General features: G+C 68.5%; 57 protein-coding genes, 1 tRNA gene, 1 pseudogene and 1 riboswitch (1 of these 60 running past the window's edge). Of the genes and pseudogenes, 33 read left to right on the top strand and 26 right to left on the bottom strand.

Features of this window, described 5'->3' with window-relative positions:
- Positions 1-52: 52 nt before the first annotated feature.
- The gene (locus ACFVYE_RS15960) at positions 53-418 is read right to left on the bottom strand and encodes a hypothetical protein (RefSeq protein ID WP_383977579.1); all 366 of its coding nucleotides are present in this window, start codon (positions 416-418) and stop codon (positions 53-55) included.
- Between the two features lie 371 nt (positions 419-789).
- On the opposite strand from ACFVYE_RS15960, the gene ACFVYE_RS15965 reads away from it, so the two are divergent.
- Entirely contained in the window at positions 790-3,189 is a 2,400-nt protein-coding gene (locus ACFVYE_RS15965) for an immune inhibitor A domain-containing protein (RefSeq protein ID WP_389605931.1), read from the top strand.
- A 148-nt stretch (positions 3,190-3,337) separates the two neighbouring features.
- On the top strand, positions 3,338-3,649 hold the full coding sequence (locus ACFVYE_RS15970) for a hypothetical protein (protein WP_383977581.1): 312 nt from the start codon (positions 3,338-3,340) through the stop codon (positions 3,647-3,649).
- A 68-nt stretch (positions 3,650-3,717) separates the two neighbouring features.
- On the opposite strand, the gene ACFVYE_RS15975 is transcribed toward ACFVYE_RS15970, so the two are convergent.
- Together ACFVYE_RS15975 and ACFVYE_RS15980 are read right to left on the bottom strand one after the other, a co-directional pair.
- Positions 3,718-4,305 (bottom strand): isochorismatase family protein, encoded by a 588-nt coding sequence (locus ACFVYE_RS15975; protein ID WP_327274975.1) that lies wholly within the window; start codon positions 4,303-4,305, stop codon positions 3,718-3,720.
- Between the two features lie 190 nt (positions 4,306-4,495).
- Complete coding sequence (locus tag ACFVYE_RS15980) at positions 4,496-5,824, bottom strand: nicotinate phosphoribosyltransferase (protein WP_389605933.1); 1,329 nt, start codon at positions 5,822-5,824, stop codon at positions 4,496-4,498.
- Positions 5,825-5,902: 78 nt separating this feature from the next.
- Here ACFVYE_RS15980 and clpS point away from each other — a divergent pair, with 78 nt between their 5' ends.
- The 7 genes from clpS to ACFVYE_RS16015 all read left to right on the top strand — a co-directional run bounded on the left by clpS (position 5,903) and on the right by ACFVYE_RS16015 (position 10,820).
- On the top strand, positions 5,903-6,217 hold the full coding sequence (gene clpS, locus ACFVYE_RS15985) for an ATP-dependent Clp protease adapter ClpS (protein WP_327367665.1): 315 nt from the start codon (positions 5,903-5,905) through the stop codon (positions 6,215-6,217).
- Positions 6,218-6,262: 45 nt separating this feature from the next.
- The gene (locus ACFVYE_RS15990; RefSeq protein ID WP_383977570.1) at positions 6,263-6,847 is read left to right on the top strand and encodes a DUF2017 domain-containing protein; all 585 of its coding nucleotides are present in this window, start codon (positions 6,263-6,265) and stop codon (positions 6,845-6,847) included.
- 373 nt (positions 6,848-7,220) lie between these two features.
- The gene (locus ACFVYE_RS15995) at positions 7,221-8,660 is read left to right on the top strand and encodes an amino acid permease (RefSeq protein WP_383977567.1); all 1,440 of its coding nucleotides are present in this window, start codon (positions 7,221-7,223) and stop codon (positions 8,658-8,660) included.
- Positions 8,661-8,784: 124 nt separating this feature from the next.
- The gene (locus ACFVYE_RS16000) at positions 8,785-9,216 is read left to right on the top strand and encodes a M67 family metallopeptidase (RefSeq protein WP_351201419.1); all 432 of its coding nucleotides are present in this window, start codon (positions 8,785-8,787) and stop codon (positions 9,214-9,216) included.
- 144 nt (positions 9,217-9,360) lie between these two features.
- A complete protein-coding gene (locus tag ACFVYE_RS16005; RefSeq protein ID WP_256103089.1) occupies positions 9,361-9,486 on the top strand; it encodes a putative leader peptide in 126 nt (41 codons plus the stop codon).
- 105 nt (positions 9,487-9,591) lie between these two features.
- Positions 9,592-9,870, top strand: a complete 279-nt coding sequence (locus ACFVYE_RS16010) for a MoaD/ThiS family protein (protein ID WP_383977375.1) — start codon at positions 9,592-9,594, stop codon at positions 9,868-9,870.
- Positions 9,870-10,820: a PLP-dependent cysteine synthase family protein gene (locus ACFVYE_RS16015; protein ID WP_383977372.1), complete on the top strand. Its 951-nt coding sequence runs from the start codon at positions 9,870-9,872 to the stop codon at positions 10,818-10,820. Before ACFVYE_RS16010 ends, ACFVYE_RS16015 begins: the two co-directional genes overlap by 1 nt.
- Before the next feature lie 135 nt (positions 10,821-10,955).
- Here the strand turns inward: ACFVYE_RS16015 and ACFVYE_RS16020 are convergent, their stop codons facing one another.
- The gene (locus tag ACFVYE_RS16020) at positions 10,956-11,456 is read right to left on the bottom strand and encodes a type II toxin-antitoxin system PemK/MazF family toxin (RefSeq protein ID WP_389605937.1); all 501 of its coding nucleotides are present in this window, start codon (positions 11,454-11,456) and stop codon (positions 10,956-10,958) included.
- 177 nt (positions 11,457-11,633) lie between these two features.
- Between ACFVYE_RS16020 and ACFVYE_RS16025 the strand changes: the two genes are divergently transcribed.
- Entirely contained in the window at positions 11,634-12,386 is a 753-nt protein-coding gene (locus ACFVYE_RS16025; RefSeq protein WP_389605939.1) for an MBL fold metallo-hydrolase, read from the top strand.
- Positions 12,387-12,479: 93 nt separating this feature from the next.
- On the opposite strand, the gene ACFVYE_RS16030 is transcribed toward ACFVYE_RS16025, so the two are convergent.
- Positions 12,480-13,745 (bottom strand): PTS transporter subunit EIIC, encoded by a 1,266-nt coding sequence (locus tag ACFVYE_RS16030; protein WP_383977364.1) that lies wholly within the window; start codon positions 13,743-13,745, stop codon positions 12,480-12,482.
- A gap of 259 nt (positions 13,746-14,004) precedes the next feature.
- On the bottom strand, positions 14,005-15,315 hold the full coding sequence (locus tag ACFVYE_RS16035; RefSeq protein ID WP_389605941.1) for a PTS transporter subunit EIIC: 1,311 nt from the start codon (positions 15,313-15,315) through the stop codon (positions 14,005-14,007).
- 222 nt (positions 15,316-15,537) lie between these two features.
- Between ACFVYE_RS16035 and ACFVYE_RS16040 the strand changes: the two genes are divergently transcribed.
- The 4 genes from ACFVYE_RS16040 (at position 15,538) to rdgB (ending at position 17,753) form a co-directional block, all read left to right on the top strand.
- On the top strand, positions 15,538-15,771 hold the full coding sequence (locus ACFVYE_RS16040) for a glucose PTS transporter subunit EIIB (protein ID WP_014156020.1): 234 nt from the start codon (positions 15,538-15,540) through the stop codon (positions 15,769-15,771).
- A 119-nt stretch (positions 15,772-15,890) separates the two neighbouring features.
- Positions 15,891-16,628, top strand: a complete 738-nt coding sequence (gene rph / locus ACFVYE_RS16045) for a ribonuclease PH (RefSeq protein ID WP_383977358.1) — start codon at positions 15,891-15,893, stop codon at positions 16,626-16,628.
- Between the two features lie 102 nt (positions 16,629-16,730).
- On the top strand, positions 16,731-17,123 hold the full coding sequence (locus ACFVYE_RS16050; RefSeq protein WP_383977355.1) for a hypothetical protein: 393 nt from the start codon (positions 16,731-16,733) through the stop codon (positions 17,121-17,123).
- Positions 17,124-17,144: 21 nt separating this feature from the next.
- Positions 17,145-17,753 carry an RdgB/HAM1 family non-canonical purine NTP pyrophosphatase gene (rdgB, locus tag ACFVYE_RS16055; RefSeq protein ID WP_383977352.1) on the top strand — a complete coding sequence of 203 codons (609 nt, stop codon included), beginning with the start codon at positions 17,145-17,147 and terminating at the stop codon, positions 17,751-17,753.
- 54 nt (positions 17,754-17,807) lie between these two features.
- Here rdgB and ACFVYE_RS16060 read toward each other — a convergent pair.
- The 3 genes from ACFVYE_RS16060 to bcp form a co-directional block, all read right to left on the bottom strand.
- Positions 17,808-17,891 (bottom strand) — tRNA-Leu (locus ACFVYE_RS16060).
- A 51-nt stretch (positions 17,892-17,942) separates the two neighbouring features.
- On the bottom strand, positions 17,943-19,439 hold the full coding sequence (proP, locus tag ACFVYE_RS16065; RefSeq protein ID WP_383961379.1) for a glycine betaine/L-proline transporter ProP: 1,497 nt from the start codon (positions 19,437-19,439) through the stop codon (positions 17,943-17,945).
- A gap of 135 nt (positions 19,440-19,574) precedes the next feature.
- Positions 19,575-20,042: a thioredoxin-dependent thiol peroxidase gene (bcp, locus tag ACFVYE_RS16070; protein WP_383961216.1), complete on the bottom strand. Its 468-nt coding sequence runs from the start codon at positions 20,040-20,042 to the stop codon at positions 19,575-19,577.
- A 128-nt stretch (positions 20,043-20,170) separates the two neighbouring features.
- Between bcp and ACFVYE_RS16075 the strand changes: the two genes are divergently transcribed.
- The 3 genes from ACFVYE_RS16075 (at position 20,171) to ACFVYE_RS16085 (ending at position 21,372) form a co-directional block, all read left to right on the top strand.
- Entirely contained in the window at positions 20,171-20,491 is a 321-nt protein-coding gene (locus tag ACFVYE_RS16075; RefSeq protein WP_383961219.1) for a DUF3618 domain-containing protein, read from the top strand.
- Positions 20,492-20,552: 61 nt separating this feature from the next.
- Positions 20,553-20,891 (top strand): co-chaperone GroES, encoded by a 339-nt coding sequence (locus ACFVYE_RS16080; protein ID WP_031087845.1) that lies wholly within the window; start codon positions 20,553-20,555, stop codon positions 20,889-20,891.
- A gap of 56 nt (positions 20,892-20,947) precedes the next feature.
- A riboswitch (guanidine-III (ykkC-III) riboswitch) is annotated at positions 20,948-21,012 on the top strand.
- Between the two features lie 39 nt (positions 21,013-21,051).
- The gene (locus ACFVYE_RS16085) at positions 21,052-21,372 is read left to right on the top strand and encodes a DMT family transporter (protein WP_383961222.1); all 321 of its coding nucleotides are present in this window, start codon (positions 21,052-21,054) and stop codon (positions 21,370-21,372) included.
- Here ACFVYE_RS16085 and ACFVYE_RS16090 read toward each other — a convergent pair.
- Positions 21,366-23,768, bottom strand: coding sequence for a transglycosylase domain-containing protein (locus ACFVYE_RS16090; RefSeq protein ID WP_383961225.1), 2,403 nt, complete (start codon positions 23,766-23,768; stop codon positions 21,366-21,368). The genes ACFVYE_RS16085 and ACFVYE_RS16090 overlap by 7 nt on opposite strands.
- A gap of 168 nt (positions 23,769-23,936) precedes the next feature.
- Between ACFVYE_RS16090 and ACFVYE_RS16095 the strand changes: the two genes are divergently transcribed.
- From ACFVYE_RS16095 to ACFVYE_RS16110, 4 genes are all read left to right on the top strand, one after another.
- The gene (locus ACFVYE_RS16095; protein ID WP_383961228.1) at positions 23,937-24,737 is read left to right on the top strand and encodes an ABC transporter permease; all 801 of its coding nucleotides are present in this window, start codon (positions 23,937-23,939) and stop codon (positions 24,735-24,737) included.
- A 13-nt stretch (positions 24,738-24,750) separates the two neighbouring features.
- Positions 24,751-25,611 (top strand): ABC transporter permease, encoded by an 861-nt coding sequence (locus ACFVYE_RS16100; protein WP_383961381.1) that lies wholly within the window; start codon positions 24,751-24,753, stop codon positions 25,609-25,611.
- A gap of 44 nt (positions 25,612-25,655) precedes the next feature.
- A complete protein-coding gene (locus ACFVYE_RS16105) occupies positions 25,656-26,678 on the top strand; it encodes an ATP-binding cassette domain-containing protein (RefSeq protein WP_383961231.1) in 1,023 nt (340 codons plus the stop codon).
- 61 nt (positions 26,679-26,739) lie between these two features.
- The gene (locus ACFVYE_RS16110; protein ID WP_383961384.1) at positions 26,740-27,420 is read left to right on the top strand and encodes a DUF1707 domain-containing protein; all 681 of its coding nucleotides are present in this window, start codon (positions 26,740-26,742) and stop codon (positions 27,418-27,420) included.
- 43 nt (positions 27,421-27,463) lie between these two features.
- Here the strand turns inward: ACFVYE_RS16110 and ACFVYE_RS16115 are convergent, their stop codons facing one another.
- Positions 27,464-28,714: an SGNH/GDSL hydrolase family protein gene (locus ACFVYE_RS16115; protein WP_389605946.1), complete on the bottom strand. Its 1,251-nt coding sequence runs from the start codon at positions 28,712-28,714 to the stop codon at positions 27,464-27,466.
- Positions 28,715-28,856: 142 nt separating this feature from the next.
- Here ACFVYE_RS16115 and ACFVYE_RS16120 point away from each other — a divergent pair, with 142 nt between their 5' ends.
- Positions 28,857-30,239, top strand: a complete 1,383-nt coding sequence (locus tag ACFVYE_RS16120) for a DUF445 domain-containing protein (RefSeq protein WP_389605948.1) — start codon at positions 28,857-28,859, stop codon at positions 30,237-30,239.
- 165 nt (positions 30,240-30,404) lie between these two features.
- Here the strand turns inward: ACFVYE_RS16120 and ACFVYE_RS16125 are convergent, their stop codons facing one another.
- Positions 30,405-30,707, bottom strand: coding sequence for a hypothetical protein (locus ACFVYE_RS16125; RefSeq protein ID WP_093900313.1), 303 nt, complete (start codon positions 30,705-30,707; stop codon positions 30,405-30,407).
- Positions 30,708-30,880: 173 nt separating this feature from the next.
- Between ACFVYE_RS16125 and ACFVYE_RS16130 the strand changes: the two genes are divergently transcribed.
- From ACFVYE_RS16130 to ACFVYE_RS16140, 3 genes are all read left to right on the top strand, one after another.
- Positions 30,881-32,383, top strand: coding sequence for an MFS transporter (locus ACFVYE_RS16130; protein ID WP_389605951.1), 1,503 nt, complete (start codon positions 30,881-30,883; stop codon positions 32,381-32,383).
- Entirely contained in the window at positions 32,380-32,970 is a 591-nt protein-coding gene (locus ACFVYE_RS16135) for a TetR family transcriptional regulator (RefSeq protein ID WP_383961243.1), read from the top strand. The genes ACFVYE_RS16130 and ACFVYE_RS16135 overlap by 4 nt, the downstream gene beginning before the upstream one ends.
- A gap of 62 nt (positions 32,971-33,032) precedes the next feature.
- Positions 33,033-33,599 carry a hypothetical protein gene (locus ACFVYE_RS16140; RefSeq protein WP_389605953.1) on the top strand — a complete coding sequence of 189 codons (567 nt, stop codon included), beginning with the start codon at positions 33,033-33,035 and terminating at the stop codon, positions 33,597-33,599.
- A gap of 41 nt (positions 33,600-33,640) precedes the next feature.
- On the opposite strand, the gene ACFVYE_RS16145 is transcribed toward ACFVYE_RS16140, so the two are convergent.
- Positions 33,641-34,207, bottom strand: coding sequence for a MepB family protein (locus ACFVYE_RS16145; RefSeq protein ID WP_383961249.1), 567 nt, complete (start codon positions 34,205-34,207; stop codon positions 33,641-33,643).
- 200 nt (positions 34,208-34,407) lie between these two features.
- On the opposite strand from ACFVYE_RS16145, the gene ACFVYE_RS16150 reads away from it, so the two are divergent.
- Positions 34,408-34,698 (top strand): hypothetical protein, encoded by a 291-nt coding sequence (locus tag ACFVYE_RS16150; protein ID WP_389605955.1) that lies wholly within the window; start codon positions 34,408-34,410, stop codon positions 34,696-34,698.
- A gap of 69 nt (positions 34,699-34,767) precedes the next feature.
- On the opposite strand, the gene ACFVYE_RS16155 is transcribed toward ACFVYE_RS16150, so the two are convergent.
- From ACFVYE_RS16155 to ACFVYE_RS16165, 3 genes are all read right to left on the bottom strand, one after another.
- Entirely contained in the window at positions 34,768-35,322 is a 555-nt protein-coding gene (locus tag ACFVYE_RS16155; RefSeq protein ID WP_389605957.1) for an NADPH-dependent FMN reductase, read from the bottom strand.
- A 97-nt stretch (positions 35,323-35,419) separates the two neighbouring features.
- Positions 35,420-35,767 (bottom strand): hypothetical protein, encoded by a 348-nt coding sequence (locus ACFVYE_RS16160; RefSeq protein WP_389605959.1) that lies wholly within the window; start codon positions 35,765-35,767, stop codon positions 35,420-35,422.
- Positions 35,768-35,943: 176 nt separating this feature from the next.
- A complete protein-coding gene (locus ACFVYE_RS16165; protein WP_389605961.1) occupies positions 35,944-36,345 on the bottom strand; it encodes a MerR family transcriptional regulator in 402 nt (133 codons plus the stop codon).
- A 65-nt stretch (positions 36,346-36,410) separates the two neighbouring features.
- On the opposite strand from ACFVYE_RS16165, the gene ACFVYE_RS16170 reads away from it, so the two are divergent.
- Positions 36,411-37,661, top strand: coding sequence for an MFS transporter (locus ACFVYE_RS16170; protein ID WP_383961263.1), 1,251 nt, complete (start codon positions 36,411-36,413; stop codon positions 37,659-37,661).
- 43 nt (positions 37,662-37,704) lie between these two features.
- Here the strand turns inward: ACFVYE_RS16170 and ACFVYE_RS16175 are convergent, their stop codons facing one another.
- Entirely contained in the window at positions 37,705-38,232 is a 528-nt protein-coding gene (locus tag ACFVYE_RS16175; protein WP_383961266.1) for a GNAT family N-acetyltransferase, read from the bottom strand.
- A gap of 81 nt (positions 38,233-38,313) precedes the next feature.
- Here ACFVYE_RS16175 and ACFVYE_RS16180 point away from each other — a divergent pair.
- From ACFVYE_RS16180 to cpt, 4 genes and pseudogenes are all read left to right on the top strand, one after another.
- Positions 38,314-38,433, top strand: a pseudogene (locus ACFVYE_RS16180) (IS5/IS1182 family transposase); the annotation flags it as partial.
- A gap of 290 nt (positions 38,434-38,723) precedes the next feature.
- Positions 38,724-39,191: a tectonin domain-containing protein gene (locus ACFVYE_RS16185; RefSeq protein WP_389605963.1), complete on the top strand. Its 468-nt coding sequence runs from the start codon at positions 38,724-38,726 to the stop codon at positions 39,189-39,191.
- 338 nt (positions 39,192-39,529) lie between these two features.
- The gene (locus ACFVYE_RS16190) at positions 39,530-41,350 is read left to right on the top strand and encodes an acyl-CoA dehydrogenase (RefSeq protein ID WP_389605965.1); all 1,821 of its coding nucleotides are present in this window, start codon (positions 39,530-39,532) and stop codon (positions 41,348-41,350) included.
- A gap of 106 nt (positions 41,351-41,456) precedes the next feature.
- On the top strand, positions 41,457-41,978 hold the full coding sequence (gene cpt, locus ACFVYE_RS16195) for a chloramphenicol phosphotransferase CPT (protein WP_389606071.1): 522 nt from the start codon (positions 41,457-41,459) through the stop codon (positions 41,976-41,978).
- 36 nt (positions 41,979-42,014) lie between these two features.
- On the opposite strand, the gene ACFVYE_RS16200 is transcribed toward cpt, so the two are convergent.
- The 8 genes from ACFVYE_RS16200 to ACFVYE_RS16235 form a co-directional block, all read right to left on the bottom strand.
- Positions 42,015-42,491, bottom strand: a complete 477-nt coding sequence (locus ACFVYE_RS16200; protein ID WP_383961274.1) for a GNAT family N-acetyltransferase — start codon at positions 42,489-42,491, stop codon at positions 42,015-42,017.
- 133 nt (positions 42,492-42,624) lie between these two features.
- Positions 42,625-43,437 (bottom strand): hypothetical protein, encoded by an 813-nt coding sequence (locus tag ACFVYE_RS16205; protein WP_383961277.1) that lies wholly within the window; start codon positions 43,435-43,437, stop codon positions 42,625-42,627.
- A 275-nt stretch (positions 43,438-43,712) separates the two neighbouring features.
- Complete coding sequence (locus ACFVYE_RS16210) at positions 43,713-44,279, bottom strand: DinB family protein (RefSeq protein ID WP_389605968.1); 567 nt, start codon at positions 44,277-44,279, stop codon at positions 43,713-43,715.
- Between the two features lie 147 nt (positions 44,280-44,426).
- Positions 44,427-46,319, bottom strand: coding sequence for a serine/threonine-protein kinase (locus ACFVYE_RS16215; RefSeq protein ID WP_389605970.1), 1,893 nt, complete (start codon positions 46,317-46,319; stop codon positions 44,427-44,429).
- A gap of 160 nt (positions 46,320-46,479) precedes the next feature.
- Entirely contained in the window at positions 46,480-47,688 is a 1,209-nt protein-coding gene (locus ACFVYE_RS16220; RefSeq protein ID WP_383961285.1) for an MFS transporter, read from the bottom strand.
- Between the two features lie 88 nt (positions 47,689-47,776).
- A complete protein-coding gene (locus ACFVYE_RS16225) occupies positions 47,777-48,088 on the bottom strand; it encodes an ArsR/SmtB family transcription factor (RefSeq protein ID WP_383961287.1) in 312 nt (103 codons plus the stop codon).
- 242 nt (positions 48,089-48,330) lie between these two features.
- Positions 48,331-49,329, bottom strand: a complete 999-nt coding sequence (locus ACFVYE_RS16230) for a WD40 repeat domain-containing protein (RefSeq protein WP_389605973.1) — start codon at positions 49,327-49,329, stop codon at positions 48,331-48,333.
- 88 nt (positions 49,330-49,417) lie between these two features.
- Entirely contained in the window at positions 49,418-50,224 is an 807-nt protein-coding gene (locus ACFVYE_RS16235) for an alpha/beta fold hydrolase (RefSeq protein ID WP_383961293.1), read from the bottom strand.
- Positions 50,225-50,572: 348 nt separating this feature from the next.
- Between ACFVYE_RS16235 and ACFVYE_RS16240 the strand changes: the two genes are divergently transcribed.
- A complete protein-coding gene (locus tag ACFVYE_RS16240) occupies positions 50,573-51,556 on the top strand; it encodes a hypothetical protein (RefSeq protein WP_389605975.1) in 984 nt (327 codons plus the stop codon).
- Positions 51,557-51,633: 77 nt separating this feature from the next.
- On the opposite strand, the gene ACFVYE_RS16245 is transcribed toward ACFVYE_RS16240, so the two are convergent.
- Positions 51,634-52,641, bottom strand: coding sequence for a helix-turn-helix domain-containing protein (locus ACFVYE_RS16245; protein WP_389605977.1), 1,008 nt, complete (start codon positions 52,639-52,641; stop codon positions 51,634-51,636).
- A 191-nt stretch (positions 52,642-52,832) separates the two neighbouring features.
- Here ACFVYE_RS16245 and ACFVYE_RS16250 point away from each other — a divergent pair, with 191 nt between their 5' ends.
- Positions 52,833-54,269, top strand: partial view of a M4 family metallopeptidase gene (locus ACFVYE_RS16250; RefSeq protein WP_389605979.1) — the 5' portion only. The gene runs 1,344 nt beyond the window's last position; only the first 1,437 of its 2,781 coding nucleotides appear in the window; it begins with the start codon at positions 52,833-52,835; its stop codon lies off the right edge, out of view.

Genomic DNA, 54,269 nt, shown 5'->3' on the forward strand with positions numbered 1-54,269 from the left:
TCTCCGTACAGACTCGGTTTTCGAGTCTGTACGGAGACCGAGGCCGTATGCGTCAGCGCCGCAGGGAATGCTCGCCCAGCAGCTCCTCCACACGCGCCGTGGCGCGCTGCTCGGCCGTGCGGGCCGCCGGGATCGAGGTCTGCTCTCCGTCGCGGGCGAGGCCTTCGGCCTCGACGGCGGCGGAGACCGCATCCTGGTTCGTACGAACTGCGGCCCCGGCCTTCGCCGGCTTCGCTGTTTTCGCCCGGGACGGGTGGGGTACGGTCACGGCCACCAGCAGGCCGAGCGCAAGCGCCGCGGTCCCGATGACGGCGATGCCGAGGCCCGAACCCGTACGGGAGAGCAGCAGCATGGCGAGGGTCGAGAAGACGACGGTGACCGAACCGTAGGAAAGCTGTGCGGCAGTGATACGCGGCATGTCGGTTTCCGTCCTCGGGGCGTCGGATGGGCAGTCTCTCAACACGGTCGCACTGTCAAGCGACTCTACGACGGTGGATGCCCGTGAGGAACCGGTAGTAAGCATCACCTAACCCGCGGTACCGGTGCACGGGGGGCGCACGGAGTCATTCCACTCTCCAACCGCGGGCCGTGACGCGCTGGTTGCCTGCATGGTGAACGTTCGGATAACGGAAAGGCGCTCCTGCATAGTGCACTTGGCCTGTTCAAGTCAAGGTCTGTCTTTTCTCGCGTAACTCCGGTCGAATGTCGTCACTTGTGACGCGTATCCGCGCGCGGCCGCTCCACACCACCCCAGGCCGCAGCCGCGGACGCCGGGGAGGACTGCATCAAGTGACCACTAACAGACGGGCGCTTCGCGCCGCAGCGGTTGTCGTGGCCATGGCCGCCACTGCCGCCACGGCGTCAGCTTTCGCCACTGCCCAGGCGGATGAACACACATCGGGGGCGAAGGCGCCGGTAGTCGACCGCCGCGACCCGGGGTCGGCCAAGGGCAGCGAGCACGACCTGAAGGGCCCCTTCAGCGAGCAGCAGGCCGCCCAGCGGCAGGCCGCCCTGGAGCAGGTCATAGCGGGCGACAAGAAGGTGACGACGCGGGGCGGCTCCAAGGTCGTCAAGCTCGACGACAAGAAGTACGTCGAGCTCGGCCGCGAGAAGACCGACAAGATCTTCACGGTTCTCGTGGAGTTCGGCGACAAGGTCGACAACACGACCATGTTCGACCCGGACGGCGACGGCCCGAAGCCGGCCGTCCCGAAGTACGGCGGCACGCCCGGCCCGGCGCACAACAAGATAGCCAAGCCGGACCCCAAGAAGGACAACAGCACCGCCTGGCAGGCCGACTACAACCAGGCGCACTTCCAGGACCTCTACTTCGGTACGGGCGCCGGCAAGAACTCCCTGAAGACGTACTACGAGAAGACATCCTCCGGGCGCTACTCGGTCGACGGCGAGGTCTCCGACTGGGTCAAGGTGCCGTACAACGAGGCCCGTTACGGGTCCAATTATTGCGGCTCGACCAACTGTGCCAACGCCTGGGACATGATCAAGGACGGCGTGAACGCCTGGGCCGCCGACCAGAAGGCCAAGGGCCGTACCCCCGAGCAGATCAAGACGGACCTCGCGAAGTACGACCAGTGGGACCGCTACGACTTCGACAACGACGGCAACTTCAACGAGCCCGACGGCTACATCGACCACTTCCAGATCGTCCACGCCGGTGAGGACGAGTCCGCGGGCGGCGGCGTCGAGGGCAAGAACGCCATCTGGGCGCACCGCTGGTACGCGTACGGCACCAACGCCGGTGCGGCCGGCCCGGCCGACAACAAGGCCGGCGGTACCGAGATCGGTGACACCGGCATCTGGGTCGGCGACTACACCGCGCAGCCCGAGAACGGCGGCCTGGGCGTCTTCGCCCACGAGTACGGCCACGACCTGGGCCTGCCCGACCTGTACGACACCACCAACACCGCCGAGAACTCGGTCGGTTTCTGGTCCCTGATGTCGGCCGGCTCCTGGCTCGGCACCGGGAAGAACCAGATCGGTGACCTGCCCGGCGACATGACCGCCTGGGACAAGCTCCAGCTGGGCTGGCTCAACTACGCCGAGGCCAAGGCCGCGACGAACTCGACCCACAAGCTGGGCGTGTCCGAGTACAACACCAAGGACAAGCAGGCGCTCGTCGTCTCGCTGCCCGACAAGACGGTCCCCACCGATGTCACGAAGCCCGCTGAGGGCTCCAAGCAGTGGTGGAGCGACATGGGTGACAACCTCAACAACACCCTGTCCCGTTCGGTCGACCTGACCGGCAAGTCCAAGGCGTCCCTCGACCTTTCGGGCTGGTGGGACATCGAGAAGGACTACGACTACCTCTACGCCGAGGTATCGGAAAACGGCGGCACCAGCTGGACCGCGATCGACGGCACCGCCGACGGCAAGGCGATCCCGCGCGACGCCAGTGACAAGCCGGCCCTGACCGACGCCTCCGGCAAGTACCAGAAGCTCTCGTACCCGCTGGACGCCTACGCGGGCAAGAAGATCGACATCCGCTTCCGTTACGCCACCGACGGCGGCGCGGGCGGCGTCGGCTTCGCCGCCGACACCATCTCGGTCAACGCCGACGGTGCCGCGCTCTTCACGGACAACGCCGAGGGCGACGACAACGGCTGGACCGCCAAGGGCTTCTCCCGCGTCGGCGAGTCGTTCACCAAGGACTACCCGCAGTTCTACATCGCGGAGAACCGCCAGTACGTCAGCTACGACCAGACCCTCAAGGTCGGCCCGTACAACTTCGGCTTCTCCAAGACCCGTCCGGACTGGGTCGAGCACTACCCGTACCAGAACGGTCTGCTCATCTGGCTCTGGGACACCTCCCAGAAGGACAACAACGTCTCGGCCCACCCGGGCAAGGGCCTGATCCTGCCGATCGACGCGCACGCCAAGCCGCTGAAGTGGGCGGACGGCACGGTCATCCGCAACAAGATCCAGCCCTTCGACGCGCCCTTCAGCCGGCAGGCGACCGACGGCTTCACGCTGCACAACGCCGACGTGGCGGTGAAGATCAAGCCGCAGCTCGGCATCCCGGTCTTCGACGACCACAAGGGAACCTACTGGTACAGCGAGAACAAGACCGGAAGTGTTCAGGTCGCTGACACGAACACCCGGATCACGATCGTCAGCGAGCCGCGCGACGGCTCGACGATGACCGTGAAGGTCGGGGCCTCACACAAGTAATCCCGTATCACAGCAGGTCAGAGCTTGATCGGCCGTCGCCCTCTAGCGGGCGGCGGCCGATCGTGTTTAGGTGCGTCTTGTTCAGATCCTTATTGACATGACGTCTCACGGGGGAGTGCGGAGCATGGCAGGCGGAGGGTTCAGCAAGTTGCCGAACGGCAGTGTGGTGGTGGCGATCACCCTGACCGGTCCGACGGACGGAACGGGTCCGGGCACCCCGGTCCGGGTCCTGGTGCACGCCGCCAACCGGGCCCGCGCGCTGACCAGGCTGCGCAATCTGGGCCTGCGCGCCGTCTACCTCCGCGGCAACGCCGAGCCGCCCACCCCGGACGAGATCACCGCCGTGCTGCACCACCCGGACGGAGTGCTCTGGCGAGCGAGACCGGAGCAGGCCCAGGAGCTCTGGCACCCGATCCGAGCGCTGCTGCGCCCGGCCGTACCGGACCGCCGCCCGGCCTGAGGCGTGGGGTCGGCGCCGGTACCGGCGACGGGTGAGAGCGGCGAGGAGCCGCGGCGGTTCTCGCCCGACTACGCCACGACGGGCTTGCCGGAAAGCTTCACGCCCGCCCTGCGGAGCTCCTCCAGCGCCCGCTCCGTGGTCTCCTCGGCGACCCCCGCGGTCAGATCGAGCAGCACATGCGTCGTGAGACCTGCCCGGACCGCATCCAGCGCCGTCGCCCGCACACAGTGGTCGGTCGCGATGCCGACCACGTCGACCTCGGTGACCCCGCGGTCCCGCAGCCAGTCGGCCAGGCCCACACCGTTCTCGTCGAGGCCCTCGAAGCCGCTGTACGCCGCGGCATAGGCACCCTTGTCGAACACCGCGTCGATCGCCCCCGAGGCGACAGCAGGGGCGAAATTGGGGTGGAAGCCCACCCCCTCCGTACCGGCGACACAGTGCGCCGGCCAGGTGTGCTCGTAGTCCGGCTGCGCGGAGAAGTGGTTGCCCGGGTCGACATGGTGGTCACGGGTGGCCACCACATGGCGGTACCCGGGCTGGGCCTCGCCGATCAGGTCGGTGATGGCGGCGGCGACATCGGAGCCCCCCGCCACGGCGAGGCTGCCGCCCTCGCAGAAGTCGTTCTGAACGTCCACGACGATCAAGGCGCGGTGCATGGCGGGTGTCCTTCGGTGGGGGACGATCGGCGGTCATGGGGGGCTTATTCGAGCCTAGAGACTCCGGAGCGGCTTAGGGAGGGGGCGTGATCGAGCCCGCCGAGGGGCCCCTCCCATGCCCTTCAGGCTAGGGGGGATATCGAGGGCAAAGCGGTAACCGGGCGCCCCCGGTCTCCGCCCCGCCGCCCCGTCACATGTACTCCGTGGGGATCACCGGCTCCCCGCGGGACAACTGCATCGCCGACATCGGCAGCCCGGACCGCGCCGCCACGTGCCGATCACGCGCCGCGTCCAACGGCTCACGGGCGATCACCTCACCACCCCTGACCAGCTCGGCCAGCAGCTGCCGGTCGGCCAGCTCGGCCGGTACGGGACCGGTGCCGATCACCTCGGCCTCGGCCACCCCGTTCTCGTCCAGTCGGCGCGCGGCCCACTTGCGACCGCCCACGGACGTCTTCGCGCCGAGTGACTTCTTGGCGACCGGACGCAGCGGCTCCGCGGGGTCGGCGGATACGGCGCGGGCGACCAGCTTGTAGACCATCGCGCAGGTGGGCTGACCGCTGCCGGTCACCAACTGCGTGCCCACCCCGTAGGCGTCGACCGGCGCAGCGGCCAGCGACGCGATCGCGTACTCGTCCAGATCCGACGTCACCACGATCTTCGTCCCGGTGGCGCCCAGCTCGTCCAGCTGCTGCCGCACCCGGTGCGCGACCAGCAGCAGGTCCCCGGAGTCGATCCGTACCGCACCCAGATCGGTACCTGCGACCTCGACCGCCGTACGGACCGCCTCGGCGACGTCGTACGTGTCGACCAGCAGTGTCGTGCCCCGGCCCAGCGAGTCGACCTGGGCCCGGAACGCGTCGCGCTCGGTGTCGTGCAGCAGCGTGAAGGCGTGGGCGCTCGTCCCGACGGTCGGGATGTTGTAGCGGAAGCCCGCGGCCAGGTCGGATGTGGTGTCGAAGCCGCCGATGTACGCGGCACGCGCCGACGCCACCGCCGACAGTTCATGGGTGCGTCGTGCACCCATTTCGATCAGCCCGCGCCCGCCCGCTGCGGCGGACATCCGCGACGCCGCCGCGGCGATCGCCGAGTCGTGGTTGAGGATCGACAGGATCACCGTTTCCAGCAGCACGCACTCGGCGAAGGAGCCCTCGACCCGCAGGATCGGCGAGCCGGGGAAGTACACCTCGCCCTCCGGGTAGCCCCAGATGTCACCGCTGAAGCGGTAGTCGGCCAGCCAGGCGAGCGTGGGCCCGTCGACGACGTTCTGTTCGCGCAGGAAGGTGAGCATCTCGTCGTCGAAGTGGAAGTTCTCCACCGCGTCCAGTACTCGTCCGATGCCCGCGACGACGCCGTAGCGGCGCCCCTCCGGCAGGCGGCGGGTGAACGCCTCGAAGACCGAGCGCCGGTCGGCCGTGCCGGCCTTCAGGGCGGCCTGCACCATCGTGAGCTCGTACTGGTCGGTGAAGAGCGCGGTCGACGGCACACCGACCCGTCGCCCAAGGTCCGCAGAGTTCATGTTCCGGATGCTACCCCTATTTCGTCAGAGTGACGAGATCTCGGGTCGTTTGTGCGATGACCCCTCCCTGGTGGCAGCATGGGGTGGGTGAGCGTCGCCCCCACTGAGATCGAGCGTCCCGAATCGGCCGAGGAGAGTCTCGTCGTCCCCGAGCCCGACGTCCCCTGGGTGACACTGGTCCACAACGACCCGGTCAACCTCATGAGCTATGTGACCTATGTCTTCCAGGCCTACTTCGGCTACTCCAAGGACAAGGCCCACAAGCTGATGCTGGACGTCCATCAGAAGGGCCGCGCCGTCGTCTCCAGCGGCAGCCGCGAGGAGATGGAACGCGACGTCCAGGCCATGCACGGCTACGGGCTGTGGGCCACCCTCACGCAGGACCGCAACTAGACCGATCCTCCTCTGCCCCGCCCGACCCACCATCGGAGAAAACCCATGGCCGGCCACTTCGAGGCCACCCCCGGCGGCGGCGCGGCCGTCGCGCTCGACGAGGTGGAGATCGCGATCCTGCGCTCCCTCGCCGTCCAGCTGCTGGAACTGATCGGCCCCGGCGACGAACCCGCCGAGGGCGAGGACCCGCTCGCCGCCCTCTTCGCCGAGGGGCCGAGCGAACCGCCCACCGACCCCGCCCTGGCCCGCCTCTTCCCCGAGGCGTACGGCGACGAGGACAGCGAACTGCGCGCCGCTTCCGCCGAGTTCCGCCGCTTCACCGAGAACGATCTGCGCACCCGTAAGCGCGACGACGCCCTCACGGTCGTACGCACCCTTGATGCCCTCTCCGTCACCGAGGACGGCGACGCCGTGCTGGAGCTCACCGGCGACGAATGCCGCAACTGGCTCGGCGCGCTCAATGACCTTCGGCTGACCATCGGCACCCGCCTCGAGGTCTCCGACGACGACGAGGGCGAGGCCGGCTCGCTGTACCGGCTCCCCGACAGCGACCCGCGCAAGCCGATGGTCATGGCCTATCTCTGGCTCGGCGCGCTCCAGGAAACCCTCGTGGAAACCCTGATGCCGTAGTTCCTGCTTGCGGAGTTCCCGATCACTCGCTTGCGGAGTACTCGATCACTCGCATGTGGAGTTCCCGATCACTCGCGCATCGGGTTCGCTCAACGAACGCTCAAATCCGAATAACGATCGCGTCACCTGAACAGTCTCTTTTGCGGCGACTGGAAACCCTTGTCCGCTTTTTCCTGTGGTGTGCCCCACATAATGTCCGGTGATCCGTCCATGTGACCGTGATAAATCTTCACGACCACTCGGGGACGCCACCCATGTTCCCGAGGGCGCTACAGGCCGGCGACCGCCGGCGGCACTCCATCCATATCCGGGGGGATCAGGACCTGATCCGCAGCCTCAACGGCGCGGATCGGCGTGGAGAAAGGCGCAGCACATGACATCGGCGCAGGTCGACAAGGGACAAGACGGCCCCAAGGCCGCAGCGGTCGCGGATGCCGGCACGGCGGGCGAGGGGTACCAGCGGGCCCTCGGCGCCCGTCAGATCCAGATGATCGCCATCGGCGGTGCCATCGGCACCGGCCTCTTCCTCGGTGCGGGAAAGGCGATCGCCAAGGCCGGGCCCAGCCTCATCCTGGCCTATGCCATCGCGGGCCTGGTGATCTTCTTCATCATGCGGGCTCTGGGTGAACTCCTCATGTACCGCCCGGTTTCGGGCTCCTTCTCGGAGTACGCCCGCGAATTCATCGGTCCCTTCGCCGGCTTTGTCACCGGCTGGACCTACTGGCTGTTCTGGGTCGTCACCGGAATCACCGAAGTCACCGCGGCCGCCCAGTACATGACGTTCTGGTTCGACATTCCCCAATGGGTGTCGGCGCTGATCTTCACGATCATCCTGTACGGCGTGAACCTGATCTCCGTAAAGCTCTTCGGGGAACTCGAATTCTGGTTCTCGATGGTCAAGGTGACCGCCATCGTCGGCATGATCCTCATCTGCGCCGGAATTCTCACCCTCGGCTTCTCCGACGCCGGGGACACCGCGTCCGTCACCCACCTCTGGGCCGACGGCGGCTTCTTCCCCAAGGGCATCGGCGGCACGCTGATGACCCTGCAGATCGTGATGTTCGCCTTCCTCGCCGTCGAACTCGTCGGCGTCACCGCGGGCGAGTCCAAGGACCCGAAGACCGTCCTGCCCAAGGCCATCAACACCGTGCCGTGGCGCATCGCCGTCTTCTACGTCGGCGCCCTCATCATGATCCTTTCCGTGGTCCCGTGGACCGAGTTCCAGCCCGGCATCTCGCCGTTCGTCGCCGCCTTCCAGAAGATGGGCCTCGGCGTCGGCGCCGGCATCGTCAACTTCGTCGTGCTGACCGCGGCCCTCTCCTCCTGCAACTCCGGCATGTACTCCACCGGCCGCATGCTCCGCGACCTCGCCCTCAACGGCCAGGGCCCGAAATTCTTCACCAAGCTGACGAAGAGCGGCACCCCGCTCATCGGCACCACCTTCTCCGCCGCCCTGATGCTCGTCGGCGTCTGGATCAACTACCAGTGGCCCGGCGACGCCTTCACCTACGTCGTCTCCTTCGCCACCATCTCCGGCATGTGGGCCTGGATCATGATCCTCATCTGCCAGATCCGCTACCGCCGCCTCGCAGACCGCGGCGTGCTCCCGCAGTCCACGTTCCGGGCCCCCGGCGCCCCGTTCACCAGCGTCTTCGCCCTGGCCTTCATCGCCATGGTCATCGTGATGATGGGCATCGACAAGGACGCCAGGATCTCGCTGTACTGCGCCCCGCTCTGGGCAGCCATCCTCGGCGTCTCGTATCTGGTGCTCAAGGCCCGTAACCCCGAGAACAAGGCCTTCGTGAAGAGCTGAGGCCAACTCCGTACGAACCCCGAGCCATCCCCGGACGACCGCCGCCCCAACGGCCGCGTCCACCATGCGGGCCCCCGCGTACCACCCCTCGGTACGCGGGGGCCCGCATGCCTATCCTGGCGCCATGCTGACCATCACCCAGGCGCTCTACGACCAGATCGTCGCGCACTCCCGCGCCGACCACCCCGACGAGGCGTGCGGCGTGGTCGCGGGACCGGCCGGAACCGGCCGCGCCGAACGGTTCATCCCCATGCTCAACGCCGCCCGCTCGCCCACCTTCTACGAGTTCGACTCGGGCGACCTCCTCAAGCTCTACCGAGAGATGGACGACCGCGACGAGGAGCCGGTGATCGTCTATCACTCCCACACCGCGACCGAGGCCTACCCGTCCCGCACCGACGTCACGTACGCCAACGAACCCGGCGCCCACTACGTGCTCGTCTCCACCGCGGACACCGACGACGCGGGCCCCTTCCAGTTCCGCTCCTACCGGATCGTGGACGGCGAGATCACCGAGGAGGACGTCGAGGTCGTCGAGGCATACGAAGCCGCCTGACCTCCTCGCACCGACCGCCCCCCGGCACTCCACCGGCCGGACGGGACCGGGCCCACCGCGGTCCCGTCCATCTGTCGAACACCAACTATCCATCAGGTGAGATCACATTCCGGATCACGGACCGGGAATCGATACGATGACCGCATGGTTCCCCATGACGTGAGCGACAAGACGCCGGGCATGCTGCTCGTAGCGCGGCTGCACGTCGACCTGTGCAGGCTCTCCAGCGCGATCTGTACGAGCCGCCTGCCCGCCGGCCGCGAGGCCTGAGCCGGGCGCGCGGCCCGAGCACCCATTCGTCACGCACCAACCCCTGCGCGGGGGCAGAGCCGCGCGCCCCACGCCACCTCTCCGCTTTCGACAGGAGCCCACGCCATGGCCATCGAGGTCCGCATCCCGACCATCCTCCGCACCTACACCGACGGCGCCAAGGCAGTCGAGGGCAACGGGGAGACCCTCGCCGACCTCTTCACGGACCTGGACAGCCGCCACAACGGCATCCGTGAGCGCATCGTCGACGGCAACGAACTCCGCCGCTTCGTGAACGTCTACCTCAACGACGAGGACGTCCGCTTCCTCGACGGCATCTCCACCAAGCTCAGCGACGGCGACAGCGTCACCATCCTCCCGGCCGTCGCAGGCGGCATGAACTGATGCGGTACGACAGCCCGCTCGCCGCGGTGGGCAACACCCCGCTCGTCCGCCTGCCGCGGCTGTCACCGTCGGACGACGTCCGCATCTGGGCCAAGCTGGAGGACCGCAACCCCACCGGCTCGATCAAGGACCGCCCCGCGCTCCACATGGTCGAACAGGCCGAGAAGGACGGCCGGCTGACCCCCGGCTGCACCATCCTGGAACCCACCAGCGGCAACACCGGCATCTCGCTCGCCATGGCGGCCAAGCTCAAGGGCTACCGCATCGTGTGCGTCATGCCGGAGAACACCTCCCAGGAGCGGCGCGACCTGCTCGCCATGTGGGGCGCCGAGATCATCTCCTCCCCGGCGGCGGGCGGCTCCAACACGGCCGTACGCGTCGCCAAGGAACTGGCCGCCGAGCACCCGGACTGGGTCATGCTCTACCAGTACGGCAACCCGGACAACGCGGGCGCCCACTACGCCACCACCGGCCCGGAGATCCTCACCGACCTCCCGTCCATCACCCACTTCGTGGCGGGCCTCGGCACCACCGGCACGCTCATGGGCGTCGGCCGCTACCTGCGCGAGCACAAGCCCGACGTCAAGATCGTCGCCGCCGAGCCGCGCTACGACGACCTGGTCTACGGGCTCCGCAACCTCGACGAGGGCTTCGTCCCCGAGCTCTACGACGCCTCCGTCCTCACCACCCGCTTCTCCGTCGGCTCAGCGGACGCCGTCACCCGTACCCGCGAACTCCTCCAGCAGGAGGGCATTTTCGCGGGCATCTCCACCGGCGCCGCACTTCACGCCGCGATCGGAGTGGGAAACAAGGCCGTCAAGGCGGGGGAGTCGGCCGACATCGTCTTCGTCGTCGCGGACGGCGGCTGGAAGTACCTGTCGACGGGCGTCTACACGGCCCCGACAACAGAGGCAGCCATCGAAACGCTGCACGGCCAGCTCTGGGCGTAGCCCGTCCTGAATCGCCGGACGAGCTGAACATTCAGCCCGTCCGGCGCTTGAGCCCCGGTTACGGGAAGAGGCGGTCAGGGGAACAGGCCCACCGCAGGCGCCCCAAGGCCACGCGCCCCGCAGCGAGGCCCCACCTCACCCGAGCCCCCGCACCCGCTCCCACACCTCCGGATCCACCACCCCCACCCGCCGCCGGAACCCCCGCACGGCCACCTCCCGCAACTCATCCGTCTCCAGGAAGCTCTCCCGCCCCCGCGCATCCCCCACTGTCCCCGCGGGCAGCGCGATCACCCCGGGCCGCTCCTCGTGATACTTGCTGGTGATCTTCGCGACGAGCGCCGAGTCACCCCGTACCGACAGCACCAGGCAGGGCCGGTCCTTCGCCCCCGGCCTGTCCTCGTACGGCACCTCGGCCCACCAGATCTCACCCGGCCGCGGCCCGTGCTCCGGCCCGCGCCCCGGCCCCGCCGGCGGACGCGTCCGCCCGCCCGGACGCCCACCGGAGCGCGTACCCCCCGACCTGCCGGAGCGGCCCCGAGGCCGTTGCCCGCCCCGCCCCCGCCCATCGGCGACCGCGGCTACGAGCGCGAGCAGAACGACAACGGCAAACGCGATCCACCACCAGGACATGTCCATGTCCCGACCGTACCGGCGTCCCCGCCTCTTCCATCGAACCGGTGACAGAGCAGGTGAGTTCCCCCACAACGGACGGCCGTGGAGGAGCGACCGGCTGTTTCGCGCCTTACGCTCGACAAACCGCTCAACAGACCGCACGAACCCTCCCCGTTCCCACGTCTCGGAGGTTCACGCTCCATGAAGCTCACCGTCGTCGGCTGCTCCGGCTCGTTCCCGTCCGCGGGATCAGCATGCTCGAGCTACCTCGTAGAGGCCGACGGCTTCAGGCTGCTCCTCGACATGGGCAACGGCGCCCTCGGCGAGCTCCAGCGCCATGTCGGTCTCTACGACCTCGACGCCATCTTCCTCAGCCACCTCCATGCCGATCACTGCATCGACATGTGCGCGTACTTCGTCGTCCGCTACTACCGGCACGACGGCGGCCGTCCCGCCCCGATCCCGGTCTACGGCCCCGATGGCACCGAGCAGCGGCTGACCACCGCCCACGGCGACACCCCGTCCGAGCGGGCGATGAGCGAGGTCTTCGACTTCCACACGCTGAAGCCGGGCTCGTTCGAGATCGGCCCCTTCTCGGTCCGTACGGAGAAGGTCTGCCACCCCGTCGACTCCTACGCCATCCGGATCGAGCACGGCGGCCGCTCGCTCACGTACTCCGGCGACACGGGTGCCTGCGAGGCCCTGGACGAACTCGCCGAGGGCGTCGATCTGTTCCTCTGCGAAGCATCGTTCGTCCATGGCAAGGAGGACATCCCGGACCTCCACCTCAATGGCCGCGAGGCGGGCGACATCGCCGCCCGCGCCGGAGTGGGACAGCTCGTCCTCACCCACATCCCGCCGTGGACCGACGCCGACCGCAACCTGGCCGATGCCCGCCTGCTCTACAGCGGGCCGGTGGAGGCGGCGGCACCGGGCGCGGTCTACGAGATCTAGCCGTCCCGCACATCCGGTGCACGACGAAGCCCTCACCTCCCGCGGGGAAGGTGAGGGCTTTTTCGCGCGCCGGGGTGAGGCCCGGGGTGAGGCCTACTTCGCCTCGGCCTTGAGGAGCTCGGCAAGCTCCTCGTCGGACTCGCGGCCCGGAGTCGGCAGGTTGAACTTGGTGATCGCGAAGCGGAAGACCACGTAGTAGACCACCGCGAAGCAGAGGCCGACCAGGACCAGCAGCCATGGCTTGCTCGCGATGCCGAGGTTCAGGCCGAAGTCGACCAGACCGGCCGAGAAGCCGAAGCCGTCCTTCATGCCGAGACCCCAGGTGAGGGCCATCGAGACACCCGTGAGCACCGCGTGGACCGCGTACAGCGCCGGGGCGATGAACATGAACGTGAACTCGATCGGCTCGGTCACACCGGTCACGAATGAGGTGAGCGCGAGGGAGAACATCATGCCGCCGACGACCTTGCGGCGCTCGGGGCGGGCACAGTGGACGATCGCGAGGCAGGCCGCCGGGAGGGCGAACATCATGATCGGGAAGAAGCCGGTCATGAACTGTCCGGCCGTCGGGTCACCGGCCAGGAAGCGGTTGATGTCGCCGCTCTTGCCGTGGTATTCACCGGCCTGGAACCACGGGAACGAGTTCAGCAGGTGGTGCATACCGACCGGGATCAGCGCACGGTTGGCGACACCGAAGATGCCCGCGCCCACCGCGCCGGAACCGACCAGCCACTCGCCGAAGTTGTGCAGCCCGGTGCCGAGCACCGGCCAGATGTAACCGAAGACGATGCCGATGACCAGACCCGCGAAGGCGGAGAGGATCGGGACCAGACGACGGCCGCCGAAGAAGCCCGCCCAGGCCGGCAGCTTCGTCCGGTAGAACTTCTGGTAGAGCAGCGCGACGACGATGCCCATCACCACACCGCCGAGGACCTTGGCGTCCACGGGGGCGTCCGTCATGACTATCTTGCCGTCGATCACCTTCGCGACCTGCGGAAGGTTGCTGTCCGTGAAGGTGGCGAGCACGTTCTTGAAGACCAGGTAGCCGGTGACGGCCGCGAGGGCGGTCGAGCCGTCCGACTTCTTGGCGAAGCCGATCGCGATGCCGACGGCGAACAGCAGCGCCATGTTGTCGAGGATCGCGTTGCCGCCTGCGGCCATGAAGCTCGCGATCTTGGTGATGAAGTCCGGGAACGACTCCCTGCCGAGCATGTCGTTGTTGCCGAGACGCACCAGCAGCGCCGCTGCGGGCAGCACCGCGACCGGCAGCATGAGGCTGCGGCCGATGCGCTGCATGACCGCCATCACGCCGGCGCCCTTCTTCTTGGTGACCGCGGGTGCGGTGTCTGCCGTGGACATCAACTTCCTCCATTGGACAAGGCGCCGCCCAGGTCATTGACGGGGGGAGGCGGCGACTCGAGAAACGCGGCAGAACGCACGCGGTCTGGACCACTCAGTGGTGTAGACCAGTTGTAGCACGGTGTGGGCTGGATAAGGAACCTGCAATTTCCGACTACTTCGCATGAGCTATCACCCACGCTCGGTCACATGGCGAAAGCCCCCCGGACCGCAAGGGTCCAAGGGCCTGCCGCGCCGGGCTGAAAGTCCGCCTGAAGTGCTACTTCGTGAGGTTCCTCTCGATCTCCTCCTCCAGCTCGTCGGGCTCCCGGCCCGGAGTCTGGAGATTGAATTTGTTGATCGCGAACCGGAAGATCACGTAGTACACGACGGCGAAGGCCAGACCGAGCGGAATGATCAGCCAGGGTTTGGTCGCCAGGTGCCAGTTGATGACGTAGTCGATCAGTCCGGCGGAGAAACTGAAACCGTCCTTGACCCCGAGCGCCCATGTCACGGCCATCGAGACACCCGTGAGCACCGCGTGGATCGCGTACAGCAGCGGCGCGACGAAGAGGAACGAGTACTCGATCGGTTCGGTGATTCCCGTCACGAACGACGTCAGGCCGACCGAGAGCATCATGCCGCCGACCGCCTTCCGGCGATGTGGCTTGGCGCAGTGGAAGATCGCCAGCGCCGCTGCCGGGAGGGCGAACATCATGATCGGGAAGAAGCCCGAGGTGAACTGACCGGCCGTCGGGTCGCCCTGCAGGAACCGGTTGATGTCACCGTGCACGACCGTCCCGTCCGGCTTGGTGAAGTCGCCGAACTGGAACCAGACGAATGTGTTCAGGAACTGGTGGAGGCCGATGACCAGAAGCGCGCGGTTGGCGAGACCGAAGATGCCGGAGCCCATCCAGTCCAGGTCCACCAGCCACTCGGAGAAGCTGGTCAGGCCGTCGCCGATCGGCTGCCAGAGCCACGCGCACAGCGCCCCGAGGAGGAGGCCGACGAACGCCATGATGATCGGGACCAGCCGGCGGCCGTTGAAGAAGCCCAGCCAGTCCACCAGCTTGACCCGGTGGTACCGCTGCCAGAACCAGGCGGACAGCAGACCCATCACGATGCCGCCGAACACCCCGGGGTTCTGGTACTCCGCGGCCGTGACCTTGGCGTTGCCGGTGACACAGGTGCCGAACCAGGTGCCGCCCGAAGTGAACGTCGAACCGGGGGCGCAGTCCACCGGGAAGGCATGCAGCACCGCGTAATAGACGAGGAAGCCGGCCACCGCGGCGAGTGCGGTCGAACCGTCCGACTTCTTCGCCATACCGATGGCGACACCGATGCAGAACAGCAGCGGAAGACCGAGCCCCGAGTCGAGCAGCGCGCCACCCGCGGCCGCGAACACCTTGGCGACATTGCCCCAGCGCAGGCCCTCGTCACCGAATACGTCCGGCTGGCCCAGCCGGTTGAGAATGCCTGCCGCCGGCAGAACGGCGATCGGGAGCTGGAGACTGCGTCCCATCTTCTGGAGCCCCTGGAAGAGGCCGTTCCACCATGTCTTCTGTGGAACTGCGGCACTGCTGGAGCTCATCGGCATCCTCCCGGAACAAGGCGCGTTCGACGGTCGTTGCAGACTGGTGTAGACCAGTTGAGGTACGGTGCGTAACCCACCTGGAAGACAGGGCACCGGTGATCGTCATCATTGAGGACGGTCCAGTCGCTCGCTCGCGAAGCTGGGCCAAACGTGCGTTACGGTGACGAAACGGACCCATGGTGGGCCGTCGCATGCATGTGAACAACCAGGGAGAAGGCCATGGCCAGCAAGGCTGAGAAGATCGTCGCCGGGCTCGGCGGTATCGAGAACATCGACGAGATCGAAGGCTGCATCACGCGCCTGCGCACCGAGGTCCACGACCCCAGCAAGGTCGACGAAGCCGCGCTCAAGGCCGCCGGAGCCCACGGTGTCGTCAAGATGGGCACCGCGATCCAGGTCGTCATCGGCACCGACGCCGACCCCATCGCCGCCGACATCGAAGACATGATGTGACCAGCCGCCGAACCCCCCGCTGAGCCCAAGCGCTCAACACCACGCAGGCCCTGCCCACCGGACGGGGCCTGCGGTGCACCCGAACGGCCGCCACCCCGGCACCCGATAAAGTCGACGCCATGTCTCGTATCGACGGCCGCACCCCCGAACAGCTCCGCCCCGTCACCATCGAACGCGGATGGAGCAAGCACGCCGAAGGCTCCGTACTCATCTCCTTCGGCGACACCAAGGTCTTCTGCACCGCCTCCGTCACCGAAGGCGTCCCCCGCTGGCGCAAGGGCAGCGGCGAAGGCTGGGTCACCGCCGAATACTCCATGCTGCCCCGCTCCACCAACACCCGCGGCGACCGCGAATCCGTACGCGGCAAGATCGGCGGCCGCACCCACGAGATCAGCCGCCTCATCGGCCGCTCCCTGCGCGCCGTCGTCGACTACAAGGCCCTGGGCGAGAACACCATCGTCCTCGACTGCGACGTCCTCCAGGCCGACGGCGGCACCCGCACCGCCGCCATCACCGGCGCCTACGTCGCCCTCGCCGACGCCGTCACCTGGGCCCAGCACAAGAAGCTCGTCAAGCACGGCCGCAAGCCGCTGACCGACACCGTCTCGGCGATCAGCGTCGGCATCGTCGACGGCACCCCCCTCCTCGACCTCTGCTACGAGGAGGACGTCCGCGCCGAGACCGACATGAACGTCGTCTGCACCGGCGACGGCCGCTTCGTCGAGGTCCAGGGCACCGCCGAGGCCACCCCCTTCGACCGCAAGGAACTGGGCGCCCTCCTCGACCTCGCCACCGCCGGCTGCGCAGACCTCACCGCTTTCCAGAACGAGGCCCTGGCCCGCACGCTGAGCGAGTAAAGAAGCAACCAAATACGCACCACAACGCGTCGTTACGAACACGGGCGCACGGGTCGAACCGTGCGCCCGTCCGCGTATCCACACCTGGGGAGGAACCGCACCATGGCCGAGGCCACCCGCCACCGCCGTATCACCGTCGCGCTGACCCTGACCGCCCTCGCCCTCACCGCGACAGCCGGCTGTGGCGCCGTCGACAAGGCACTCGACTGCGTCCGCACCGCCGACGCCATCGCCACCAGCGTCGACAACCTCCAACAGGCCGTCTCCAACGCCTCGAACGACCCCACCCAGGCATCCGAAGCCCTCGACGAGATCGACAAGGAACTCGGCAACCTCGGCGACCAGACCGACAACGCCGACCTCAGCAAGGCCGTCGACGACCTGCAGTCCGGCGTCGGCAACGTCCGCGACTCCATCGACAAGGGCGACGCCACCCCCGACATCACCCCGGTCACCGACGCCGCCAAGGAGATCGGCAAGGTCTGCACGCCCTGATCACCCCCGATACTGGATGACATGACCCGCCTCATCCTCGCCACCCGCAACGCCGGGAAGATCACCGAACTCCACGCGATCCTCGCCGACGCAGGCCTCGACCACGAGCTCGTCGGCGCGGATGCGTACCCCCACATCCCCGACGTCAAGGAAACCGGCGTCACCTTCGCCGAGAACGCCCTCCTCAAGGCCCATGCCCTCGCGAAGGCCACCGGCCACCCCGCCATCGCCGACGACTCCGGCCTCTGCGTGGACGTCCTCGGCGGCGCCCCCGGCATCTTCTCCGCCCGCTGGGCCGGCACCCACGGCGACGACCGGGCCAACCTGGACCTGCTCCTGGCCCAGCTCTCCGACATCGACAATCCCCACCGCGGCGCCCATTTCGCCTGCGCGGCAGCCCTGGCCCTCCCGGACGGCACGGAACGCGTGGTCGAGGGCCGCATGGTGGGCACCCTGCGCCACACCCCGTCCGGCACGAACGGCTTCGGCTACGACCCGATCCTCCAGCCGGAGGGCGACACCCGCACCTGCGCGGAACTGACCCCGGCGGAGAAGAACGCGATCAGCCACCGCGGCAAGGCGTTCCGGGCGCTGGTGCCGGTGGTGCGGGAGCTGCTGGACCAGGCGTAACGGGTACGAGAACGGCCTGCGAATCAAGTGCTTTGATTCGCAGGCCGTTTACTGTGCGGCGGAAGGGATTCGAACCCTCAAGCCGTTTCACGGGCCACAGATCCTAAGTCTGCTGTGTCGCCTTTGCACCACCGCCGCCAGCCGTCAGACATGCTACCGGGGTGTGTCCGTGGGCCGACAGGTACGGGGTCAGAACCTCGGATCCGGCGTCTGGGCCGCGGCCAGTTCTGCCGCCTCCTCATGTGTCTCCACCGACGGCGGGGAGCCGGCCAGGGGCTTCTGGGCGGTCTCCTTCATGCAGGCCACGGCGATCACGCCGACCAGGGCCGCCGCCATCGCGTAGTAGGCCGGCATCAGGTTGGTGCCGCTCCAGCTGATCAGGGCTGTGATCACCAGCGGGGTCGTACCGCCGAAGAGGGAGGCCGAGAGGTTGTAGCCCACCGAGAGGGAGCCGTAGCGGACCTGGGTGGGAAAGAGGGCCGGGAGGGCGGCGGACATGGTGCCGAGCATGCAGACCAGGGAGAGGCCCAGCATCAGCATGCCGGTCGTGATGGCGGGGATGCCGCCCTGGCGGATGAGGAGGAATGCGGGGAGGGAGAGGAAGAAGAAGCCGAGCATGCCGGTCATCAGGAGCGGCTTGCGGCCGAAGCGGTCGGAGAGCTTGCCGATCCGGCTGATGATCAGCATCAGGAAGACCATGACGGCGAGCAGGATGAGCAGGCCGTGGGTCTCGCTGTAGCCGAGTTCGTCGGAGAGGTAGGTCGGCATGTATGACAGCAGCATGTAGTCGGTGATGTTGTACGCGCCGACCAGGCAGATGCAGAGGATCAGCGTCGGCCAGTACTGCCTGAAGATCGTGGCGAGGTCGCCCTTGGCGGTGGTCTCGATACCGTCGGCGGCCTCTGTCGCGTGGGCGGTGCCCCCTTCCAGTTTCTGGAAGGCGGGGGTTTCGTCGAGGCGCAGTCGCAGGTAGAGGCCGACCAGGCCGAGGGGGCCCGCGACGAGGAACGGTATGCGCCAGCCCCAGGCGTCCATCTGGCCGGAGTCGAGGATCGCGGTCAGTGCGGTGACGAGTCCGGCGGCGCCGACGTAGCCGGCCAGTGTGCCGAATTCGAGGAAGCTGCCGAAGTAGCCGCGGCGTTTGTCGGGGGCGTACTCGGCGATGAAGGTGGAGGCGCCGCCGTACTCGCCGCCGGTGGAGAAGCCCTGGACCAGGCGGAAGAAGATCAGCAGGGCGGGGGCCCAGAGGCCGATGGAGTCGTGGGAGGGGATGACTCCGATCGCGAAGGTGCCGACCGCCATCATGATCATGGTGAGGGCGAGGACCTTCTTGCGGCCGATCCTGTCGCCCATGGGGCCGAAGAACATTCCGCCGAGGGGGCGTACGAGGAAGGCGACGGCGAAGGTGGCGAAGGAGGAGAGGAGCTGGGTGGTGTCGTTCCCGGACGGGAAGAAGACATGGCCCAGGGTGACGGCCAGGTAGGAGTAGATCCCGAAGTCGAACCACTCCATGGCGTTCCCGAGCGATGCCGCCTTCACCGCCCGCTTGACCGCCCGGTCGTCGGTGACGGTGATGTCCGTCCGGCGCAGTCTCGGGTTTCTCCGTTGCCGGATGGCGCGGAAGAGGGTGGGGTGGCGTTTGACCGCTTCCGGATCGGCCGCCTGATGGGGGTCGGAGGCCGCCATGGCCGGGTCCTTTCCTCGGGGGTGTTCCAGGAAAGGCTTCTGCGCGGTCATGGCGGCTGCAAACCGCATGGATGGCCGAATGGGATGTCCCTCACATCTTCTCGGCCGTCCGAGGCTGTCCTCGGCGGTTCGGGTTCAGATCCCGAGGTCCTTGATGATCTTGGCTACGTGGCCGGTGGCCTTGACGTTGTAGAGGGCTCGTTCGACCTTGCCCTCTTCGTCCACGACGATCGTGGAGCGGATGACGCCCGTCACCGTTTTGCCGTAGAGCTTCTTCTCGCCGAAGGCGCCGTATGCCTCAAGGGTCTCCTTGGAGGGGTCGCCGACCAGGGTGACCTTGAGGTTTTCCTTCTCGCGGAACTTGGCGAGCTTCTCGGGCTTGTCGGGGGAGACGCCGATGACGTCGTATCCGGCACCGGCGAGCAGGTCGAGGTTGTCGGTGAAGTCGCAGGCCTGCTTGGTGCAGCCGGGGGTGAGGGCGGCCGGGTAGAAGTAGACGATGACCTTGCGGCCCTTGTGGTCGGCGAGCGAGATCTCGTTGCCGTCGGCGTCGGGAAGGGTGAAGGAGGGGGCGGTGTCGCCGGGCTGGAGTCGCTCGCTCATGGTTCTCCTCAAGTGGCACGTGGGGTGTACGGGACCGAGCGTAATAGGGGTGCCGCCGGGTACGTGGGCGGTCGAGCTGACAGACTGTCGATGAAGGTTTACCGGACGAGGACCACGGAGGCGGCGCAGTGTCGGATGCCAGGACCCCTGCGCAGATCGAGGCGGACATCATCAGCAGGCGTGAGCAGCTTGCGGTGGTGCTCGATGAGATCGGGGTGCGGGTGCACCCGAAGACGATCATGGGTGATGCGAAGGCCAAGGCCGCCGAGGCCGTGGACCGGACGGCCGGGCGGGCTTTTGTCGCGGTGAACCGGACGGTGTCGGACGTGAAGGCGCGGTTTGTGTCCGAGGACGGTGCTCCGCGTCTGGAGCGGGTGATTCCGGCGGCGTTGCTCGCGGTGGGTGTCGTGGGTCTGCTCGCGGTGTCGAAGCGGCGGCGGAAGAGCTGATGCGGCGGTCCGTGTACCCCGGAGGCGTGCGGAGCTGCGGCGGACAGGTAGGTTGCGGGGCGTGAGCGAGAACACCGACGACAAGCTGCCCATCCGCATGCTCCATGACCGTGTGCTGGTCCGGTCCGATTCGCCGGAGGGCGAGCGGCGCTCGGGTGGCGGCATTCTGATTCCGGCGACGGCTGCGGTCGGCCGCCGGCTGGCCTGGGCCGTGGTGGTCGCGGTGGGGCAGAACGTGCGGACGGTGGAGCCGGGCGACCGGGTGCTGTACGACCCCGAGGACCGTGCGGAGGTCGAGGTGCGCGGTGTGGCGTATGTGCTGATGCGCGAGCGGGATCTGCATGCGGTGGCGGCGGACCGGTTCGAGGGGTCGGTGGATTCGACCGGGCTGTATCTGTAGGCGGCAGCAGCTGCGAGTGTGGCCTGGTGACCAGTGTCACCAGGCCTTTTGCATGTTCTTTGCTACGGTGGTGTGACCCCGACGAGACGCGCCGTACCGGGCTCTGCAAAGACGACGCACCCCGTGTTTTCGCTTTTTCTGTCTCGTCGGAGGTGCCGTCATGGCGTGGGTTCTGCTGGTTGTCGCCGGTCTGCTCGAAGTGGGCTGGTCGATCGGGATGAAGTACACCGAGGGGTTCACCCGGCTGTGGCCGAGTGTGTTCACGGGTCTCGGGATCGTGGCGAGCATGGTGTTGCTGTCCCATGCGGCGAAGACGCTGCCGATCGGTACGGCGTACGGCGTGTGGGTCGGTATCGGTGCGGCCGGTGCGGCGGTTCTCGGCATGGTGGTGCTGGGTGAGCCGGTGACCGCCGCCCGGATCTTCTTCGTCTCTCTGCTGCTGGTGGCCGTGGTGGGGCTGAAGGCGACCTCGGGTCACTGACGCGGCGCCGGGGGGCCCTGCGGTGCGGGGGCGGCCGGGGTGGCCGGGGGTGCCGGGGTGCCGCGGGCGCCCGGGAGGAAGTCGTAGCCGTCCGCGCCGCCGTTGTCCCCGCCGCCGTTCTCCGCGCCGCCGATTTCCGTTCCGCCGCCGGGCGGTCTGCCGGTGTCCGTGCCGCCGGTGGCGGGTTCGCTGCTTGCAGGGGTCGGCGGGCTGTTGGGCGTGGTGCTCCCGGGGCTGCTGGGCGGTGTGCTGGAGGGGGGTTCGGACGGCGTTCCGGTGGTGCCGGGGCTGGAGTTCTCCTCGGTGGGCTGGGTGGTTTCCTCGGCGCCGCTTTCGAGGCTGAGGTCGAAGTTCTCGACCGTGGTGCCGCGCAGCGCGGCCTCGGTGTACTGGCCCCAGGCCTGGGCGGGCGCGCCGCCGCCGTTGATGCGGGCCAGTCCGAGTGCTCCGTAGAGCGGTTTCTGTGCGCCGGTGTCGGGGTCCTGGCCCATGACGGCGATGACGGTGGTGAGGTCGGGGGTGTAGCCGGCGAACCAGGCCGCCTTGTCGTCCTCGGCCGTGCCGGTCTTGCCCGCGGCGGGGCGGCCGGCGCCCTGGGCGGCGATGCCGGAGCCGTTCTCGACGACGCTCTGGAGGACGGCGGTGGTGGTGTCGGCGGCTTCGCGGCTGACGGCCTGTTCGGTGTTCCTGCCGGGGAGTTCCAGGTCCTCGCCGCCCTTGCTGATCTTGTCGACGAGGGTGTATGCGCCGTGTTTGCCGTGGTTGGCGAGGGTGGCGTACGCCTCGGTCATGTCGAGGACGCTGGCGGTGGCGACGCCGAGCGCGATGGACGGATAGGGGGTGAGGTCGGGGGTGTTCTTGGGGATGCCGAGGTCGATGGCGGTCTGCTTGACCTTGTCGGGGCCGACGTCCTCGGCCATCTGGGCGTAGACGGCGTTGACGGACTTGTCGGTGGCGATGCGGACGGTGATGGGCCCGTAGCTGATGTCGTCCTCGTTGGCGGGGCTGTATCCGGTGGGTCCGTTGGGGCCTTGGACCATGCGTTTGTTGGTGCCGTCGTACACGGTGTTGGGGGTGATGCGCCGGCCGTCCTGGGTGGTGGAGCCATTGGCGACGGCGGATGTGAAGACGAAGGGTTTGAAGGTGGAGCCGACCTGGTAGTCGCGGCGGGTCGCGTTGTTCACGTACTGCTTGGTGTAGTCGACGCCGCCGTACATGGCGACGACCCGGCCGGTGCCGGTGTCGATGGAGGCGCCGCCGACGCGGACGTTGCGGTCTGCCTCGCGCTCTGTGCTCGTCTGGGACATGACGTTGTCGTCGACGGCTTTGACGAGCGCGTTCTGTTTCTTCTTCTCCAGTGTGGTGGTGATCCGGTAGCCGCCGGTGGCCAGGGTGTTCTCGTCGATGACCTTGTTGCTGGTGAGGTAGTCCTCGACGGCCTGGATGATGTAGCCGCGCTGTCCGGAGAGCCCGGTGGGCGGCTTGGCCTTGCCGGGTACGGGGAATTCCATGGCGGCGCGTTCGCCGGGGGCGAGCCACTTCTCCTTGACCATGCCGTCGAGTACGTAGTTCCAGCGCGCGAGGACTGCGGCCTTGTTCTGGGGGTGGACGACGACGTCGTAGGCGCTGGGGGCGTTGAGCAGGGAGGCGAGGTAGGCGCCCTCGGCGGTGGTGATGTCGCCGATGTCCTTGCCGTAGTAGGCCTGTGCGGCGGCCTGGATGCCGTAGGCGTTGCGGCCGAAGTAGCTGGTGTTGAGGTAGCCCTCGAAGATCTGGTTCTTGGACTCCTCGCGGTCGAGTTTGACCGCGATGAAGAACTCCTTGATCTTGCGGATGATGGTCTGTTCCTGGCCGAGGTAGTAGTTCTTGACGTACTGCTGGGTGATGGTCGAGCCGCCCTGTCTGCCCTTGCCGGTGAGGGTGTTCCAGGCGGCGCGGGTCATGGCTTTGAGGTCGACGGCCCGTTCGGAGTAGAAGTCGCGGTCCTCGGCGGCGAGGACGGCGTGCTGGACGGTGAGCGGGACCTGGGCGAGCCTGACGTTCTCCCGGTTGACCTCGCCGGAGCGGGCGATGACGCTGCCGTCCTTGTAGAGGTAGACGTTGGACTGTGCGGTGGCGCTGGCGTTGGCGGGCGGGATGTCGACGAGCTGGTATCCGGCGATGAAGCCGCCGACCAGGAGCAGGGCGAGGAGGATGACGGCGCCGAGGACCATCCGCCAGGTGGGGACGGCGCGGCGCCAGCCGGTGCGCTTGGAGTGCTTCGGCTTCTTCGCCCGGCCGGCTTCGTGGCCTTGATCTGCGCTGTTGCCGCTGTTGCTGCCGTGGGCGGACAGGTCCCTGGGATCCCAGCCCCGGGGTTCGTGTTCCCCGTTCGGCTGCTGTGGCTCGTCGCTCATGTCCGTGCAGACTCCTCGGCCGCGGTCAATTCCCCCATAGTGCCCTTTTCTGCGGAATAAGCACCGGACCGACCTCTGAAAAGCGGTCGCGGCGGTCGTCTTCGTTGGACTAAGGTCTTGCGCTTTGGTGTCCAACGCCGTTGGGCGCCGGGGCGATGGGGGGATGCGGTGCGGTTGTACGCGGTGGTGGCGGCGGGTGGGTTCCGGCGCTATGCCACTTACCGGACCGCGACGGCGGCGGGAGTGTTCACCAACACCGTCTTCGGTTTCATCATGGCGTACACCTATGTGGCGCTGTGGGACGAGCGTCCGCAGCTCGGCGGTTACGACATGCCCCAGGCGCTCACCTATGTGTGGCTGGGGCAGGCGCTGCTGATGACCTGCGCCATGATGGGCGGCGGTTTCGAGGACGAGCTGATCGAGCGGATCCGCACGGGCGATGTCGCGGTGGATCTCTACCGGCCGGTGGACCTCCAACTGTGGTGGCTGGCCGGTGACTTGGGCCGGGCGGCGTTCCATCTGCTGGGCCGCGGCATCGTGCCGATGCTGCTGGGCTCGCTCGCCTTCGATCTGGCGCTGCCCGCCTCGCCGGGGGTCTGGCTGGCCTTCCTCGTCTCGGTGGCGCTCGGTGTCGTGGTCAGTTTCGCGATCCGCTATCTGGTGGCGCTCTCCGCGTTCTGGCTGCTGGACGGGGCGGGGGTGTCGCAGATGACGGGCCTGGCCGGGATGTTCTTCTCCGGGATGCTGCTGCCGCTGACGCTGTTCCCCGGAGTGCTGGGCGACGTGGCGCGGGTGCTGCCGTGGTCGTCGCTGCTCCAGGTGCCGGCCGATGTGCTGCTCGGCAAGAGCACGGGGTGGGGGCTGGTGGAGGCGTACGCCTTCCAGGGCGGCTGGGCGCTGACGCTGCTGCTGGTGGGGCGGTTGGTGCAGTCGGTGGCGACGAGGAGGGTGGTGGTTCAGGGTGGCTGAGACGGCCGGTGCGATGGAGGTGGCCGAGGCGGCGGACACGCCCGAGGTGGTGTTCGTCGAGCGGTCGAGGCTCGTCGAGGGGGTCCGGGCGTACGGGCTGATCGCGACGATGTGGCTGCGCTCGACGATGGCGTACCGCGCCTCGTTCGCGATGACGGCGTTCGGGAACTTCGCGGTGACCGCCTTCGACTTCGTCGCGATCCTGCTGATGTTCCAGCACGTGGATGCGCTGGGCGGTTACACGCTGGCGGAGATCGCGCTGCTGTACGGGGCCTCGGGCACCGCGTTCGGTCTCGCCGATCTGGTGATGGGCTCGATGGACCGGCTGGGGCGGCGGGTGCGCGACGGCACGCTGGACACGCTGCTGGTACGGCCGGTGCCGGTGCTCGCCCAGGTCGCGGCGGACAGGTTCGCGCTGCGCAGGATGGGGCGGATCACCCAGGGGGCGCTGGTCCTGGGGTACGCGCTGGTGACGCTGGACATCGGGTGGACACCGCTGAAGGTGGCGATGATTGCGCTGATGCTGCTGAGCGGGGCGGCGATCTTCGCGGCGGTGTTCGTGGCCGGGGCGGCGTTCCAGTTCGTCGCGCAGGATGCCTCCGAGGTGCAGAACTCCTTCACGTACGGGGGAAACACGCTGCTTCAGTACCCGCCGTCGATCTTCTCGAAGGACCTGGTGCGCGGGGTCACGTTTGTTGTGCCGCTGGCCTTCGTGAACTGGCTGCCCGCGCTGTATGTGCTGGGCCGGGACTATCCGCTGGGCCTGCCGGACTGGGTGGCGTTCCTGCCTCCGGTGGTGGCGGTCCTGTGCTGGCTGCTCGCGGGCCTGGCCTGGCGCTCGGGCCTGCGCGCATACCGCAGCACAGGCAGTTGACGAAAACATCGAGCAGGGCGAGGGAAAGGGCGAGGGCATCGGGCATGAACGCAGAAACCGACATCGACACCGGCACGGACATCGGCAGGGGCGGCGGCACCGGCTTCATCGAGCTCGACAACGTCGAAAAGGTCTTCGACGTGCGCCGTAAGACCGGCTTCATGCGCAGCGAACGCCGCCAGGTGCGAGCGGTCGACTCCATCAGCTTTTGCGTCGCGCGTGGCGAGATGGTCGGCTACATCGGCCCGAACGGTGCCGGGAAGTCGACCACGATCAAGATGCTGACCGGCATCCTCACCCCGAGCGGCGGCCGGCTGCGGGTGGCGGGCATCGACCCGTCCAGGGAGCGGACGAGGCTGGCTCACCGCATCGGTGTGGTGTTCGGCCAGCGCACCACGCTCTGGTGGGACCTGCCGCTGCGCGACTCGTACCGGCTGATGCACCGGATGTACCGGATTCCCGACGCCCGCTACCGCGAGAATCTGGACCGCTGTGTCGAACTCCTCGATCTGGGCGAGCTGTTGGACGTACCCGTACGGCAGCTCTCGCTGGGGCAGCGGATGCGCGGCGACATCGCGGCGGCGCTGCTGCACGATCCCGAGGTGCTGTACCTGGACGAGCCGACGATCGGTCTGGACGTCGTCTCCAAGGCCAAGGTCCGTGGATTCCTCCGGGACCTGAATGCCGAACGTGGCACGACCGTGCTGCTCACCACGCACGATCTGACGGACATCGAGCAGCTCTGCAAGCGTGTGATGGTGATCGACCACGGCCGTCTGATGTACGACGGGGCGCTCGCCGGACTGCATGAGGTGGGCGAGAGCGAGCGGATGCTGGTGGTCGACCTGGACCGTCAACTCCCGCCGATCCGGCTGGAGTCCGCGCCTTCGGTGCGTACGGTGAAGGTGGAGGGGCCGCGCCAGTGGCTGGCCTTCCCGGCCTCGGAGTCGGCCGCACCGCTGGTCGCCCGGATCGCGGCGGACTACCCGCTGGTCGACCTGTCGGTGCGGGAGCCCGACATCGAGGCCGTGATCGCGAAGATGTACGTGTCGGCCGACGGCAGGTAGATCGGTGACGGGAGCGTACGCGTTCAATAGGCTGCGCGGTATGACAAGTGACCTTCCGGAAATGCGTGCTTCCGACGCCGAGCGTGAGCGTGTCGCCGAGACCCTGCGCGAGGCGGTGGCCGAGGGTCGGCTGGAGATGGAGGAGTTCGAGCAGCGGCTCGAAGCGGCCTACAGGGCGCGCACACATGGGGAGTTGGAACCGCTCGTCCGGGACCTTCCGGCACCGGGCACTGAAGTGGCCCCGTTGGGTGCGGCCCCGGTGCCGACCGGTTCGGCGGTGCGTTGGGCGGACCGTATCGGCAAGCCCGCCACGTCGGGTGGTGCGTTCGCGTTCTGGGGCGGGTTCGGCCGCCGGGGGAACTGGACGGTGGGCCGCAAGTTCACCGCGTTCGCGATGTGGGGCGGCGGTGAGATCGATCTGCGCGACGCCAACTTCGAGGACCGCGAGGTGGTCATCCGCTGCTTCACGATCATGGGCGGTATGCACGTGACGGTCCCGCCGGAGCTCAATGTCGAGGTCAGGGGCATCGGCATCATGGGCGGCTTCGGCGAGCGCTCGAAGGACGAGGGAGTTCCGTCGCCGGATTCCCCGCGGGTGCGGATCACCGGCCTCGCATTGATGGGCGGAGTCGGCGTGGAGCGCAAGCGGAGCAAGGCGGAGAAGCAGCGGCTGAGGGACGCGGAGCGGGAGCGGGGGCGGCTGGAGAAGGGCCGCGGGTCCTCGGACCGCTCCGAGGACTGAGTCCGGGACGTCTTCCGGTCTTCCGCTGACCCCGGCCCCGCCGTCAGAGTTCGTCGGAGACGGGACCGTCCTGCTCCAGGGCCGGCAGGTCGACCAGTGAGCCCAGTCGCCGGTAGCCCGTGTCGTTCAGGTGGAGATGGTCGCCGCAGTCGTAGGCGGGCAGCAGCCGGGTCGGGTGGTACGGGTCGCGGGCGGCCGTGTCGAAGTCGATGACCGAGTCGAAGATCCCGCCCGCCCGGATCAGCTCGTTGACCTGTTCCCGTACGGCGTTCCGTGCGGGTGTCCAGGTGCGGAACCCCTCGTACGGCATCAGCGTCGCCCCGACGACCCGCAGTCCGCGTGCGTGGGCGCGCTGGGTCATGGACCGCAGCGCGTCCGCGATGCGCTGCGGGTCGGTCTCCTGCGGGAACTGCTGCACATCGTTGATGCCGAGCGCGATGACGACCGTCTTCACCCCGGCGACGTCCAGTACGTCGCGGTCGAAGCGGGCGCTCGCCCGTACGCCGCGTCCGTCGCGCAGGATGCGGTTGCCCGCGATGCCGGCGTTGACCACTCCGTACCGGCCGCGCAGCCGGTCGGCGAGCACATCGGGCCAGCGGCTGTTCGTGTCGAGGGTGGAGCCGGTGCCCGCGGTGAGCGAGTCCCCGATCACCGCGATCGTTCCGGCGGCGGTCTCGTTGTGTACGTCGACGGCGGTGAGGTAGCGCCAGTCGGTGGTGCGCCAGGTGCCCCGCCCGTCCTCCACGTACGACGTCTGGTGGGTGCCCGGGTGGATGGTGACGGGGCCCTCGGCGGTGGGGGTGCTCAGGGTGACGACGAGATCGGCGTCGGCGACGACCGGGACGAGGACGGGGTCGCTGACGATCTGTCCGCCCGCCGCGACGGTCACGGCGGCGGCGCCCCTGAAGGTCACGGGGCGGGTGTTCACCGTGGCGTGGTCCACGACCAGCGGGTGAGTGCCGAAGAGGTTGGAGAGGGTGATGCGGGCCGCGTCGCCGCCGATGCTGGTGTGCACGACGTTACGGATGGTGCGCCGGGTCGGGTCGCTGCCGTTGTACGTGTCGGTCACCCCGGTGGTGGGGGCCGTCGCCCAGGTGCCGAGCCAGAGGCCGGTGGAGTGGGCCGGTGCGGCGGGCGTACGGGCCACGGACCGCGGGTCGGGTGCGGCGATCTGCTGCGACGGGGTGCCGGAGCCGGAGAAGAACAGGGAGCCGGCGAACGCCACGCCGGCGGCGAGCGCGGCGGTGCCCGCCACGAGGGCGATGTGCAGGGCGTACCCCTGGCGCCTGGGCATGGACGGTGTGTCTCCTCGTGGTTGGACCGATCCCATGATGGGGCAAGGCGTCGGGAACTCGACGTGCGGCCCGGGAGTAGGTCAGGTAAGGACAATGCGTACGGGACACCGGGGGCGATGCGTACGCGGACGGGTGGAGCGGATGGAACGGATCGATGGGACCGGACCCGGGGAACAGGGTGCGGGGCGGCCGGAGCATGCCCGGGAGCAGGTGGCGGGCGCGGCCCGTCCCGCGCCCGGCGGCCGCCCGGCCCCCCTCGCCTCGTTCGCGTACACCGCAGCCGACGAGGAGAAGCGTCGCGGCGTACGCCGGATGAAGACCACGGCCACGGGCCTCCTTCTGCTGGTCGCGCTCGTGTACGTCCTTGCCACCTGGGCGAAGAACGCGGGTGTGGGCGGCTGGCCGGGCTTCGTCGCCGCGGCCGCCGAGGCGGGGATGGTGGGTGCGCTGGCCGACTGGTTCGCCGTCACGGCGCTGTTCAAGCGTCCGCTCGGCCTGCCGATCCCGCACACCGCCATCATCCCCTCCAAGAAGGACCAGCTGGGAGCCTCCCTGGGTTCCTTCGTCGGCGAGAATTTTCTCTCCGGCGATGTCGTACGGAGCCGTATCCACGCCCTGGGTATCGGTGGCCGGCTCGGTGCCTGGCTGGCCGAGCCGGATCACGCCGACCGGGTGACCGCCGAGCTGTCGACCGCGCTGCGCGGTGCGTTGACGGTGCTGCGGGACTCCGATGTGCAGGCCGTGGTGGGTGAGGCGATCACCCGCCGGGCCAATGCGGCGGAGATCGCTCCCGGTCTCGGCAAGATGCTGGAGAAGATCGTCGCGGACGGCGGCCACCGCAGGATGGTGGACCTGATCTGTGTGCGCGCCCACGACTGGCTGGTGCTGCACGGCGATTCGGTGATGGACGCGGTGCAGGGCGGGGCGCCGGGCTGGACGCCGCGGTTCGTCGACAAGCGGGTGGGGGAGCGGGTCTACAAGGAACTGCTGCGCTTCATCACGGAGATGCGGGACATGCCGGGGCACCCGGCGCGCGGTTCGGTCGACACGTTCCTGACGGACTTCGCGGCCGACCTCCAGACGGACTCGGACACCCGGGCACGGGTGGAGCGGCTGAAGTCGGAGATCCTGGGGCGCGGCGAGGTCCAGGAGGTCATCGCATCGGCCTGGTCGTCGGTGCGCACGATGATGATTGCGGCTGCGGACGACGAGCAGAGCGAGCTGCGGCTGCGCGCGCGGGCCTCACTGCTGACGTTCGGCGCGCGGCTGGCGACGGACGGGCGGATGCAGGCCAAGCTGGAGGGCTGGCTGGAGGACGCGGCGGTCTATGTCGTCACGACGTACCGCGCGGAGATCACGTCGCTGATCAGTGACACCGTCGCGAGCTGGGACGCGGACCAGACATCGAAGAAGATCGAGGCGCACATCGGCCGTGACCTGCAGTTCATCCGGATCAACGGCACGGTGGTGGGTGCGCTGGCGGGGCTGCTGATCTATACGGTGTCGCGGGCACTGGGGGCGTAGGGCCCGGGGTTCCGGCTCGTCGCAGCCCTGAGGGTTCCGGGTGCGTATCCGTCCTGTCGTACGGATACGCACCCGGCTTACACGGGGGAGTGCCCTTGAATACGCACATGGTCCCGCCCGCGTTCAACGCGTCCGGCAGATGATCACCGGCAGTCCGTACGCGATTCAGGCGGCCCGGCGGGTGACTGCCCACGACGCGGCGGCCACGCTGCCCGCCACGGCGAAGACGGCGGGCCAGGCGCCGACCTTCTTGGCCAGCGGGTGCGAACCGGCGAACGCGGCGACATACGCGGTGGTCAGCCCGACGGCCGCGCGCGGCCCGGCCTGCCGGTTCCACTCGTACGCGGCGACGGTGCCCGCGGCGGCGAGGGCGACCCCGCCCAGCGGCCGCTTCTTGGTCCACCGTGCGACGGCGTACCCGCCGACCAGCCCGCTCGCCGCCACCGCCGCTGCCGGAACCTTCGCCATCGCAGCCACCTTCGCCTTCTTGTCTGGGTTGTCCGGACCCGGAGCCCGGGCCTTCGAGGCTAACGCGGCGTGCGGACTTCCTGTCGCCGAGGGGGTGCACAAGCGTTTACCCTTGGGGGTGAACGAGCGTGCACCCCTGCGCGAAGCCCCTGCCGACGAGCTGACGGAGAGCCATGCCCGCGGACATACCCGCACCGACCGCCGCCACTGATGAGGCCCCGCACCCCCGTTTCGCCGTAGGCGTCCTCGCGTTCTGCGGTGTCGTGGTCGCGGTCATGCAGACGATCGTCGTCCCGCTCCTCCCGCACATCCCGGCCCTCACCGGCGCGACCCCCGCCGCAGCGAGCTGGCTGGTCACCGTCACCCTCCTCACCGGCGCCGTCTTCACGCCCGTCCTGGGCCGGGTCGGTGACATGTACGGCAAGCGCCGGGTGCTCGTCGCCTCGCTCATGGTGCTGGTGGTGGGCTCGGTCCTGTGCGCGGTCAGCTCCCACATCGGGGTGCTGATCACCGGCCGCGCCCTGCAGGGTGCGGCGCTCGCCGTCGTACCACTGGGCATCAGCATCCTGCGCGACGAACTCCCGCCCGAGCGGGTGCTGTCCGCCGTGGCGCTGATGAGCTCCACGCTCGGCATCGGCGCGGCGGTCGGGCTGCCGGTCGCGGCGCTCGTCGTCGAGAACTTCGACTGGCACACGATGTTCTGGGTCTCGGGAGCGATCGGCGTCATCGACATCGTGCTGGTGCTGTGGTGCGTACCGGAATCCCCGCTCCGCACCCGCGGCCGTTTCGACGCCGTCGGCGCGCTGGGTTTGTCCGGGGCCCTGGTCTGTCTGCTGCTCGCGGTCACCCAGGGCGCCGACTGGGGCTGGACGTCGGCGCGGACGGTCGGTCTGCTGGTGGCCGCTGTCGTCGTGGCGCTGGTCTGGGGTGCGTACGAGCTCCGCGTCCCGACACCGATGGTCGATCTGCGGGTCTCGGCCCGCCCGGCCGTCCTGCTCACCAACGTCGCCGCCCTGCTGATCGGCTTCGCCTTCTATGCGAACTCCCTGGTCACCGCGCAGATGGTGCAGGAGCCGAAGGCGACGGGTTACGGGCTCGGCGCCTCGCTCGTCGTCAGCGGGCTGTGTCTGCTGCCGGGCGGCGTGATGATGGTGGCGCTCTCGCCGGTCTCGGCGCGGATCTCCGCGAAGCACGGTCCGAAGGTGAGCCTGGCGCTGGCGGCGGGCGTGATCGCGGCCGGCTACGCGGTGCGGTACTTCACCAGCCACAGCCTCTGGATGATCATCGCCGGTGCGACGGTCGTCGCCTCGGGCACCGCCATCGCGTACTCGGCGCTGCCCGCGCTGGTCATGCGTGGCGTCCCGGTCAGTGAGACGGGCGCGGCCAACGGCCTCAACACCTTGATGCGGTCGATCGGGCAGGCCTTCTGCAGCGCGACGGTGGCCGCGGTCCTCGCCAACATCACGTTCCAGGCGGGCGGCCGGACGGCCCCGACGCTCCACGCCTACCAGCTGGTCTTCCTGATCGCGGCGGGCGCGGCGCTCGCGGCGCTGCTGGTCACGCTGTGCCTGCCGGGCAGCCGTACGCCCACGGCGGGTACGGTCGAAGAGAGCCGCAACGCCCCGGGCGACCGGAAGGACGGTGTGCGGACGATGCCGATCCAGGAGGGCGCATGACCAGCCGCCAGGCCACTGTTCCGGCCCCGGCTCCGGCCCCGACCGCTGTCGATCCGGGCACGGGCCGGGACGCGATCCTGCGCGCCGCCCGCCGGGCATTCACACAGCGCCCCTACGCCGAGGTGACCATAAGGGGGATAGCGGCCGACGCCGGAGTGAGCCCGTCCCTGGTCGTCAAGCACTTCGGCCGCAAGGAAGAACTCTTCAACACCGTCGCCGACTTCGGCCCCGCCGCCGCCGAACTCTTCGACGCCCCGCTCGACATGCTGGGCCGCCACATGGTGGTGACGCTGGTGAGCCGACGCCGGGAACTGCAGTCCGACCCACTGCTGCGGGTCGTCTTCTCGCTCGGCAACCGCGACGAACGCTCCCTGCTGCGCGACCGCTTCCACGAACAGGTCACCGGCGCCCTGGCCGCCCGCCTCACCGGCCCCGAAAGCACCCTGCGCGCCGAACTGATCGCCGGCCACCTCCTCGGCCTCGGCGCCACCCTCAGCCTCCACCGCGAGGGCGCGGGCGCGGACGCCACCCCCGAACACATCGCGGACCTGTACGCACCCGCGCTGCAGACCCTGATCACGGGGTGAGGAACGGGGGCGACGCCGGGCCGGGGATGTAAGGTCTGGTCCAATCGGACGAGGGGGGCCTCATGTCTATCCGCACCAACGTGCGTGGTGTCGCAACAGCCGTGGCCGCGGCAGCGGTTCTCGGAGCGTTCCTGGTGGGCTGCACCAGCGTCTCCACGTCGCAGGGACCGGGTGACGACGTTCCCTACGTGGACCCGTCCGTGAACGCGTCGGTCGTGGCCAAGGCGGTCGACGCCGCCGCCGCGGCGAAGAGCGCTTCGGACGAGGCGAGTGCGCGAGCGGAGGCCGCCGCGGCGGCCGAGGCCGCCAGGAACAGGCCGGTGGCCGTACGCGACGCCTTCGCCGGCCTCCAGGCCACCCTGTACGACAACTGCACCCCGGGATCGGCGAACTGCGCCTACTTCCTGGGCCGGGTCAACGACGAACTGGCCGGCCTGGACAAGGCCATGAAGGCGGACGCCCAGGGCCCCGGCCACTTCAAGGAACCGCTGGCCCGGATCAGCACCCTGCGCAAGACGCTGAACGGCGACACCTCCACGGAAAACCTGGAGAAGCACCGCTCCGAACTGATCGGCACCCGCGACCGCATCAACACCTGGATGCAGGGCCACCCGGAGGACTACCGCTGACGGTCGCCGCCCTGTGCCGGCCGGGCCGGGCGGCGGCGCCGTCACGGGTGATACAGCGCCCGCGAACGGCCCGGGTCGACCGCCCCACCCTCGTCCGTGGGCAGCCCGATACGCAGGAAATGGTCCGCCTGCCACTCCTGCGTACGGCCGGCCTGGCGATTGGGCGTTGTCACCCAGGGCGGGTAAACGCGGAAGGCGCGCTTCCCACCGGAACCGTTTCTCGACACGATGCCCCGCTCGCAGAGCACGTCCCGCGGAAACACGAACTGGCCGAAGTGGCCGGTGTCACGGGTGCTGATGACGAAGAGATCGACAGGGTCCTTTGAGTCGTAGGGCTGAATCGGCCCGTCGGCGGACCGCTTCCACACCGTCACGAACTGGCCGGCCTTCGTCGGGGTCGTCCTGGCCACCCGGAACCTGACGGCGGCGCCGTCCACGCTGAATACATGTGCCCCGTACTCGGCGCTCTCCGCCTCGGGCACCGGCCGGGAACATATGAACCCGCACGGGTCGTAGACCAGCGCCTTCGCCGCGAGAAGGTCGGCGTGCATCGGCCCGTCGCGCGACCAGGGCTCGGGTGCGGGTCCGGGACCACAAGACGTCATCATTCACCCCATTCTGTCATCGCGCCGCAGGTGGGCCGCCGACGAGCGCGATGGGGCCGGGCCCGGGCCCGGCCGCCGCGGCCGACCCCGAGCCCCCGCCCGGCCGGCGGGGCCTCGCCATGCCCTGCCCCCGGCCGGTCCGCCGCCCTCCCGGCGCTATGATCGGCACACAATTTGAACTCGTTCAAAAGGGGGAGCAGGTCATGCCTGAGCCGACTGTGCCCGACCGAACCGACACACCCGCCGTCGCCCTGGGTCCCACCGCACTTGTCCTCGGCGCCGTCTCCGCCACAGGTGCATGGGTGCCCGCGCTCGTGTTCGTCACGCTCCCATGGGCGTTCATCGCCGGAGCCCTCTCCATCACCCTCGGCGCAGCGGGCATCCACTACGCCCACCACGGCACCGGCCGCCTGTGGACCGCCATCGCCGGAACCACCCTCGGCGTCATCGGACTCGTCGGCACCATCGTCCTCATCCGGGCGATCAGCGCCTGACCCCTCAGCCCCCGGTGGGAGTCACTCGGCTCGCCCGACTCCCACCGGGTGGGCCGCAGTTGCGTCGCCCTACCCGCGCTCGATCTCCGCGGCCCGCCCCGTCAGCAGCCCGAGCACCTGTCCCAGCTGCTCGCGGGCGCCCGGATCGGCGATGATCCCCTCCGCGTCGACCGCGTTCCGGTCCACGGTGATCCGTACGCAGGCCGGTTCCACGATGTCCGCACCCGTGTAGCCGAGCACCGTCCGCAGCGTGGCCTCCGCGCCCCGGCCACGGCCGGGGGCGGCGGCGTTCACCCACGCGGTCGGCTTGTCGCAGATCTCGGTGCCACCGACCGTCCAGTCCAGCAGATTCTTGAACGCCCCCGGCAGGGTTCCCGCGTACTCCGGCGTACAGACCAGAACGGCATCCGCCTCGTCGATCGCCGAACGCAACGCGGCCACCGGCTCCGGTAGCGGCTCGGCGTCGTCATCGGGATTGAAGTGCGGGAGCGCCGCGAGGCCACCGTAGAGAACGGTCCGTACGCCCGTAGGTGCCACGGCCTGCACGGTGCGCAGCACGGTCTCGTTGGAGGAACCGCTGCGCAGACTTCCGGACAGCAAAAGGATCACACGGGGCGTCGGCATGTCCGGTCAACCAGTGACGGTCGGACCTCATTCCCCGCATGAGAGAGGGGCCGCCCCCGGGACGGCCCCTCTCTCGGTCTGCGCGGTGGTGGCGGGATCAGCCGAAGGCGACGGAACGGAGCTTCAGCCGGTCGGAGGCGTGGCCACCGTTCGGCCGGAGGAGGAAGAAGTCGCCCTCGCAGCCGACGCCGGTGAAGACAACGGCGGTCGCGTCGGTGTTGTTCCACGGAGTGTGGGCGGGGCTCGACGAACCGGGGTCGGCGACCTCGGGCAGGGTGATGCACACCCCGCTCGGCGGGTCGATCAGGAAGCCGACCTGCGGGGAGCCGTCGAGACCGCTGTAGGTGTAGCTGAAGTCACCGGAGGCCGCATCGGCCGAGGACGGCACAGCCACGATGAGCGCGAGCGCGCCGAGGGCGGCAGCCACGGTGGAACGAAGACGCATGAAGGGCACTCCTTGTGCGGGGAAAAATCGGAACCGGCCCAAGTCTGTGCCGCTGACCTGCGGTTACTGTCAGATGTGGGGTTCCGTCACCCGGACGGGAGCTGCCGAATCGGTTCTGCCGACGGCCATGTGGGTCATGTACCGCGCTCGCCGGGTTGACCACCGCCGCGGCCGGGTCATGACAGCGCGGGCGGCGCTTCGGAGGCGGGGTCCGGTTGTCTGGTGGCGCGTACGGTGTCGAGGTACTCGCCGATCGCGTCCCTGTTGCGCATCAGGCACTGGATGCGCTCGGTCATGCGGTCGCGCTCGTGCTCCAGCGTGGCGAGCATCTCCGGTGTCGCGTCGGGGAAGTGGATCGTCCGGGGTTTGTTGAGGCAGGGGAGGATCTGTTTGATGATCCTGGTGGGCAGTCCGGCATCGAGCAGCCCTCTGATCTGCCTGACCCGGTCCACGCAGAACTCGTCGTAGTCGCGGTAGCCGTTCGGGGAGCGGTCGGCGACGATCAGGCCCTGCTCCTCGTAGTAGCGCAGCAGCCGCCGGGGTGTGGCGGTGCGCTCCGACAGCTCTCCGATACGCATGTGACCGACCTCACGGCTTGTCGCGTTGACCCTCACATCGATGTGATGGTTCGAGCATACGCACCATGCGAACTCACAGTGCACGGACCGCAATTGGATCCCGTACCGATACCGACGACGATGCCGAGGCCGGGCGGCGCCGGAGACTTCCCATGCCGGCACTGCTGGCCCTGGCCACGGCCGTCTTCATCACCAGCCTCACCGAAACTCTGCCCGCGGGCCTGCTGCCCGCCATGAGCGCCGATCTCGGGGTCGGCGAATCCGCGATGGGTCAGACGGTGACCATCTACGCCATCGGCACCGCGCTCACGGCGATCCCCCTGACCGCGGCCACCGCGGGCTGGCGGCGCAAGCGGCTGCTGCTGACGGCGATGGCGGGATTCGCCGTGGCCAACACGGTCACGGCGGTCTCGTCGGACTACTCCCTGATGATGGTGGCCCGGTTCGTCGCCGGGGTGGCCGCGGGTCTGGCCTGGGCGCTGTTGGCCGGGTACGCCCGGCGCCTGGCACCCCTCCATCTTCAGGGCCGGGCGATCGCGATCGCCATGTCCGGCATCCCGGTCGCCCTGTCGCTGGGAGTGCCCGCAGGGACCTTCCTCGGCCGGGCGCTCGACTGGCGGGTGGCCTTCCTGGTCATGACCGCGCTCACCGTCGTCCTGCTCGCCTGGATCACCGCGACCGTCCCGGACCACCCCGGCCGGCGGCGGGACGGCCGGACCCCGGTGCTGCGGACCTTCCGCATTCCCGGCGTGGCTCAAGTCCTGTTCGTCACCCTGGTCTTCGTGCTGGCCCACACGATCCTCTATACGTACATCGCCACGTTCCTCGACCGGCTCGGCATGGGCGACTCGACCGACCTCGTGCTGCTGGTCTTCGGCGCCGCGTCCCTGGTGAGCATCTGGATCGTGGGGGCCGCGATCAGCCGGCGACTGCGTACCCTCACCATCGCGTCCGTACTGCTGGTGGCCGCTGCGGCCGCCGTCCTGGCGGTGCCGGCCGGCAGCCCCGTTCTCGTCCACGTGGCGGTGGCGCTGTGGGGGCTCGGCTGGGGAGGCGCCCCCACCCTCCTGCAGAGCGCGGCGAGCGAGGCGGCGGGCGACGAGGCGGACGCGGCGCAGGGCGCGCAGGCCATGCTCGTCACGCTGTGGAACGCGGCCATGGCCGGTGGCGGAGTCGTGGGCGGCGTCCTGCTGGACATTTTCGGCTCAAAGGCCTTTCCCTGGAGCGTACTTGTGTTGATGCTGCCGGTTGCGGCGGTGGTGACCGCCGCCCGCGCACACGGATTCCCGGCACGGCGCGCGAGTGCGACCCGGTGAACTCTCGCAACCGGCCTGAGGGCTGTCCCGTGACTGTTGGTCGTCACTGGGTGGCGGCGCGAAGATCCCGGATGTACCAGTCGAAGTGTGTGCCGTCCTTGCTGTGCGTCTGCCGGCCGGGGGTGAAACCTGCTCGCTGCGCGACTGCGGCAGATGCGGGATTCTCCGGCTCCACCTGGATCACCGCCTCCGCCCCGCCCTCACCGGCCGCGTACTGGGACGCCAAGAGGACCGCGCGGGTAGCCAGGCCACGCCCCCGCCACGACGGATAGAGGCCGTACGCGACATTCACCTGGCCGGGCGCCAGACCTTCTCCTGCGAACCGCAAGTCGATCGTCCCGGCGAGCACCTCGTCGCCGCCCACGCGGATGCCGAAAGCGCGGAGTGGCCCCGCGGTGTCCCACTGTTCCCGGCAGTGCCGGAAGTAGGCTTCGACACCCTGGTGCGTGCCGGGACCGCCGTTGAGCCAGCGAACGAGCAGCTGGTCCTCCCCCGTGAGATGCGCCTCGACGTCGTCCAGGCGCAGGGGGGACAGAGTGATGATCCCGTCGGACAGCTTCACTTCAGGCATCCGGCGATTCTTCACGCGAGAACCGTGCCGCACCATCGGATTGTCGCAAACTCCACCAACCACCAGGTCGTCATCGATACCGACGGCGGCTACCGGGTCACCGGCCTGGTCATCCCGCACCGCCGCGAGCGCGGTCGGGCCGAACTCCCCGCCTGGAAAGAGGAACACAACATCTCCCACCGTGAGGTCCGCGCCCGCGTCGGTTCAATGCGGGCGTGTCCCTTCGGTGTCCGCCGGCACCGAGCGTGGGGCAATCGGATTGGCCCTGGGATCGTTAACCGGCCGCCGTTCTGGGCCTCTTGTGGGTTACAGCGTTTCCGGCCTTCTGATTGCGTTGGGGGAGGGCCGCCTCCCACGCGCATTGGGAGTGAAATAAAACAAACGGCGATCTTTGGACCATTTCAGCAGCCAATCCACAAACGCGGTCGTTTGGGTGACCCTGCCGAGCGCCAAATTCCTCCTTGTAACGTTCGAGGCGAAGGGACGCGAGCATGGCTGACTGGAAGCAGGTCTCTGGTGGTCTCACGACGATCTCGGTCGGGTCCAGGACTCATGTGTGGGGCGTGAACTCCCTGGGCCAGATCTACCGGTACACCGGGCATGACTCCAACCCGTGGGTCGGTATTCCCGGTAAGGCGGTGGACATCGGCGTGGGCGCCGACGGCACCGTCTACCACGTCAACTCCGCCGGTGGGATCTACCGCTACACCGGAGATCAGGGCTCCACCGACTGGGTTGCCGTCTCCGGGGGCCTCACCCGTATCTCGGTCGGGTCCAGGACTCATGTGTGGGGCGTGAACTCCCTGGACCAGATTTACCGGTACACCGGGCATGACACCAACCCCTGGGTTGGTATTCCGGGCAGGGCGGTGGACATCGGTGTGGCCGCCGACGGCACCGTTTGGCACGTCAACTCCGGTGGCGGGATCTACCGCTACACGGGAGACCAACCGAGCTGACCCCAGGCAGCAACTGCGAGGGGCCCCTGCCCGGGATGGCAGAGGCCCCTCGTGACTGAGCAATCAGCGCGGCCGGGCCCAAGGCCGCCATCACCGCCGGCAGTACCCACGAATGCCCGGTGTCGGTGCGCAGTCGCGCGAGCGCTGCGGCGCAGCCCACAGCAAGGCCGCTCGCCGGCAACAGCGGCAACTTGAAGGCGCTCTGCGAGGTGCAGAGGGCATGACCGAGGAGGGTGAGCAGCCACAGGATTCCTGCTCCGAGTACCAACATCCAAGTGATCTCAATCGTGTTGATCATCACCCCGTGCTAACTGAACGTATGAGCTAGCGTTCCGAAAGTGATCAACACCTCACTCCCCTCTGACCAGGCCTCTTCAACCGTCGCGGCGCTGACGCGGGCACTCTTCGGCGACCGGATGGATCAGCTCCACGAGCCCTGGCGCAAGCTGTTCAGTACTGAGCCATTCAGCTTCAGAGAAGGGCTGTCACCCGATGAACGTGCCGCACTGTCCTACGAGCGTTTACGTCTGATCAACGACGCACTCGACAGACCCGAGGACTTCGTGGTCGATGTGGAACGACTCACGGCACTCCATGAATGGGTCGGCCCGGTGGACGCGGGACTGGGAACAGTGGCGAGTATCCACTACAACCTCTTCCTCGGCAGCCTCCTCGAACACACGTCGGGCCCGAACCGCGATCTTCGGGAGTTCGTCGAGCTGCGGCGCACAGGAACGTTTCTGTGCACGGAGGTCGGGCACGGCAACAGCGCCTCGCAACTGGAGACCACCGCCACGTACGACCGAACCGCGGGCGAGTTCGTTCTGAACACTCCCAGTGCGGCCGCCCGCAAGTTCATGCCGAACACCAGCTCCACCGGCGGTCCCAAAACCGCTGTCGTCGCCGCCCGCCTCATCACGGATGGCAAGGACCAGGGCGTCTTCCTGTTTCTCGCTCGGCTCAGCGACGAGACCGGGCTCCCGATGCCAGGAGTCGAGATACGCAGGCTGCCACAGACAGCCACCGCCCCTGTCGACCACTGCATCACATCCTTTGACAACGTCCGTCTGCCACAAGAAGCGCTGCTGCAGGCCGACCACGGACGCCTCTCACCGGAAGGCGTCTTCACGAGTTCGATCGGCAGCCCCCGAAAGCGTTTCCTGCACTCCATCGGTCGCGTCACCGCCGGCAAGCTCTGTATGAGCGCCTACAGCCTCGGTGTCACGCGCCACGCGCTCGCCGTAGCCGTACGGCACGCCCACGCGAGGCAGACTTCCGGCGTGACAGCCGGGGGCAGCGTTCCGCTGTTCGCTCACCGCAGCCACCACGCCCCGCTCCTCGACGCCATCGCCACCACCTACGCCGCGACTCTCCTGCACCGCGCCGCGGTACGGCAGTGGGCGCAGGCAACGGAGCCGGAGCGGGAGAACGGTGAGCGGTTCGCAGCCATAGTCAAGGGCTGGATCACCTGGCGGGCCCGCGCCGTCATGACTGAGTGCCGCGAACGCTGCGGTGCGCAGGGGCTCTTCCTGGCCAACGGAATCGCGGGACAGTTGGCAGCCAACGAGGGAACCATCACGGCGGAGGGTGACAACCTCGTCATCTGGGTCAAGGCCGCCGGCGAAATGCTTCTTGGACACTTCACTCCGAAGGAGCCCCATGATGCGCCGCCCGAGGCTCGCGACCTCGACGATCCGGTTTTCCTCCAGGACCTATTGGCGGACATCGAACGCATCTGGCATCAGCGTGCCCGTACGCGCCTGCGCAGCGGAACAGCCGGCAATCCCCTCAACCGATGGAACACCACCGTCACACCGGCTCTGGAACTGGTCGACGCCTACGCACACAGCCAGGCTGCCCAAGCTCTTCTGGACGTCGCCGCCCAGACTCCTCACCCCGAAGCGCAGCGCCGGCTGCGTCTGCTGCACCGCCTGTTCACCCTGCGCCGTGTGGCGGCTCACAGTGGAGACCTGCTTGCGGAGGGGTACCTGACCAGCGCTCAGGTGAGGCAGCTCCCCGACGCGACCGAGAGTGCCGTCGCGGAACTCGCACCCGAGGCCTTGACCCTCACGAACGGATTCGCCGTCGTGGAGGAGGTTCTCCTCGACCATCCCATCAACCGTCCTGATGCCTTCGATGGCATCCTGCTGCCCCGGTGAGAGGCTCGGAGTGAGATCTCCGAGCCGTGCGCCCCGCGGCGTCGTGCCGGGAAAAGGCGTGTCACCACAGGGGACACGGTCCTAGAGTGGCGCGGTGATGACCCGGATGATCGTGCTCAACGGTGGCTCCAGCTCGGGGAAGTCCGGGATCGTCCGGTGCCTGCAGGCGGTCCTGCCGGATCCCTGGCTCGCCTTCGGGGTCGACACACTGATCCAGGCGATGCCCGCGTCCATGCAGGCGTCGGACGCGGGCATCGAGTTCGCTCCGGACGGTGAGGTGATCGTCGGCCCCGAGTTCCGTACGTTGGAGACGGCGTGGATCGACGGTGTCGCCACGATGGCCCGCGCCGGAGCCAGGGTCATCGTCGACGAGGTCTTCCTCGGCGGGGCGGCGTCCCAGCGGCGGTGGCAGAAGGCGCTCGGTGGAGTGCAGGTGTTGTGGGTCGGCGTCCGGTGCGAGAGCGCGGTTGCCGCAGCGCGTGAGATCGCGCGCGGCGACCGGGTCACAGGAATGGCGGCGTCGCAGGCGGAGGTGGTCCACCGGGGCGTGATCTACGACCTGGAGGTGAACACGACGCGGAGCGAGTCCATGGAGTGCGCGCGGATCATCGCCGACCGCATCGACTGATCCGTCGGGTTGTTGCGGCCGCTTCCGGCCACAGCACTACACGTCGCCGAGATCCAGCTCACCGACGACCTGGTCCCCGCTCATCTCCCCGGTCAGCCGGAACCCGAGTTTCAGATAAAACTTCTCGGGCCCGTGCGCTCCGGGAACCCAGCTCACGGTCGTACGCGTCTGCCCGCGCCGCCGTATCTCCTCGCACACCGCCTCCACGGCGAAGCGGCCGTAACCGCGACCCTGTTCGTCGGCGGCGATGTTCAGCCGCCAGAGCCCGGAGCGGAGCCTGTCATCCGGCTTGTCCGGATCGAACCGGACATCGAAGAAGGCCATGACGAAGCCCACGAGCCGCTCACCGTCGAAGATCAGCCGGGGCCAGGCGACCTCGGGTGCGGCATACGCCTGAGCCAGCGACCAGGCGACCGGCTTCACGAGCCCGTCCTGGTCGGGGCGTACTTTCAGCAGGCAGGCGGCCTCGACGTTGTCGGACGTGACCTTTTCGAGGCGAAGCGATGAAGACATGTCCGCAACCTACAGAGTGTGCCGAAAAACCACCGGGACCAACCGCGGACACACGATGCGGGAGCGCCTTCGCCCCCGCTACGGCCATCGGGCCGTGACGGGGGCGTCTGAACAGATTCCCTTGCGGGAAGCGTCAGTTGGCGGGCGCCTGGTACAGGCCTCGGCCGGCGCGGTGCGCCCGGGAGGTGCCGACGAGCCGGTCGAGGGTGCTGCGCACGGTGTTGATGCTGTTGGGGGTGAGCTCACGCCCCAGGGCCTTCGTGACCTCACGGGCACGGACAGGTGTGTCGCCGAACGTGGACAGCACCTTCATGGCCATCTCGGTGAGGCTGCCGCTGTCGTCGACGACAGGCGCGGCAGGCGCTGCCTTCTTCGGCGCCCTGGCCTTTGCGGGCTTGGCGTCCTTCGCGGGCTTGGCGTCCTTGGCGGGCGCGGTGGCCTTGGCAGGCGCGGTGGCCTTCGCGGGCTTGGCGGACTTGGTGGCGACGGCCTTCTTGGCCGGCCCGCGCTCGCTCTTCGGCTTGGCGGGAGCCTGCTTGCGGCCCTTGGGCGCAGAAGTCTTCCGGGCAGTGCGGCGCGCGGGGGCGGCCGCTGCCGGCTCCTGCGGGACCTCCGCCGGGACGGCGGAGTCAATGGAATGCTGAGCCTGCTGCGGAATCTTGACAGCGGCAACGCTCTCGGTCTCCGCCTCCGCCTTGACGTCCTCGGCCTCTGCCTTGACCTCCTCTGCCTTGACCTCCTGCGTCTTTGTGTTCGAGGAGGGGACAGGGGCAGTGGACAGCGAACGCAGGGCTGTCAGCGCAGTCCGCACCGATTCCAGCCGCTCGGTGACGGTCGCGAGCTCCTTTTCCAGGGTTTGCTGGTGCTGCTCCAGACGCGGAAGTTCCGCCTCCAGCAAGGCAGTTGTGGCATCGATGGTGCCGAGTGTGTTGGTCTCGGAGGTCATGTTGTCGCCCTTCTCTCCCGGCCGACCGATGGTGACCGATGTGTTGCAGCGTACGGGGCGTTGTGTTGTGGCCGGAAATCGACCTTCGGTGCGAACTGTCAAGAGCCACCTTCAGCACTGACTGCCAGTCTCCTGAAACTCCCTGCCGCGCGTCCCGGAGACGGCCCGATCGGCACTCATTTGGCCGCACATGCTTCACCGGAGCCGGCCCCCTTCCAAGCCCCTCCCCAGCCCCCTCCGCCCCGGCCCCCTTCCGCCCCCTCAGTCACCTGCCGTCAGCCGTCGCCGGCCACATCGCCCCCGCGCGAGGCGGCCTCAACCATGCGAGCCGTAGTGCCGGCACCGTCCAGCGCCTCGCGGATGATGTCCGCGTGCCCACTGTGGTGCGCGATCTCCCGGAAAACATGCAACAGCACGTGGCGGACGGTCCAGGTGATCGGTTCCGGCGGCGACCAGGGATACTGCGGGAGAGTCACGAGGCGGTCGAGGTCGGGCTCCTGCCGGACCGTGCGATCGAACTTTGCTGCCGCCGCGTGGAAGGCATCGAGCAGCCCGGCCAGGGTCTCGCCCTTGGTCATCCGGTTGCCGTTGGGGTCGAGATCGGCCCAGTCGACGTTGCCCGGCGCCGTACCGTCGACCACGGCGAGCCACGTCCGTTGTACGTCGCCCAGATGCTTGAGCAGGCCGCCGAGCGTCAGCTCGCTGACGGTGGTGGCGACGCCGGCCTGCTCATCACTGACGCCCGCGACGGTAAAGAGAAAGTTGGTGCGCTGATCAGCAACGAGCGCGAGCAGATCCTCGCGCTCCCCGCCCTGTAAGTCGTTCGCGCTCGTCGTCCCCATGGGTCCTGGCCCTCCTGGTCGGCTCGTGGGAGCCACACCAGGATGCCTTCCGCGCAGGCGGGCGGAGCAGAGGCGGATGGTTACGGCTGGAGCAGGGGCGGGCGGAAGGCGGCAATGGCGAGGAGATCCATGCCGCCCTCCGCAGGCTCAGTTGCCCGAGCCGGAACTCACAGCGTTGCGCCAGACAGTCAGGTCCAGCGTCATGTACGTACTGGGCGAGTCCTCGGACGAGAAGCCCTGGATCGTCACGAGGCCCATGTGTCCCGCACCCGTGATGACGCAGACCTGGCGCCCCTTCGACAGTTTGTTCACATAGATGGTCTCGGTGAATCGGGTGTCCGCGCGGCAGGCGTCGAGCGATCCCTCCTGCCCCGGATCGAGCAGCACCAGGTTCCCGTCCTCGCTTTCCGCGTCGAGGTATCCGCCGGTGTCGTAGGAGAGTTCGTACCCACCGTCCTCGCCCTCCTGGGGCCGGACATTGTCGTCCCCGAGCGTCAGGTGGTAGCCGGCGGTGAGGTTGATGCCCTTGTAGTCGACGGGCTTCGGATCGGGTTTGACGTTCGGCTTCGGGCTGCTCTCCGTGCTCCCGTCGCCCCCGTCGCTCTTCTCCGCGCCGCCCGGTGAAGAACTTTCTCCCTGCGCGGAGTTGTCGCTCTGCTTCTCCTTCCCGTTGTCCTTGAGCAGGACGTACGCCGTGCCTCCACCGGCAATCCCGAAGATCAGCGCGGCGGCGATGGCAATGACCGCGCCCCGGTTGCTCTTACGCTTCGCGGGCTGCGACGCAGGGGGCACGGGGTGTCCCGGGTACGTCTGCGCGGGCGTCGGGAACTGGGTCGGGGCGTAGGCGTGGGCCTGCGCTTGCGTCTGGGCCTGGCCGGGTGTGTGGTACGGCCCTTGGGGCTGCGCCGGAGCGGGCGGGCGGTACGGCCCTTGGGGCTGAGCGGCCTGAGTGGGCTGTGCGTGCTGAGCGGCCTGAGTGGGCTGTGCGTGCTGAGCATGTTGGCTCGTGACAGGCGGGCCGTAACCCGGGGGTGGGGTGGCCGGGGCAACCGGCGTGGTGGGCGAGTAGGCCGCGGGCGGGGCGGAGGACGGGGGAGGCGGGGTCTGGACCGGAGCAGGGGCCGCCGCGCGTACGGTGATATCGGCGGCGACCGAGCCCGGCAGCCAGTCCTCGGGGCGGCGCAGCACCGTCTCGGCGTTCGCGGACTGGCAGAGCGCGATGATCTCGGCGATCGAAGGCCGGGCCTCGGGGTCCTTGGCGAGGCAGCGGGTGACCAGCTCGACCAGCTTCTCGGGGACCGCGGTGAGGTCGGGCTCCTCGTGGACGATCCGGTAGAGCACGCCGTGCGAGGTCCCCTCACCGAAGGCCGGGGATCCGGTGGCCGCGTACGCCGCGACCTGGCCGAGCGCGAAGATGTCGGTGGCCGGAGTCACCCTGCGCCCCGCGGCCTGTTCGGGGGCCATGAACGAGGGGGTGCCGATGGTGACGCCGCTGCCGGTGAGCGAGGTCGCGTCGGCGGCGTAGGCGATACCGAAGTCGATGACGCGGGGCCCGTCGGCGGCGAGCAGCACATTGGACGGCTTGAGGTCGCGGTGCACGATGCCCGCGCCGTGGATGACGTGCAAAGCCTCGGCCATGCCGGCGATCAGCAGCAGCACCGCCTCGGCAGGCAGCGCCCCGTGTGCGGCGACCGCATCGGCGAGCGAGGGGCCCGGCACGTACGCCGTGGCCAGCCAGGGCTGCGCGCCGTCGGTGTCGGCGTCGATGACGGGCGCGGTGAACAGGCCCTGCACGCGCTGTGCGGACTGCACTTCCTGGGCGAACCGACGACGGAACTCGGGGTCCTCCCCGAACTCCGGACGGATCACCTTGATGGCCACGGGCCGTCCGCCCGGCGTGTACGACAGATACACCTTGCCCATGCCGCCCGCACCGAGCTTGGCGGCGAGCCGGTAGCCGGCGATGGTGGTCGGATCGTCCGCCGCGAGTGGCTGGAAGACCTGCGAGGCACTGCCCCGTTCCGGCTGCTGACTGCTCATCAATTCACGTCTCCCCCGAAGAGCGCCGATATCGAACGGCACCCTATCCAAGGACGGGCGCCGGTAGCCAAAGGACGGCCGCCGGAAGCAGAAGCGCGGCCCGTCGGCGCCCGTTCCGATGAGGGATCCACGGGAGTCCTGATGGCCGGATCCGGTTCTCTCAGCTCCGAACGTCCCCGAGCGTCCGCACCTTTTGGCCGGTGGGCGGAGTCTGTCGCGCACCGGTGCGGTCCAGTCCCAGTCGCAGAGCCATGACCATCAGTGCGGCGACCGCGAACCCGCTTCCTGCCCATGCGAGTTGACGTGCGCCGTACTCAGCCATGACCCAGCCCCCGACCGCGGTTCCGATGGTGATGCCGAGGTTCGAGAACGAGATGAAGAGGCTGTTGCCGAACTCGGGCGCGTCGACGGCGTCCCTCCCCAGCCAGCTCTGGCTCACGACGAGCCCGCCCGAGTGCACGGCCCCCCAGACCAGTACGGCCAGAACCATCGGCGCGAACAGCGGGCCGACGGCGTACAGGAGCACATAGACGAGCAGACACAGGACGGGGTAGGCGACCACCGTACGAATCAGGTTGCGCCGCAACAGCCCGCCGAAGACGAAATTCCCGAGGATCATGATGACGCCGAACGCCATCAGCATGGCGCTGACCCAGGTGCCGTCCATGTGTGTGACCTGGCCGAGGTACTCGGCGAAGTAGCCGTAGACCGAGAACATCGCCGCGAAGACGAGGACGACCGACGTGATGGTCAGCCACATCCGGGACCGCTTGAGAACGCTCAACTGGGCACCGTAGGACACTCGTTGTCCGACAGGCATCGACGGTACGAACCGCAGGATGCCGAGAAAGGCGATCAGGTTGACGAGCGCACCGAACCAGAACGCCGACGCCAGGGATACATGCTCGGCGAGGTACGAGGTCAGCGGCACACCGAAGGCGAAGCCGACGGTGACTCCGCCGAACACGGTCGTCGTCGCCCGGGTCGCGTCTTTGGCGGGCACCAGCCGTGCGGCGGTCGCGAGCGCGACAGCGAAGAACACCGGATGGAAGAGGGCGGGGACGACGCGGAAGGCCAGCATCACCTCGTACTGCGTGGTGAGCGCGTAGACGGCATTGGAGACGGCGAACACCGCGATTGCGGCGGCGAGCACCTTCTTACGGTCGACGCCGGAGGCGAGCAGTGTGGTGAACGGCCCGGACACCGCGATGACCAGGGCGAAGACGCCGACGAGCCACCCCGCGGCGGACGGAGTGACGCGGAGCTCGGCCGAGACCTGGGGGAGTACGCCGACCATGCCCATCTCGGTGGTGATGATCCCGAACACGCCCAGGGCGAGCACCAGGACGGTGAGGGAGGTCTTTCGCATTGCGACCCTTCATCAAATCTAGAAAAGTAGATATATTGAGCTGTGGGGAGAGGGAGTGCGCATGGAAATCGAGTGGGCTACGGGTGGGCTACAGCTCGTCGCGGACGTGTGCGGCGAACTCGGCGATCACCGTTTCGTTGCGTCGGTAGTACGTCCACTTGCCGATGCGTTCCGAGGTGAGCAGCCCCGCGTCCTTCAGGGTCTGCAGGTAGCCGGACACCACCGACTGTGCCAGCCCGGCACGCTTCTGGATGTCGCCGACGCATACGCCGATGTGGAAGCCGAGCCCCTGCTGCCGGTAGGAGTCCTCGTCGAAGTACTTCGCCGGGTCCTTGAGCCACTGCATGAACTGCAGGCGCGCGGGGTTGGCGAGCGCTTTGTGCACAGCCAGGGGATCCATCGGTCCGCCTCTCCGTCTGCCTCTCCATGGGGACGCATCTAGCTTTCGCGATATGTAGTGGCAAGTCAAATCGACCGGAAGGGGTGAAGTCGAACTCGACGAACCGCAGACCGCGCAGGAGCACGTACGGCATCAGGCTCTGAGAAACGCCAGCACCGCCAGGACCCGGCGATGCCCGTCCGTGCAGACCGGCAGATCGAGCTTGTTGAAGATGCTGCCGATGCGTTTGTTGGAGCCGACCGCTACGACAACAAGGCGGCCAGGTCCCAGGCGCGTATCACGCCGTCCCGGCCCGCACTCAGGGCGACTTCGCGGCCGCGGAGCACTGTGGTCCGCACTACCGCGACGCCGCCTCGATGGCCGGTCAGCGGGGCACCGATTCCCACGCCCTCGGCCAGGTCCCACATGCGTACGGTCGCGTCCTCACCCCCGGTCACCGCGAGGGATCGATTGCCGACCGTGGCGGTGTCCATGGCGCAGATCCCGCCCTCGTGACCGGTGATCGGATCGTGGACCGGCCCCTCGGCCTCGTCCCCCGACAGTCCCCACACGTAAATCTCTCCCGGCTCCGCCGCCGCCACCACGATCGGACGATCGGCGATCCGGGACACAGCGACCGCTTCGATCCTGCCGTCATCCGGGTAGAACGAGGCCAGTTGCTCATCCCCCGCGAGATCCCACACGCCCACGTCGCCACCGCCTGCCACGACCAGCGAGCGGCCGTTGATCCGTGCGGTGGCGACAGCGCAGATGCCGTCGATATCGCTGTCCGGCAGCTCCACCAGGGGCTCCTCGACGGACAGTCCCCACACCCGGACTCCGGCATCCGCACCCGTCACGAACAGGGGCGGCCCTTCCCCCGTCAAGGTGGCCATGGACCCGACGTAGGGATCGCCGTACATCGCCCCCCGGAGCACCTCGCCGCTCTCCAGATCCCAGAGGGCCGAGCCCTGTTCAGAGCCACCGGCAGCCAGGAGTACGCGACCGCCGGAGACGGCCGCGGCCACCGAATCCAGCTCGTTCTCGGCATCGGGATACTGGACGGCGAGCGGATCTCCGGCAAAGGCGTATGCCATTAACCGCTTCTGCCACAGGTCCCGCTGCGGATCCCAGGTCCACACGGCACCGTTGTGGTCGGTGCAGACCACCAGCGAAGTGCCACCCATCTCGACCACGGCAAGGTCGGTGATCGGGGACGAGGAAGGTATTTCGCTGCTCAGCAGCAGCGGTGCGTCAGACATGCGGCGAGGGTAGTGCCCGGCTCTGACATCCGGAGTCGCTCTGCCGGTCAGAGACAGGCAAGGTGGCTGACGGGAGGGCCCGGATGCCTCATGCGTGGAGAACCTGTTCCGCCATCTCCCGGACCGCGTCGGCCAGGGTGTCAGGAGCGGTGAGGTGGGCGACGTGTCCCTGGCCGGTGAGTGTGACGATCCGCGCGTTCGGCAGGGTTGCCGCCAGGTCGGCCAGGCGCTCGCGCAAGTGGGCGGGGCTGAGGTCGCCCTCGACCAGGGTCGTCGGCATTCCGAGCGTTGCGAAGCGATCAATACCGACGCCGAGCGCGTCGATCGCCTCGTCATCGGCGATCAGCGCCTCCGCGTGGGCGGAGAGCGCCGCTCGCACCCGCTGGTCGGCGAACATCGCATCGACCACGCCTGCGGGCATGCGGACGATGTCGCGCATGTGGATCCGCATCGCCTCGACCGGGTCGCCCGCGTCGAGCGCGGCACGGGCACGGACTCCCGCCTCTCCGGCGACCAACTCCCGCGTGGGCATGGGAGGTTCGTAGAGAAAAAGTCCGGTGAACGCCGCCGGTGCGAGCAAGGCGGCTTCCATCGCGGCGACGGCACCCGAGGAATGCCCCACGAGAAGCACGGGGGGCTTGAGGAGTTCCGCGACGGCGACGATGTCGGCTGCCTCGACGGCCATCGAATGGGGCAGCGCGATGTCCGCCCCGGGAGCGTAGACCCGTCGGTGGATCCTGACGACGCGGAAGTCGTCGGTCAGTTGGCGGGTGACGCCGTCCCAGGTCGTCGCGTCTCCGCCGCCCGGGTGGACCACCAGCAGGTTCGGCCCGCGTCCGTCGTCGAGAGCGGTAATGGGCCGACCGCCATCGGATGATGCGAGAAGCTCAGTCATGCGCACAAGTCTGTACCTGCCGGGCGACATCGCGCCGAGAGTCCGCCGACATTTCGTGCTGCCGGCAGCGGTCGCCCGTCCTGGCGGATGCCCTGCTCGGTAGTCCGCCAGGACTTCCATCCCTGCCAACTTTCGCGCGAAGCCGCAGACGCAGACATGGTGGATGCAACACCGGCGAACCACCGGCGCGGTGCGAAGTCCCGTTCGCATGGTGGGAGATGGAAGCGATGAGGTACGGTGACGACACCATCACGCTCTGTTTGCCCCCGTGTACATGGAGCGGCCCCCGGCGGTGCTGTAACACCAACCGAGGGCCTTCATCACCAGTGGAACCAGAGGCCACCGGAAATGCTGCGTCATGCTATCGCGCCGTCCGCGCGCTATACGAAGGCATCGCACGATGTCATCCGCCATCCGCGTCTGAACAGTGACGCGAAGGTCCTGCTCGTGTACGTCCAGGGTCTTCCCGAGGACTCCACGTCCAAGCCCTTGAGTGAACTCGCCCGGAAGCTGGGCATCAAGGGCCGCGCGTACCAGAAGGCGAAGCAACAGCTGGTCGAGCACGGGTATGTGCACGAGTGGCGGAGCCAGGGCGGCGGGGGCCGCTGGATCACCGAGCAGTTGGTCGCGAACAACCCTCTGACGAGTGAGCAGGCGGGACATCTGCGAGGGGCCGTGCCCGCCGCCCCGCCGCTGCCGAGTACGCGGTTTCCGACCGTCGGCGAACCGACTGCCCGGCCGACCGGTGGCTATGAACCGGTAGAAGACCACAGTGATAAGACCACTCCCCACCCACCCTCCGAAGCCGAGCCGACGCCGGACCCGGACCCCGAACCGACGTCCGGGGCAGCCGACTCCCTCCAACTGGCCCGGGCAGAACGGGTCCTGCTCTCCCTGCGCCACTCACGCCGCGAACTGCACCTGGGCGTACGGGAGGCCCGCGCCCTTGCCGTTGAGGCGGTCAAGTGGCTGGAGCGCGGCCTGAGCGAGTCCGACCTGCGCCAGGCCTTACTCGCCGAACGCCCGGAAAACGGCGTGCGCTCAGCGGTCGGCTTCCTCCGCTACCGCCTCATCCAGAAACTCCCCGAGCCTCAGGCCCCACTCCTGTCGTACGAGCCCCCGCCCGTCCGCGAGCTGCTGGAGTGCGAGGGCCCGGGCAGGAAACACCTCTTCCGCCCACTGGCCGACGAGACGGAATGCGCCCCGTGCCGCCGGTCCGCAGCGCACGCGACCTTCCACGGCGCCCCCGAGCCGGAGCCCGACCGCGTCCCGTGGCGGGAACGGATCGCGAGGATCAGCGGGACGTCGGCGGCCGTGCCGGGCGAGCGCTGACCTCGCACGCGTCCTGGGTTGCGACGAGGAGAGTTCACTCGCGCGCGACCACCGTGAACGGCGTACGGACGCGCCGCTCAGACGTCGAGCCAGCCCCGCAGTATGGCCTGTGCGCCGGCCTGGAAGCGGGTTTCTGCGTTCAGGGAGTCCAGGAGTTGTGAGATGCGGCGGCGGGCTGTGTGGACGTGTACGCCCATGCGGCGGGCTATGGCCTCGTCCTTGAGGCCTGAGGCGAGCAGGCCGAGGAGTTCTTTCTGGGTTTCGGGAAGGGGGGCGTCGGCGCCGCCGAGAGGGGTCGCCTGGTCCCAGACTGTTTCGAAGAGCGGGACCAGGGCATTGCGGAGCAAGGCGTCGCCGACCACCAGGGCCGTGACTGTGGGGTTCGTGGTTTCGGTCGGGGGGAGGAGGGTGATGCGGCGGTCGATGATGATGAGTTTGGTAGGGACGCCTGTGGTGACGCGGGCGCGGAGGCCGTGGGAGACCAGGGTGTTGAGGGAACGCATTCTCCCGGGGTAGGAGAGACCTTCGCGGTCTATCACCGTGCGGACCTCTACCCCCCTGTCGAGGAGGGCCTTGATGTCCAGGCCCGGAGTGCGTGAACTGTCGGCGTCTTCAGGGCCTTTGGCGTACGGGGGACGGTCGAGCACCATCACCTCGTGTTCCGCTGCGGCCAGCAGCGACTCGGCTCGTTCACCCACCGCGCGCGTGCCGGTCACCACCTCTATTCCGCCCTCCGATGCGCTGCGAGAACCCTCCATCAGGCGGCCCGCGATCCGGTCTGCCGACATCATCAGGCGTTCCAACTCGGCCGACCGAAGGTGTAGTTCGGCCTGGCGGCGGTGGATGAGAGTGCGGATCGCCGCTGCCGGGGCTGCCGGGCGGGGGAGCGCGGAGGCGGAGTCGGCAGGGGTGGTGAAGCCGTGGTCCGAGAGCCGGGTCAGGGCGGCGTTCAACCGCTCGCGCGGAATGCCGAGTATGCGTGCCAGTTCTCCGGGCTGTGCGGCGCGTTGCTTGAGCAGCGCTTCGTAGGTTCTCTCCTCGTCCTCCCCCAGGCCGAGGTCCTGCAGTTCCGCCCCCTGGATCATGACCGGATTCTGTCCTGGCCACTGCACCCACACAAGTGTGTGTGTCCACTTGTCAACACGTGTGACGCATTGATGGGCACAGGTCACTCAGGGTTGCATGGGCATGCCCAGACAGCCAGCGTGGGAGGGGAACCTTGCGTACATCCAGAGCGCGTGCAGGCAGATCGAACGGCATAGGCGGGGTGAGCGGCGTGGCGGCCCTGTTGGGAGCCGCCGCTCTGCTCGTCGGCGTCGTACCCGCGGCCCAGGCGGCGACCCCGTCGGCTGCGACGCCTGCAGAAGTCATCCCGGGGACGGAGACCGCGACCCCGGCACTGGTGGACGGAATCAAGGAACCGGCGGATGCGAAGGTGAGTGCGGCCGCAGCCGCCACCAGGCATCTCGCCGCCAAGAAGAGCCGGTACCGCATCAGTGACCCCCAGGGTGATCTGAAGGCCGTGCAGACCCTGAAGGACGGCTCCGAGGAGACCGTGCGGCTCAGGCAGACGTACCACGGGCTCGACGTGCTCGGCGGCCAGTACATCGTGCGGATGAGGAACGAGGGCGGGAAGCGGACGGTCACCGGGACCTCCGGGCAGTACTTCACCCAGCTCGACACCGGCACCACGGCCAAGGTCTCCGACAAGGTCGCCGTGCAGCGCGCGGTGGCCGCCGTCGCCCAGCAGCTGAGCGGGGGAAGCGCCAAGCTCACCAAGGAGAGCGTGGCCGCCAAGGACCTCAAGCCGCTCACCGGAACCGCCGGCAAGCTGGTCGTCCTGCCGCAGGGCAAGGGCGTACTGACGCGCCAGGTCACCGTCTCGGGTACGGACTCGGCCACCGGCGAACCGGTGCTCCAGCAGGTCTACATCGACGCGGGCGCCGGGTTCCCCCTCCTCCAGTACAGCTCGATCAAGACCTTCGGCGCGCCCGGCCAGGGCAGCCGGAGCGGCGCGGCCGAGGCAACCGGCGCCACCGCGACGTCCGACGACCCCGCAGCCCCGGGGCGGGAGTTCCCCGGCACCACCGGCACCGGCGTCAAGCTCGACGGCACCACGGTCGACCTGGATCTGTACTACTACGCCTCGCGCGGCCAGTACACGATGAACGACTACGCCCACATGTGGGACACCACCACCGGCACGATCAACACCCTCGATGCCCGCGGCCACGACGTCGGCGAGGTGTCCGGGCGCTGGCCCAGCGGCGTCAGCGAATTCGGCTCCGACACCCAGACGTTCGGCAAGGACGCCACCGATGCGGGCGCGGTCGACGCGCACTGGGCGGCCGGCAAGGTCTACGACTACTACAAGCAGGTCCACGGCCGCGACAGCCTCGACGGGCGCGGCATGAACATCAACTCCATGGTCGGTGTCACCTCCTTTGGGCAGCCGTATGTCAACGCCTTCTGGGACGGCGCCAAGATGGTGTACGGAACGGGCGACGACGAGTACAAGCCCCTCTCCTCCGACCTGGACGTGGTCGGCCACGAGATGACCCACGGCGTGGTCGAGAACTCCGCGAATCTGGTCTACGCAGGCCAGTCCGGCGCCATGAACGAGGCGATCGCCGACTACTTCGGCAATGCCATCGACGTCACTGCCTCCGGTACGCCGATGAGCGACGCCGACTCCGGACTGCTCGGCGAGGAC

The sequence above is a fragment of the Streptomyces sp. NPDC058239 genome (assembly GCF_042882185.1).
Taxonomy (GTDB): domain Bacteria; phylum Actinomycetota; class Actinomycetes; order Streptomycetales; family Streptomycetaceae; genus Streptomyces.

What these genes read in the sequence shown, in the direction of transcription:
- ACFVYE_RS15960 (WP_383977579.1), bottom strand. Translation starts at nt 418, where the DNA reads ATGCCGCGTATCACTGCCGCACAGCTTTCCTACGGTTCGGTCACCGTC.
- ACFVYE_RS15975 (WP_327274975.1), bottom strand. Translation starts at nt 4,305, where the DNA reads ATGCACCGCGCCTTGATCGTCGTGGACGTTCAGAACGACTTCTGCGAG.
- ACFVYE_RS15980 (WP_389605933.1), bottom strand. Translation starts at nt 5,824, where the DNA reads ATGAACTCTGCGGACCTTGGGCGACGGGTCGGTGTGCCGTCGACCGCG.
- clpS (WP_327367665.1), top strand. Translation starts at nt 5,903, where the DNA reads ATGGGGTGGGTGAGCGTCGCCCCCACTGAGATCGAGCGTCCCGAATCG.
- ACFVYE_RS15990 (WP_383977570.1), top strand. Translation starts at nt 6,263, where the DNA reads ATGGCCGGCCACTTCGAGGCCACCCCCGGCGGCGGCGCGGCCGTCGCG.
- ACFVYE_RS15995 (WP_383977567.1), top strand. Translation starts at nt 7,221, where the DNA reads ATGACATCGGCGCAGGTCGACAAGGGACAAGACGGCCCCAAGGCCGCA.
- ACFVYE_RS16000 (WP_351201419.1), top strand. Translation starts at nt 8,785, where the DNA reads ATGCTGACCATCACCCAGGCGCTCTACGACCAGATCGTCGCGCACTCC.
- ACFVYE_RS16005 (WP_256103089.1), top strand. Translation starts at nt 9,361, where the DNA reads ATGGTTCCCCATGACGTGAGCGACAAGACGCCGGGCATGCTGCTCGTA.
- ACFVYE_RS16010 (WP_383977375.1), top strand. Translation starts at nt 9,592, where the DNA reads ATGGCCATCGAGGTCCGCATCCCGACCATCCTCCGCACCTACACCGAC.
- ACFVYE_RS16015 (WP_383977372.1), top strand. Translation starts at nt 9,870, where the DNA reads ATGCGGTACGACAGCCCGCTCGCCGCGGTGGGCAACACCCCGCTCGTC.
- ACFVYE_RS16020 (WP_389605937.1), bottom strand. Translation starts at nt 11,456, where the DNA reads ATGGACATGTCCTGGTGGTGGATCGCGTTTGCCGTTGTCGTTCTGCTC.
- ACFVYE_RS16025 (WP_389605939.1), top strand. Translation starts at nt 11,634, where the DNA reads ATGAAGCTCACCGTCGTCGGCTGCTCCGGCTCGTTCCCGTCCGCGGGA.
- ACFVYE_RS16030 (WP_383977364.1), bottom strand. Translation starts at nt 13,745, where the DNA reads ATGTCCACGGCAGACACCGCACCCGCGGTCACCAAGAAGAAGGGCGCC.
- ACFVYE_RS16035 (WP_389605941.1), bottom strand. Translation starts at nt 15,315, where the DNA reads ATGAGCTCCAGCAGTGCCGCAGTTCCACAGAAGACATGGTGGAACGGC.
- ACFVYE_RS16040 (WP_014156020.1), top strand. Translation starts at nt 15,538, where the DNA reads ATGGCCAGCAAGGCTGAGAAGATCGTCGCCGGGCTCGGCGGTATCGAG.
- rph (WP_383977358.1), top strand. Translation starts at nt 15,891, where the DNA reads ATGTCTCGTATCGACGGCCGCACCCCCGAACAGCTCCGCCCCGTCACC.
- ACFVYE_RS16050 (WP_383977355.1), top strand. Translation starts at nt 16,731, where the DNA reads ATGGCCGAGGCCACCCGCCACCGCCGTATCACCGTCGCGCTGACCCTG.
- rdgB (WP_383977352.1), top strand. Translation starts at nt 17,145, where the DNA reads ATGACCCGCCTCATCCTCGCCACCCGCAACGCCGGGAAGATCACCGAA.
- proP (WP_383961379.1), bottom strand. Translation starts at nt 19,439, where the DNA reads ATGGCGGCCTCCGACCCCCATCAGGCGGCCGATCCGGAAGCGGTCAAA.
- bcp (WP_383961216.1), bottom strand. Translation starts at nt 20,042, where the DNA reads ATGAGCGAGCGACTCCAGCCCGGCGACACCGCCCCCTCCTTCACCCTT.
- ACFVYE_RS16085 (WP_383961222.1), top strand. Translation starts at nt 21,052, where the DNA reads ATGGCGTGGGTTCTGCTGGTTGTCGCCGGTCTGCTCGAAGTGGGCTGG.
- ACFVYE_RS16090 (WP_383961225.1), bottom strand. Translation starts at nt 23,768, where the DNA reads ATGAGCGACGAGCCACAGCAGCCGAACGGGGAACACGAACCCCGGGGC.
- ACFVYE_RS16100 (WP_383961381.1), top strand. Translation starts at nt 24,751, where the DNA reads ATGGAGGTGGCCGAGGCGGCGGACACGCCCGAGGTGGTGTTCGTCGAG.
- ACFVYE_RS16105 (WP_383961231.1), top strand. Translation starts at nt 25,656, where the DNA reads ATGAACGCAGAAACCGACATCGACACCGGCACGGACATCGGCAGGGGC.
- ACFVYE_RS16110 (WP_383961384.1), top strand. Translation starts at nt 26,740, where the DNA reads ATGCGTGCTTCCGACGCCGAGCGTGAGCGTGTCGCCGAGACCCTGCGC.
- ACFVYE_RS16115 (WP_389605946.1), bottom strand. Translation starts at nt 28,714, where the DNA reads ATGCCCAGGCGCCAGGGGTACGCCCTGCACATCGCCCTCGTGGCGGGC.
- ACFVYE_RS16120 (WP_389605948.1), top strand. Translation starts at nt 28,857, where the DNA reads ATGGAACGGATCGATGGGACCGGACCCGGGGAACAGGGTGCGGGGCGG.
- ACFVYE_RS16125 (WP_093900313.1), bottom strand. Translation starts at nt 30,707, where the DNA reads ATGGCGAAGGTTCCGGCAGCGGCGGTGGCGGCGAGCGGGCTGGTCGGC.
- ACFVYE_RS16130 (WP_389605951.1), top strand. Translation starts at nt 30,881, where the DNA reads ATGCCCGCGGACATACCCGCACCGACCGCCGCCACTGATGAGGCCCCG.
- ACFVYE_RS16135 (WP_383961243.1), top strand. Translation starts at nt 32,380, where the DNA reads ATGACCAGCCGCCAGGCCACTGTTCCGGCCCCGGCTCCGGCCCCGACC.
- ACFVYE_RS16140 (WP_389605953.1), top strand. Translation starts at nt 33,033, where the DNA reads ATGTCTATCCGCACCAACGTGCGTGGTGTCGCAACAGCCGTGGCCGCG.
- ACFVYE_RS16145 (WP_383961249.1), bottom strand. Translation starts at nt 34,207, where the DNA reads ATGATGACGTCTTGTGGTCCCGGACCCGCACCCGAGCCCTGGTCGCGC.
- ACFVYE_RS16150 (WP_389605955.1), top strand. Translation starts at nt 34,408, where the DNA reads ATGCCTGAGCCGACTGTGCCCGACCGAACCGACACACCCGCCGTCGCC.
- ACFVYE_RS16155 (WP_389605957.1), bottom strand. Translation starts at nt 35,322, where the DNA reads ATGCCGACGCCCCGTGTGATCCTTTTGCTGTCCGGAAGTCTGCGCAGC.
- ACFVYE_RS16160 (WP_389605959.1), bottom strand. Translation starts at nt 35,767, where the DNA reads ATGCGTCTTCGTTCCACCGTGGCTGCCGCCCTCGGCGCGCTCGCGCTC.
- ACFVYE_RS16165 (WP_389605961.1), bottom strand. Translation starts at nt 36,345, where the DNA reads ATGCGTATCGGAGAGCTGTCGGAGCGCACCGCCACACCCCGGCGGCTG.
- ACFVYE_RS16170 (WP_383961263.1), top strand. Translation starts at nt 36,411, where the DNA reads ATGCGAACTCACAGTGCACGGACCGCAATTGGATCCCGTACCGATACC.
- ACFVYE_RS16175 (WP_383961266.1), bottom strand. Translation starts at nt 38,232, where the DNA reads ATGCCTGAAGTGAAGCTGTCCGACGGGATCATCACTCTGTCCCCCCTG.
- ACFVYE_RS16185 (WP_389605963.1), top strand. Translation starts at nt 38,724, where the DNA reads ATGGCTGACTGGAAGCAGGTCTCTGGTGGTCTCACGACGATCTCGGTC.
- cpt (WP_389606071.1), top strand. Translation starts at nt 41,457, where the DNA reads ATGATCGTGCTCAACGGTGGCTCCAGCTCGGGGAAGTCCGGGATCGTC.
- ACFVYE_RS16200 (WP_383961274.1), bottom strand. Translation starts at nt 42,491, where the DNA reads ATGTCTTCATCGCTTCGCCTCGAAAAGGTCACGTCCGACAACGTCGAG.
- ACFVYE_RS16205 (WP_383961277.1), bottom strand. Translation starts at nt 43,437, where the DNA reads ATGACCTCCGAGACCAACACACTCGGCACCATCGATGCCACAACTGCC.
- ACFVYE_RS16210 (WP_389605968.1), bottom strand. Translation starts at nt 44,279, where the DNA reads ATGGGGACGACGAGCGCGAACGACTTACAGGGCGGGGAGCGCGAGGAT.
- ACFVYE_RS16215 (WP_389605970.1), bottom strand. Translation starts at nt 46,319, where the DNA reads ATGAGCAGTCAGCAGCCGGAACGGGGCAGTGCCTCGCAGGTCTTCCAG.
- ACFVYE_RS16220 (WP_383961285.1), bottom strand. Translation starts at nt 47,688, where the DNA reads ATGCGAAAGACCTCCCTCACCGTCCTGGTGCTCGCCCTGGGCGTGTTC.
- ACFVYE_RS16225 (WP_383961287.1), bottom strand. Translation starts at nt 48,088, where the DNA reads ATGGATCCCCTGGCTGTGCACAAAGCGCTCGCCAACCCCGCGCGCCTG.
- ACFVYE_RS16230 (WP_389605973.1), bottom strand. Translation starts at nt 49,329, where the DNA reads ATGTCTGACGCACCGCTGCTGCTGAGCAGCGAAATACCTTCCTCGTCC.
- ACFVYE_RS16235 (WP_383961293.1), bottom strand. Translation starts at nt 50,224, where the DNA reads ATGACTGAGCTTCTCGCATCATCCGATGGCGGTCGGCCCATTACCGCT.
- ACFVYE_RS16240 (WP_389605975.1), top strand. Translation starts at nt 50,573, where the DNA reads ATGCTGCGTCATGCTATCGCGCCGTCCGCGCGCTATACGAAGGCATCG.
- ACFVYE_RS16245 (WP_389605977.1), bottom strand. Translation starts at nt 52,641, where the DNA reads ATGATCCAGGGGGCGGAACTGCAGGACCTCGGCCTGGGGGAGGACGAG.